The sequence below is a fragment of the Sphaerisporangium sp. NPDC051011 genome (genome assembly GCF_040653595.1).
Lineage (GTDB): Bacteria > Actinomycetota > Actinomycetes > Streptosporangiales > Streptosporangiaceae > Sphaerisporangium.
On the sequence record NZ_JBFAGG010000003.1, the window covers coordinates 457,698 to 513,957 of the forward strand.

Consider the following 56,260-nt stretch of genomic DNA (forward strand, 5'->3'; position numbering starts at 1 on the left):
TCGCTGTCGGTCTCATCGCCGCCATCGGCTTCGTGGCCTGGGAGCTGCACCGCCGGGACGCCTCGCTGCTGGACGTGCGCCTGTTCCGTGAGCGTAGGCTGGCCGGCGGCTCGATCACGCTGCTGGTGGTCTTCGGCGTCCAGGCGGGCATCGCCGTGGTCCTCTTCCCGTTCTTCCAGGCCGTGCTCGGCTGGTCGGGGCTGGTGTCCACGCTGGCCCTGATGCCCATGGCCGTCATGATGATGATGACGTCCGGCCTCGCCGCCAAGCTGGAGGCACGCATCGGCTCCCGCACGACCATGGCCACAGGCATCGCGCTGGCCGCCGTCGGCCTGGCCCTCATAGCCCTCTTTGTCTCCGCCGACGGCGGCTACCTGACCATCCTGCCCGGCATGCTCGCCATGGGCATCGGCATGGGCCTGTCGATGACCCCCTCCACCGAGGCCATCACCGGCTCCCTGCCGCGCGAGGAGCAGGGCGTCGCCTCCGCACTCAACGACGTCACCCGCGAGTTCGGCACCGCCCTCGGCGTCGCCCTGCTCGGAGCGCTGCTGTCAGCCGGCTACCGCAGCGCCATCGACGACCGCCTGCAGGGCATTCCCCAGGGTGCCGCGGACACCGCGCGCGAAGGTATCGCCAACGCCATCGAGGTGGCGGGCAGCACCGGCTCGCACGCCCAAGACCTGATCCACGCCGCCCAGCAGTCCTTCGTCGACGGCTGGCAGCAGGCCATGTGGGCAGGCGTCGCCGTCATGGGTGTTCTGTTCGTCTACATCGCCCTGCGCGGCCCCAAGAACTCCGCCCCCGTGGCCGAAGACGACGCCGAGGTCACCGAGGCCGTCGCCGCCCGATAACGGCGTGAGCGGTGGGCGGACGGCACGAAGAACGCCGTCCCAGGGTTGCGCGTTGGGCACCGCGACCTCGCCGTGCCCAACGCCCAACGCCGACCGTCTCAGCTCTCGGACCACCACCAAGCAGTGCCGACCACCCAGACACCGATCAGGAGTACCACGGATGAGCACCATCGAACTGACCGCAGACAACTTCAACGAGGTCATCTCCGGCAACGACTTCGTCATAATCGATTTCTGGGCCGAATGGTGCGGCCCCTGCCGAAAGTTCGGACCGGTATTCGAGCGGGTCTCAGAGAAACACGAAGGGCTCGTCTTCGCCAAGGTCGACACCGAGGCTCAGCGGGAACTGGCCGGGGCATTCGAGATCACCTCGATCCCCACCCTCATGATCGTGCGCGAGAGCATCCTCGTCTTCCGCCAGGCCGGCTCACTGCCGGAGGCCGCCCTCGACGACCTCATCAACCAGGCACGCGGCCTCGACATGAACGACGTACGCGCCTCCGTCGCCGCCGAGTCGGCGACCTGATGGACAGGTGCTCACGCCGGACCGAGCGGCATGACATCCAGTGCGACGTAGGGCCTGCCTTGTAGTTGCAGGCCGATGCCGCGGTGCCGGGCGGACACGAATTCGTGCGGGCCCGATGGCGCCGGGCCCAGCGCGCGGAGGCGTCCCACTCCGGCGGAAGCATCTCTCACAGGGACGCCTTGAGGCCGGAGCCGCAGAGCGGCGCCACGACCGGACCGGCGGCGACCAGGGGAGAGCCCTCGGCGCGCAGCCGCCGCACGGCCGCGTAGGAGACCGCGCCCGTGGGCTCGACCCACAGGCCCCGGGCGGCGAGCGCGGCGTGCGCCTCGGCGATCTCGTCCTCGCCGACGGTGACGAACACGCCGCCGGTGTCCGCGACGGCCTCCAGGATGCGCGATCCGCGGGCGGGGCCGGCGATGGCGATGCCCTCGGCGACGGTGCCGCCCGGCCGTACCGCCCGCGGCTCCTTCTCGCCCGCCGACCAGGCGGCGGCCAGCGGGGCGCACAGCTCGGCCTGGACGGCGACGATGCGCGGCACGCGGTCGATGACACCGGCGGCGCGCAGTTCGGCGAAGCCGCGGTGGGCGCCGAGCACCAGGGTGCCGTTGCCCGCGGGCAGCACCAGCGTCTCGGGCACGACGCCGCCGAGCTGCTCGAAGATCTCCAGCGAGTAGGTCTTGGTGCCCTCGTGGAAGTAGGGGTTGTACACATGGCTGGCGTAGAACGCGCCGGTCTCCTCCACGCGGGCGATGGCGGCGGCGGCCGTGTCCTCGCGCGAGCCCTCGACCACGACGACCTCGGCGCCGTGCCCGCGGATCTGCAGCAGCTTCTTCTCGCTGGTACCGGCGGGGACGAAGATCTGCGCCGGGACGCCGGCGCGGGCCGCGTAGGCGGCCACCGCGGTCCCGGCGTTGCCGCTGCTGTCGGCCACCAGCCGCTCCGCGCCGAGCGCGCGGGCGAGCGCCACGAGCACGACCGCGCCCCGGTCCTTGAAGGAGCCGGTGGGGGAGGCGAACTCCATCTTGAGATACAGCCCTCCGCCCTCCTCGACCAGCGGGGTGCCGCCCTCGCCGAGCGTGACCTCCCGCCAGGGCACGTCCCCGGCGTCCAGGTAGCGCCACAGCGAGGAGACGCCGGTCGCGGCCGGCCACCGCGCCGGGGCGAGCGGCAGGTCCAGCAGGCCGCCGCAGTCGCAGCGCCAGCGGCCGGCGGCCGGGGCGTGCGAGCGCCCGCAGCGGCATTCGTACGGAGTGAGCATGCGACCTCTTCGACATCGTGCTAGAAGTAACGGCTGCTACTGAAACATCGGTTTCATCCCATGGGTGCTGTGGCGTGCCGGCTCACCCGCGCACGTCCACCATCATGCTCACGGTGAAGAACGCGAACAGCGCGACGGCGCCGACGATCACCAGGGCCGTGCCGGAGAGGATGCCCGCCGTCATCGCCAGTACGGCGAGCGCCAGCGCGGCGACGACCGCCGCGGCGATCTTCCAGTCGTCTCCGATGATGAAGTCGTACCAGAACATCACGAAGCCCTTGAGGAACTTCATCGGGCCATCTCCTTCCCGAGCGCCGCGACCGGGGCGGGGCGCTTCAGCTTGGGCAACACGACGACGAGGACGCGGGAGAGCAGCAGCCAGCCGGCCAGCAGGACCAGGATCGACAGGTCGCCGCCGGGCCAGTCCAGGCTCTCGTGGCCGATGCCGAACACGCCGAGGCCCTCGACCGCCCAGTAGGTGCCGAAGGAGGCCAGGAGCAGGCCCACCCCGTACTTGAGGGTGTTCTCCGGGATCATCGAGAGCGGGCGGTGCAGCAGCGCGCCGAGCAGCAGCACGATGCCTCCGGCCACGACCGCCCCCCACACCGCGGTGGGCACGTCGCCGGCGCTGAGGCCGAAGGTGATGACGATGAAGACCACCTCGACGCCCTCCAGGAAGACGCCTTTGAAGGAGACGACGAAGGCGAAGGAGTCGATGCCGAAGCGCCGGCGGGAGCCGGCCGCCTTGGCGGCGGCGGTCTGGCCGGCGTACTCCTCGGTCTCGTCGTGCATCGCCTTGAGGCCGCTGGAGCGCAGGGTGGCCTTGCGCAGCCACTGCAGTCCGAAGATCAGCAGCAGTGTGCCGACGGTGAGCTGGAGCGCGGCCTCGGGGAGCCAGGTGCTCAGCGCGTAGCCGGCCGCCATGGTGAACGCCGCGAGGGCCACCAGCGCGGCGGCGGTGCCCGCGAGGGCGGATCGCCAGCCACGGGTGAAGCCCATGGCCAGCACGATGGTCAGTGCCTCGACGAACTCGACGAACGAGGCGAGGAAGGTGGAGCCGACCAGACCCAGGGTCGTCCCTTGCACCGATGATCTCCCTGGTGTGTGTAGCAGATGTTTCATCGAAACGATAGTTATTTTGTTCTGGGTATGTCAACGGCTGGTAATCTGGGCCGGTGGCGAAGGAATCCGAGATCGGGCGGCGGTGGTTGCTGCTCATCTACCGCGTGCCGTCCCAGTCGTCCAAGGCGCGCGTCGCCGTCTGGCGCGACCTCAAGCGGCTCGGCGCCCTCTACCTCCAGCAGGCGGTCTGCGTGCTGCCCGACCGCGAGGAGCTGCGGGCGGCCCTGGGGCGCGTGTGCGAGCGCATCGCCGAGCTGGAAGGTTCCAGCCACTTCTTCGTCCTCGACGACGTCGACGACCGCGAGCAGGAGCAGATCGTCGACGGCTTCCGCGCCAACTCCACCAAGGAGTACGAGGAGATCGTCGAAGAGTGCGAGACGAAGTTCTTCAAGGAGATCGAGTTCGAGCGCTTCCGCGAGAACTACACGTTCGAGGAGGCCGAAGAGATCCGGCAGGATCTCGAGAAGCTGCGCCGCTGGCTGCGCAAGGTCGAGGGCCGCGACTGGATCGGCGTCCCCAGCCGCGACAAGGCCCGCGAGCGGGTCGCCGAATGCGAACGGCTCCTGGAGGACTTCGAGGCCGACGTCGCCGAGCGCGTCGGCGAGGCGGGCTGAGGCCCGGAGTCAGATGTCGCGAAGGCCCGTGATCAGAGCCGAGGCCCGTGATCAGAGAGGCGGGCGGACGCCGCCGTGGCCGGTGGCCCGCTCGATGGCGTGGGCGACCCGCAGCACGGTGAGGTCCGCCCACGGCCGTCCGACGATCTGCACGCCCACCGGCAGCCCTTCCGGGGTGAACCCGCAGGGGACCGACGCCGCGGGGGCGTGCAGGACGCTGATCCAGTACGCCGAGCGCATCCACGCCAGGTAGTCCGGCATCGGCGTGCCCGCCACCTCGGTGACGTACGGCTGGTCGACGGGGAACGGCGGCACCTGGCTCACGGGGGCGACGAGCACGTCGTAGCCGTCGAAGAACGCGTTCATGCGCTGGAACAGGGCGCTGCGCAGGCGCTCGGCGCGGGCGAGGTCGGCGGCAGTGACCGCGCGGCCCCGCTCGACGTTCCAGGCGACGTTGGGGCCCACCATGTCGGCGGGCAGGCCGCCGAAGGCGTTCAGGTAGTGCCAGGCGCGCAGGGTGCGGAAGGACTCCTCGGCCGGGGACAGGTCCAGGTCGACCTGCTCGACCTTGGCGCCGAGCCCGGCCAGCACCGCGGGGGCCTCCGCAGTGACGGCCGCCGTCCGCGGGTCCACGGGCAGGCCGCCGAGGTCGGGGCTGAAGGCGACCCGCAGCCCCGTGACGTTGGGGTCGAGGGAGGCGGCGAAGGCCGACCCGTCCTCGCGGATCGCGAACGGCGAGGTGGGCGCGAAGCCGGAGATGACGCTCATGAGCAGCGCGGCGTCGCCCACCGTGCGCGCCATCGGCCCGGAGACGCCGAGCGTGAACCACGCCGAGGTGGGGGAGGCGTCCGGCACCCGGCCGGGTGTGGGGCGCAGGCCGACCACGTTGCAGAAGGACGCGGGGTTGCGCAGCGACCCGCCCATGTCGGAGCCGTCGGCCAGCGGCACCATGCCCGAGGCCAGGGCGGCGGCCGCCCCTCCGCTGCTGCCGCCGGCGCTGCGGGACAGGTCGTAGGGGTTGCGGGTCGCGCCGAACACCTCGTTGACGGTGTGCGAGCCGGTGCCGAACTCGGGCGTGTTGGTCTTGCCGACGGTCACGGCGCCCGCCGCCCGGGCGCGCCGCACCACCAGGGCGTCGGCGGCGGGGACGTGGTCGGCGAACAGCCGCGAGCCGTAGGTGGTGCGGACGCCGGCGGTGTCGGTCAGGTCCTTGTAGGCGATGGGCAGGCCGTGCAGCGGGCCGTGCCACCGGCCGCGGGCGGCGTCCTCGTCCAGCTCGCGGGCCTGGTCGAGCGCGAGGTCGGCGGTCAGCGTGACGATCGCGTTGACCTCGCGGCCGACCTCGTCGATCCGCCGCAGGTGCGCCTCGGCCAGCTCGGTGGCGCTGATCTGCCTGGATCGCAGCAGGTCGCGCATTTCGAGCGCGGAGAGGTAGAACAACTCGGTCGATTCGCCCATCGTGACCTCTCGGTTCGTCCTCGCCTCATTCTGATCGCCCTGACCACACCAGTCTGTCGGCGGGGCGCCCTCGCGGGCGATGGCAAGACCTGATCAACCGGTGGGTCAGGACTGCTTGGCGATGGAGGCGGTCGCCGCCCGCGTGAGGCGGACCAGCTCGGCGGGCGCGGTCTCGATCTGCAGGCCCCGGCGGCCGGCCGAGAAGTAGATCGTCTCGAACTCCAGCGCCGAGGAGTCGACCACGGTGGGCAGGGCCTTGCGCTGCCCGAGCGGGCTGATGCCGCCGACGACGTAGCCGGTCACCCGCTCGACCTTGGCGGCGTCGGCCATGGCGGCGCGCTTGCCGCCCAGGGCGGCGGCGAACGCCTTCAGGTCCAGCTTGCCGGACACCGGCACGACGGCGACGGCGAGCCCGGACTCGACCTCGGCCACGAGGGTCTTGAAGATGCGCGCGTAGGGCAGGCCGAGCGCGTCGGCGGCCTCCTCGCCGTACGCCTGGGCGTTCGGGTCGTGGTCGTAGGGGTGGAGGCTGAAGGCGGCGCCCGCCTGGGTCAGGGCGACGGTCGCGGGAGTGCCCTGGCCTCCCTTGCTCTTCGTCTTGCTCACGGCGCTGAGCTTAACGCGAAGTTAAAATCTACAATGTAAAGGCGCCGTCCGAATGGCGGACCAAGACCGGACCGGGGCGCCGCCCTCCGTAGACTGGACCGGTGATATCCCGTATCGACCTGCGCGGGTCCCTTCCCGAGGACCTGCGCCACGTGCTGCCCCGCGCCGAGCTCGACGTCGAGGCCGCCCTGGCGAAGGTGCGGCCCGTGTGCGACGACGTTCGCCATAGGGGCCTCGCGGCCGTGCGGGAGCTGACCGCCCGGTTCGACGGCGTCGAGCTGGAGTCCACCCGCGTGCCCGCCGAGGCGATCGCCGAGGCCGCCGCCGGGCTCGGCCCCGACGTCCGCGCCGCCCTGGAGGAGTCGATCCGCCGCGCCCGGCTCGTCCACCACGACCAGCGCCGCACGGACGTGACCACGCACGTCGTCCCGGGCGGGACGGTCACCGAGCGGTGGGTGCCCGTCGAACGGGTGGGCTTGTACGTGCCCGGGGGCCGCGCGGTGTACCCCTCCAGCGTCGTCATGAACGTCGTGCCCGCCCAGGAGGCCGGGGTGCCGTCCCTGGCGGTGACGTCCCCGCCGCAGGCCGACTTCGGCGGGCTGCCCCACCCGACCATCCTCGCGGCGTGCGCGCTGCTCGGCGTGGACGAGGTCTACGCCGTCGGCGGCGCCCAGGCCGTGGCGATGTTCGCCTACGGCACCGAGGAATGCGCGCCGGTCTCCATGGTCACCGGTCCGGGCAACATCTGGGTCGCCGCCGCCAAGCGCCTGCTCAAGGGCCGCATCGGCATCGACTCCGAGGCCGGTCCCACCGAGATCGCCGTCCTCGCCGACGATACCGCCGACCCGGCGCACGTCGCGGCCGACCTGATCAGCCAGGCCGAGCACGACGTGATCGCCGCCGCCGTGCTCGTGACCACCAGCGAGAAGCTCGCCGAGGCCGTCGAGAAGGAACTGCCCGGCCAGGTCGCCGCCACGCGCCACTCCGAGCGCATCGCCGAGGCCCTGTCGGGCCGCCAGTCGGGCATCGTGCTGGTCTCCAGCCTGGAGGACGGGCTGAAGGTCGTCGACGCCTACGCCGCCGAGCACCTGGAGATCCAGACGGCCGGCGCGGCCGAGGTCGCCGCCCGGGTGCGCAACGCGGGCGCGATCTTCGTCGGCCCCTACTCCCCGGTGTCCCTCGGCGACTACCTCGCCGGGTCCAACCACGTGCTGCCGACCGGCGGCTGCGCCTGCCACTCCTCGGGCCTGTCGGTGCAGACGTTCCTGCGCGGCGTCCACGTCGTCGACTACACGCGCGAGGCGCTCGCCGAGGCCGCCGCGCACGTCTACGCGCTGTCGGAGGCCGAGGACCTCCCCGCCCACGGCGCAGCCGTCCGGGCCCGGTTCGGCGGGGGGACGCGATGACGGCGGACGCGGCCGGCCGCAGGGCCACGCTGGCCGACCTGCCCATCCGCGACGACCTGCGCGGGCGCTCGGCGTACGGCGCGCCGCAGATCGACGTGCCGGTGCGGCTGAACACCAACGAGAACCCCTACCCGCCCTCACCGGGCCTGGTCGCCGACCTCGCCGAGGCCGTGCGGCGCGACGCCTCCGAGCTCAACCGCTACCCCGACCGCGACGCCGTCGCCCTGCGCGAGGACCTCGCGGCCTACCTCGGCCACGGGCTGGGCGTCGAGCGGGTGTGGGCGGCCAACGGGTCCAACGAGGTGCTCCAGCAGATCCTGCAGGCGTTCGGCGGGCCGGGCCGGTCGGCCATGGGGTTCGAGCCGTCCTACTCCATGCACCCGATCATCACGACCGGCGCCGCCACCCGGTGGATCTCCGGCGCCCGTGAGGACGATTTCGGCATCGACCCCGGCAAGGCCGTGGCCGCCGTCGAGGAGCACCGTCCCGACATCGTGTTCCTGACCAGCCCGAACAACCCGACCGGCACGGCGCTGCCGCTGGAGGTCATCCGGCGGGTGGCCGAGGCCGCGCCCGGCATGGTCGTCGTGGACGAGGCGTACTTCGAGTTCGCCCGCACCGGCACGCCGAGCGCGCTGAGCCTGCTGCCGGGCAACCCGCGGCTGATCGTCACGCGCACGATGTCCAAGGCGTTCGCCATGGCCGGCACCCGGCTCGGCTACCTCGCCGCCGACCCGGCCGTGATCGAGGCGCTGCTGCTGGTGCGCCTGCCCTACCACCTGTCCACGCTGACGCAGGCCGCGGCGCGGGTCGCGCTCGCGCACCGCGACGAGCTGCTCGGCACGGTCGACCGGCTGCGCGCCGAGCGCGACGCCTGCGTGCGGTGGCTGCGCGAGCGGGGCCTGTCCGTGGCCGACTCCGACGCCAACTTCGTGCTGTTCGGGTGTTTCCCGGACCGGCGCGCGGTGTGGCAGGGGCTGCTGGAGCGCGGCGTGCTGATCCGCGAGGTCGGGCCGCCGCGGTGGCTGCGCGTCTCGGTCGGCACCTCCGGCGAGATGGCGGCCTTCCGCGAGGCGATGTCCGCCGTGCTGGAGGACCTCCCGGCGCCCGCCGCCGCGGACCCGTCCCGATCAACCCCCGCGGCCGGAACGTCCGGACGCGGCGACCTGGAGGCGATCCTGTGACCAGTCCCGCCGTACGCGAGCCGAGGCCGCGCACCGGCCGCGTGGAGCGTACGACCAAGGAGACCTCGGTGCTGGTGGAGGTCGACCTCGACGGCACCGGCCGGGTCGACGTGGCCACCGGCGTGGGCTTCTTCGACCACATGCTCGCCCAGCTCGGCAAGCACGGCCTGTTCGACCTGACCGTCAAGACCGACGGCGACCTGCACATCGACTCCCACCACACCATCGAGGACACCGCGCTCGCGCTGGGCGCCGCCTTCCGCGAGGCCCTGGGCGACAAGTCCGGCATCCGGCGGTTCGGCAGCGCGTCGTGCCCGCTGGACGAGGCGCTGGCCGAGGTCACCGTCGACCTGTCCGGCCGCCCCTACCTCGTGCACTCCGAGCCCGAGGGCATGGCCCCGATGATCGGCCCCGAGTACGACACCACCCTCACCCGGCACATCCTGGAGTCGTTCGTCGCCCAGGCCGCCGTGTGCCTGCACGTCCGCGTGCCGTACGGGCGCAACGCCCACCACATCGTCGAGGCGCAGTTCAAGGCGCTGGCCCGCGCGCTGCGCGAGGCCACCGAGCGCGACCCCCGCGCCACGGGTGTGCCGAGCACCAAGGGCGTGCTGTGACCTCCAACTGGACCGCCATCGCCATGATCTTCGTCGGTCTCTTCCTGATCGGCGGAACGTACTCCTTCGCCCGGCAGGGCATCAAGGTGGGCGCCGTCCTGGTCGGCGCCGGCGCCGTGCTGGCTCTCGCCGCGGGGGTGTTGTGGTGGTGAACGTCGTCGTCCTGGACTACGGCTCGGGCAACCTTCGCTCGGCCGAGCGCGCGCTGGCCCGCGCCGGCGCGACCGTCACCGTGACCGCCGACGCCGACGCCGCGCTCGCGGCCGACGGGCTGGTCGTGCCCGGCGTCGGCGCGTTCTCCGCCTGCATGGACGGCCTCAGGGCCGTGCGCGGCGACCAGATCATCGGCCGCCGCCTGGCCGGGGGACGTCCCGTGCTCGGCATCTGCGTCGGCATGCAGATCCTGTTCGCCGAGGGCGTCGAGCACGGCGAGCGCGCCGAGGGGTGCGGCGAGTGGCCCGGCGTCGTCGAGCGGCTGGACGCGCCCGTCCTGCCCCACATGGGCTGGAACACCGTCCAGGCGCCCGAGGGTTCGGTGCTGTTCGCCGGGCTCGATCCCGCGACGCGCTTCTACTTCGTGCACTCCTACGGCGTGCGCAAGTGGGAGCTGGAGGCCGGCCCCGGGTTCATCCCGCCGCTGGTCACCTGGGCCGAGCACGGCGTGCCGTTCGTCGCGGCCGTCGAGAACGGGCCGCTGTCGGCCACGCAGTTCCACCCGGAGAAGTCCGGGGACGCCGGGGCCACGCTGCTCAAGAACTGGCTGGGCACGCTGTGAGCCCGCGCGGCACGGCCTTACCGGGCGGGTACGGCCCGCTCGCCGTGGCCCGTACCCTCGGTTAGGGGGTCGTGTGAGCAAGGAGCGCGCCCGCCGCCGCGCCGAGCGGGAGGCCGAGCATGCCCGGCAGGCCGCCGCGCGCGCCGAGCGCGAGGCCAGGCTCGCCCGGCGGCGCGCGCGCTGGAACCGCCTGACGGGGCGCGTCCCCCGTCCGATCCGGCCCCGTCTGATTCGAGTGGCTCGCCAGGGCGGCCTGATCGCCCGGCGCCACCGCGCGCAGAACGCCGTCGTGGCCGTGCTGTTCGTGCTCGTGCAGGCCCTGGCCTGGATCCTGCTCGACGGGTGGGCCGCCCGGGCGGGCGTCCTGGTGTTGTCCCTACTGCTCGTCCCGGTGCTCGTCACCGTCGTATTCGACCGGAGGTCGTGAACAATGTCGCTGGTTCTGCTCCCCGCAGTGGACGTCGCCGACGGCCAGGCCGTCCGCCTGGTACAGGGGGAGGCGGGCACGGAGACCTCCTACGGCGATCCGCTCGCCGCCGCGCTGGCCTGGCAGAGCGCGGGCGCCGAGTGGATCCATCTGGTCGACCTCGACGCCGCCTTCGGCCGGGGCTCCAACCGCGAGCTGCTGGCCTCGGTCGTGGGCGCGCTGGACGTGCAGGTGGAGCTGTCGGGCGGCATCCGCGACGACGCCTCCCTGGAGGCCGCGCTCGCCACCGGGTGCCGGCGGGTCAACATCGGCACCGCGGCCCTCGAGAACCCGATTTGGTGCTCCAAGGTGATCGCCGAGTACGGCGACAGGATCGCCATCGGCCTGGACGTGCGCGGCACCACGCTCGCCGCCCGGGGTTGGACGAAGGAGGGTGGCGACCTGTGGGAGGTGCTGGACCGGCTGGAGTCCGACGGCTGCCCCCGCTACGTCGTCACGGACGTGACCAAGGACGGCACGCTGCGCGGCCCGAACCTGGACCTGCTGCGCGACGTCTGCGCCCGCACCGACAAGCCGGTGATCGCCAGCGGCGGCGTCTCGTCCCTGGACGACCTGCGCGCGCTGTCCACGCTGGTCCCCGAGGGGGTCGAGGGCGCCATCGTCGGCAAGGCGTTGTACGCGCAGGCGTTCACGCTGGAAGAGGCGCTCGCGGCGGTGCGGTCGTGAACGGCTCGGTGGCGGGCTCGGTGTGGGGCCTGGGGGAGGGGCGGTCGTGAGCGTCGCCGTGCGCGTGATCCCCTGCCTGGACGTGGACGCCGGGCGGGTGGTCAAGGGCGTCAACTTCGAGAACACGCGGGACGCGGGCGACCCCGTCGAGCTGGCCCGGCGCTACGACGCCGAGGGCGCCGACGAGCTCACGTTCCTGGACATCACCGCCTCCTCGGGCGACCGGCAGACCATGTTCGACGTGGTGAGCCGCACCGCCGAGCAGGTCTTCATCCCGCTGACCGTCGGCGGGGGAGTGCGCTCGGTGGACGATGTCGACCGCCTGCTGCGCGCGGGCGCCGACAAGGTGTCGCTGAACACCGCCGCCATCGCCCGCCCCGAGCTGCTCACCGAGGCCTCGCGCCGGTTCGGCGCGCAGTGCGTCGTGCTGTCGGTCGACGCCCGGCGCGTGGTGGACGGCCCGCCGACGCCCTCGGGGTTCGAGGTGACGACGCACGGCGGGCGGCGGGGCACCGGCATCGACGCGATCGAGTGGGCGCGCCGCGGCCAGGACCTGGGCGTCGGCGAGATCCTGCTGAACTCCATGGACGGCGACGGCACCAAGGACGGCTACGACCTGGAGATCATCCGGGCCGTGCGCGCGGCCGTCACCGTGCCGGTCATCGCCAGTGGCGGCGCGGGGGCGCTGGACCACTTCCCACCGGCGGTGGAGGCGGGCGCGGACGCGGTGCTGGCCGCGAGCGTCTTCCACTTCGGCCATCTCACGATCGGCGACGTCAAGAAGACGCTGCGCGAGGCAGGCCACCCCGTCCGCTGAGGTCCGCCGAGGTCCTGATCGTCGTCGGATGAGCGTCCGGTGCGGCCCGGCCGCCGGGGCCCGGCCTCGACGGCCGGGCTCTCGCACCGCGCGGCGTCGGCTGGGTGCTCTGCCTGCTCCCCGTCAAGGCCGACCAGAAGTGACCCCGGGGCCCGCGATCGCTCGACCGGGCGGCGGGCTTTCGCCGGACGGGCATGGCCGGGAGGTGGTCCGCTCCCGGCCCCGTTTCCGGCCGGCCCGTCGACGCGTGCGCGGGCGGACGCGTGCGCGGGCGGACGCGTGCGCGGGTCAGCCCAGCAGGCGTGAGAAGAACATCGCGAGCTGCGACGCGCCGGAGCTGATGCCGTTGAACAGGCCCTTTACGGCGGTCGCGGCCTCGGCGGGCCGGGAGTACATGTAGAAGACCACGAAGGCGACGGCGAGGTACAACAGCACCTTTTTGGTCTTCATCGGCTGCCTCCCGCGGGTCCGGTGACGAGGTCCTACCCGGGGGCCAAAGGCCCTGATCTCCGCAATCGGTCATGGAACGACCCCGTGGCGATCATATCCACGCCACATCCGATATGACCGAAAACCGGATATTCGGTTGTGCTGTGCCTATGGTCGAGCCTTCGGCTCGGCGGTTCGGGGCGCCCCTTTAGGCCCGAACGGGGCCATGGCCTCGCTCCGCTCGGAGGGTTCGGGGGGTCAGGCGCCGAGGTGGGTGGCGTTCAGGCGGGCGATGGACATGGGGTCGCCATCGCAGGTGACGCGGGCGTGGTCCTGGCGGCCGAAGCCGTACATCAGCAGCTCGGCCGGGTCGCCGGTGACGACCACGTGCGGCTCGGCCTTCTTGGCCCCGGCCCGGCGGCCGTCGGTGTGGCGCAGTATCACGCCGACCGGCGCCCGGCGGAACATGAACCGGCCGCCGCTCGCCAGCCGCTTCCAGACGGTTTCGGCCAGATCGGCCGGCAGTTCGCGCGGCTCCCAGCCCGGCTGGGCCCGCCGGACGTCCTCGTGGTGGACCAGGAACTCCAGCGTGTTGACCATACTGTCGAGCCCGGGCACGAAGCCGTACGGCGTCCACTTGGGCGGGCCCTGGCGCACGGCGTCCACGATCTCGGCGTAGCTTTTACCGGACTTGATGCGGTTCTGCACGGACGCGGTGTAGCCGGCCAGGGCGGGGATGGCGATGCCGCCCGCCGCGTCGAACCGCCGCTCGCGGAGCACGAGGTGGGCGGCGAGGTCGGCGGTCGTCCAGCCCTCGCACAGCGTGGGCGCGTCTGGGCCCAGGTCGTCGAGGAGGTCACAGAGTGCGGCGCGCTCGGCGCGTGCGTGCGTCACCCGATCACCCTACTCATCGGCGCGTGCGGCCGATCGGGCGCGGTAGGGGCGGGAATAAACGGGTTGCTGCGGATGATAGGGATTTAGGCAGGCAACTCCCAACGCCCTACGTCGAAGCTGTGTGAAAGCCCCCGTCTTCCCCAGACGGCCCCCGTTCGAGAGGACCCCCGGCGTGCCGAGCGAGCGCGACTCCAACCCGACCGTCATGCGCCAGGGATTCCGTGTCCTCGGCCACGCCATCAGGACGGAACCGCGCGTATTCGCGGGCGCTGTGCTCGCCAGCTCCGTCTATGGGATCATGACGGTCGGCTCGTCGTGGGCGCTCGGCCGGGCCACGGAGGACGCCGTGCTCCCGGCCTTCCGCGACGGGAAGGCGAGCACCGGGGCCCTGCTCATCGCGGCCCTGCTGATCGTCGGCGTGGCCGTCCTGAAGGCGGCGGGCGTGATCGGGCGCAGGGCGCTCGCGGGCATCATGCAGTACCGCATGCAGGCCCGCTCGCGGCGCGCCGTCACCCGCCAGTACCTGCGGCTTCCCCTCGCCTGGCACCACCGCCACCCGACCGGCCAGTTGCTGTCGAACGCGAGCTCCGACGTCGAGGCGGCCTGGGCGCCGCTCGCGCCGCTGCCCATGGCCGTCGGCGTGGTCGTCATGCTGGTCACCGCCGCGGTCGCGATCCTGCTGGTGGACCCGATGCTCGCCATCGTCGGCTTCCTGATCTTCCCCGCCATCGCCGGATTGAACTTCGTCTACCAGCGCCGCCTGTCGCCCCTGATGATGCGCTCGCAGCAGGTCCGCGCCGAGGTCAGCGAGATCGCGCACGAGAGCTTCGACGGCGCGCTGGTCGTCAAGACCCTGGGCCGGGAGGACACCGAGGCCGCCCGCTTCCAGGCCGGGGCCGACCGGCTGCGGGACGCCAACATCGCCGTCGGGCGCGTGCGCGGCCTGTTCGACCCCCTGCTGGAGGCGCTGCCCACGCTGGGCGTGCTGGCCGTGCTGCTGTTCGGGTCCGTTCGGCTTCAGGCGGGCGCCGTGTCGGCGGGCGAGCTGATCCAGGTGTCCTACCTGTTCACGCTCCTGGCCTTCCCGGTGCGCGCGCTCGGCTGGGTGCTGGCCGAGCTGCCGCGCAGCGTCGTGGGCTGGACGCGGGTGCGCGCCGTGCTGGACGCGACCGGCTCGATGGAGTACGGCGGAGAGCTCCTGCCCGGTACTGGCCCCGCCCGGGTGGAGGTGCGCGATCTGACCTACGGCTACACCCGGGACGCGCCGGTGCTGTCCGGGGTCGGCTTCGACGTGCGGCCCGGCCGGACCGTCGCGATCGTCGGGCCCACCGGGTCGGGCAAGTCCACGCTGACCCAGCTGCTGGTCCGGCTGATCGACCCCGACGACGGCTCCGTCCGCGTGGACGGCGTCGACCTGCGCGACATCGCGCCGGGCCGGCTCAGCTCCGCCGTCTCGCTGGTCCCGCAGCAGACGTTCCTGTTCGACGACACCGTCCGCGGCAACCTGACCCTCGGGGACGACGGCGATCACGCCGTGCCGGACGAGAAGATCTGGGCGGCGCTGCGGCTGGCCCAGGCCGAGGGGTTCGTCAGCGCGCTGCCCAAGGGCATCGACACTCGGGTCGGCGAGCGCGGCGCGACCCTGTCGGGCGGCCAGCGGCAGCGGCTCGCGCTCGCCCGGGCCCTGGTGCGCGATCCGCGGCTGCTCATCCTGGACGACGCCACCTCCAGCGTGGACGCGCAGGTCGAGGGACGGATCCTGTTCGGCCTGCGCGAGGGGTCGCCGGAGTCGACGGTGATCGTGGTGGCCTACCGCATGGCGACGATCGCGCTGGCGGACGAGGTGGTCTACCTCGAACGTGGACGGGTCGCCGACCGCGGCACCCACAACGCGCTCCTCGGCCGCTGCAAGGGATACCGCAACCTGGTGACGGCCTACGAACGTGAGGAGGCCGAGCGCGGGGCGCTGGACGCCGGTGAGGAGATCGTGGCATGACGCTGTCGGTGAACGAGCGCTCGGCGCTGGCGACGTTCCGGCGCGGGTTCGCGCTGTCGCCGGAGTTCAAGGTCGGGCTGCCGGTGACGCTGACGCTGGCCGTGCTCGCCACGGTCGGCAAGATCATCGTTCCCATCGCGATTCAGCAGGTCATCGACCGCGGGCTGAAGGGTACGACGCCCGACCTGCCGTTCATCAGGAACGCCGTCGTGCTGTGCGCCGTCGCCGTGATGCTGACCGCGGTGTGCGGCTACCTGATGAACGTCCGGCTGTACCGCTCGACCGAGTCCGGCCTGGCCTCGCTCAGAGGCAAGGCATTCCGGCACGTCCACGACCTGTCGGTGCTCACGCAGAACACCGAGCGGCGCGGCGCGCTGGTCTCCCGGGTCACCGGCGACGTCGACCAGATCAGCACGTTCATGCAGTGGGGTGGCCTGATGGTCATCGTCTCGCTAGGTCAGTTGCTCATCGCGAGCGTGCTGATGTCCGTCTACTCCTGGCAACTCGCCCTGCTCGTCTGGGCCTGCTTCGTGCCGCTGGTGATCGCGCTGCCGCGGTTCCAGCGCTGGGTGGCCCGCGCCTACACCGAGGTCCGCGAGCGCACCGGGGACATGCTGGCCGCGGTCAGCGAGACGGTGGTCGGCAGCGCGGTGATCCGCGCGTACGGCTCGGAGGAGCGGACCGCGCGGCGGATCGACACGGCGGTGGACGCGCACCGGAAGGCGCAGACCCGGGCCCAGAAGATCGTCGCGACCACGTTCCCGATCACCGAGTTGGTGGGCGCGGTCGCCATCGCGGGCGTGGTGGTGCTCGGCGTCCACCTCGGCGTCGGCGGGACGATCTCGCCCGGGAAGCTGATCGCCTTCCTGTTCCTGATCACGCTGTTCATCAGCCCGCTGCAGACCGCCACCGAAGTGCTGAACGACGCGCAGAACGCCATTGCGGGCTGGCGCCGCGTCCTCGGCGTGCTGGACACCCCGGCGGACGTGGCCGATCCCGGCGCGGCGGGCGTCGTCCTGCCGCGCGGCGCGATCACGGTCACCTTCCAGAACGTCGGCTTCGCCTACCCCGGCGGCCCGCCCGTGCTGCACGACGTGAGCGTCGAGCTCACGCCTCGTACGCGCGTCGCGGTGGTCGGCGAGACCGGGTCGGGCAAGACCACGTTCGCCAAGCTGCTCACCCGGCTCATGGACCCGACCGATGGCCGCGTCCTGGTCGACGGCGTGGACCTGCGCAAGGTGCGCTTCTCGTCGCTGCGCGAGCGGATCGTCATGGTGCCGCAGGACGGTTTCCTGTTCGACGGCTCGCTGGCCGACAACATCCGCTACGGACGTCCCTCGGCCACCGACGCCGAGATCACGCTCGCCCTCACCGAGCTCGGCCTCACCGACTGGCTGGAGGGCCTGCCTGCCGGGCTGGAGACTCCGGTCGGCCAGCGCGGCGAGTCGCTGTCGGCGGGCGAGCGCCAGCTCGTCGCCCTGGCCCGCGCCTACCTGGCCGACCCCGACCTGCTGCTGCTCGACGAGGCGACCTCCGCCGTCGACCCGGCCACCGAGGTGCGCATCGCCCGCGCCCTGGACGGGGTCACGCGCGGACGCACGGCCGTGTCGATCGCCCACCGCCTGTCCACCGCCGAGGCGGCCGACGAGGTGCTGGTGTTCGAGCACGGCCGCGTCGTCCAGCGGGGCCCGCACGAGGAGCTGCTGCGCGAGGACGGCGTGTACGCCGACCTCTACGCGTCCTGGACCTCCGGCGCCCACACGTCCTGACCCGCCTCCCGGCCGCCGCCCGCCGGGAGGTCCTTCTCGAAGATCAGGTGGTCCAGCGTCTCGACGGGGACGGACAGGTCGTGCAGCGGCCGGTACCCGGCGCGCAGGTACAGCCCGGCGGCCTCCGGCTGGCGGGGGCCGGTCGTCAGGTGGACGCGCCGGTAACCCCGGCGGGCCGCCTCCTCCTCCAGCGCCCGCACGACCAGCAGCCCGAGCCCCCGCCTGCGGTGGCCGGAGTGGGTCCAGATCCGCTTGAGCTCGGCCGTCACGGCGTCGTACCGGCGGAACGCGCCCCCGGCCACCGTCACGCCGCGCTCGACCAGGATCAGGAACGCGCCGCCCGGCGGGGCGAACTCGGCGTCGGGGTAGCGGCCGAGCTCGTCGTTCGGCCCGTACCTGGTGTGGTACTCCAGGTGGAGGCCGGCCAGCAGGGGCGCGGCGGCGGGGTCGCGCACCTCCACCTGGCGGATCTCGATCGTCTCCGTGGCGGCGGGCGGCGTGGCGGCGTCGTGGGTCATGCGGCGGGGGCTCACTTCTTCTGGCGTGGCAGGCCCGGGGGGTTGACCTGCGAGGTCGGGATGGCCTCGTTCGACAGTCCCCAGCGCTTGAGCACCTCGGCGTACTTCCCGTTCTTGATCACGGTGTTCAGCGCCTCGGAGACGGGCTGGACGAGCCCGTTGCCCTTCTGGGTCATGGCGGCGATGAGGCCCTGCAGGGACTCGCCGGCGCCGGACAGCGTCCCGACGATCTTGGTGTCCCCGCTCACCGCCGCATGGTATGCCGAGGTCGGGTTCGGGCCGAAGTAGGCGTCGATGCGGCCGGACTTCAGGGCCAGGTAGTAGTCGGCGGGCCGCTGGTAGTACTGCACCTCGATGGGGGTGAGACCGGCCTTCTTGTTCTGCTCGTCCCAGTCCAGCAGGATCTTCTCCTGGTTGGTGCCCGAGCCGACCGACACCTTCAGCCCCGCGATGTCCGACGGCTGCGCGATCTTGGTGACCTTCCCGTCCTTGGCGACCTCCCAGGCGAGCTGGTCGACGCGGTAGGTCGCGAAGTCGTAGATGTCCTTGCGTTCCTCGGTGACCGTGATGTTGGAGAACCCGACGTCGTCCTTGCCCGACTTCACCGCGAGAAAGAGGTTCTCCCACGAGGTGCGGTCCAGCCGCAGTTTCAGGCCGAGCACGTCGGCGACGAGCTGGGCGATGTCGGACTCGACGCCGATCACGGTGCTGTCGTCGTCGGCGAGGAAGGACAGCGGCGGGGTGCCGTCCCCGGTGATCCCGACGATCAACTCGCCGCGGGCGCGGATGGCCTCGGGCACCTTCGCGGCGACGTCCTCCGCCTTGTCCGCCCGGACGCGGTTCTGCTCCGGGCTGGTGTTGATCTTCAGCGGGGCGGTGGCCGCGGCGTCGGAGGCGTTGACCGGGGCGGCGGCGGGGGCGTCCCCGCCGGTGGCCGAGCCCTGACCGCAGGCCGTGGCCAGCAGCGCGAGCAGGCCGAGCGCGGCCACACGGCGGTGGGCATGACGGACCGTACGGGGGAGTGATGCCATTGCGTTCGTTCCTTTATCGAAGGTACCGAAAGGGGTCAGAGCACTTTGCTCAGGAAGGCGCGGGTGCGCTCGTGCCGGGGGGCGTCCAGCACCTGGCCGGGCGTCCCCTGCTCGACGACGCGGCCCGCGTCCATGAAGACGACGGTGTCGGCGACCTCGCGGGCGAAGCCGACCTCGTGGGTGACGACGATCATGGTCGTGCCGCTGCGGGCGAGGTCCTTCATGACGTCCAGCACCTCGCCCACCAGTTCGGGGTCCAGCGCGGAGGTCGGCTCGTCGAACAGCACGACCTTCGGCTCCAGGGCTAGCGCCCGCGCGATGGCGACGCGCTGCTGCTGGCCCCCGGACAGGCGGCGCGGGTACTCGTCCGCCTTGTCGGCCAGGCCCACGCGGTCGAGCAGCCGCGTGGCCAGCTCCTCCACCTCGGCCCGGGGACGGCGCCGCGCCGACACCGGCGCCTCGGTGACGTTCTGGCGGACGGTGAGGTGCGGGAACAGGTTGAAGTTCTGGAACACGAAGCCGATGCGCGCGCGCCTGCGCAGGATCTCCCGCTCGGGCAGCTCGTGCAGGCGGTTCCCGGCGCGGCGGTAGCCGACGAGCTCGCCGTCGATGAGGACCGAGCCGCGGTCCACCTTCTCCAGGTGGTTGACGCTGCGCAGCAGGGTGGACTTGCCGGAGCCGGAGGGGCCCATGATCACGGTCACCTCGCCGGGGTCGACCCGCAGGCTCACGTCGCGCAGGACCTCCAGCGTGCCGAACCGCTTGTGCACGCCGCGCAGCTCCACCATCGGCCGGGTCACGGCGTCCTCCCCGAGGTCTCGCCGACGGGGGCGGCGGCGCGCTCGGCGAACGCCCGGCGCAGGCGTCCGAGCGGCGTCTCGGGCAGGCGCCTGCTGGAACCCTTGGCGTAGTGCCGCTCCAGGTAGTACTGCGCGATCGACAGCACCGTGGTCAGGATGAGGTACCAGATCGCCGCGACCAGCAGCAGCGCGATGACGCGCCCGCTGCGGTTGTAGATGACCTGCGCCTGGTAGAAGAGCTCCGGCAGCGCCATGATGTACACGACCGAGGTGCCCTTGACCAGGCCGATGATCTCGTTGCCCGCGGTCGGGATGATCGTCCGCATCGCCTGCGGCAATATGATCTTGAAGATCTGCCGCGTGCGGGGGATGCCGAGCGCCGCGGCGGCCTCGAGCTGGCCGTGGTCCACCGACAGGAACCCGGCTCGCACGATCTCGGCGGCGTAGGCGCCCTGGTGGAGGGCGAGGCCGATGGCCGCCGCCGTGACCGGGCCGATCAGGTCCATCGTGCCGATCGAGAAGAACGACGGGCCGAACGGCACGCCGAACGAGATCTGCTTGTACAGCAGCGCCAGGTTGTACCAGAACAGCAGCTGCAGGATCAGCGGCACCGAGCGGAACAGCCACGTGTAGCCCCAGGCGACCGAGCTGAGCAGCGGGTTCGTGGACAGCCGCATGAGGGCGACCACCGTGCCGATCACGAAGCCGAGCACGATGCCGAGCGCGGTCAGCTGCAGCGTGAACGCCACCGCCCGCAGGATGGAGGGCGCGAACAGGTACTCGCCCACGACCGGCCAGTCCCACGCGGTGTTGGTGATCAGGGCGCTGGCCGCCATGGCGAGCAGCACCAGCACGCCGGCCGCCGCCGCCAGGCGCCCGGGATGCCGGGCGGTGACGACCTTCAGCGCCTCGCCCGGCGTGTCCTCGGGGGCGGCGACCGGCGGGGTTTCGGATGGATCCGTTCCGGTCGTGGGTGTTTCGGCCCGCCGGGTTTCGGTCGGCGCGATCGCGGAGGGCGGGGTTTCGGCCGGCACGATATCGCGGGGCACGGCCTCGGGGGAGGCGGACGGGGACGGCGCGCTGCCGGACGGCGCTGTGTTGGACGGCGCTGTGTTGGACAGCGCTGTGTTAGATGGCGCTGTGCCGGACGGCGCGGGCTTCGGGGGTACGGACATGGGGAACGCGGCTCGCTCTCAGACGGCGGACAGGCCGGCGGACCGGGCTCCGGGCGGGGTGGCCGCGCGCCGCCGCTCTTCCTCGGCGGCCTCGCGCTTGGCGGCGTCGCGCTTGGCGACCTCCTCGCGCACCAGGGGGATGACGTGCCGCCCGAAGTCGATGGCGTCGTCGAGCAGGTCGTACCCGCGCGCGGAGAGGATCTCCACCCCGAGGTCGTAGTAGTCCAGCAGTGCCTGGGCGACCGTCTCCGGGGTGCCCACCAGGGCGTTCGAGTTGCCCGCGCCCCCGGTGGCGGCGGCGGTGGGCGTCCACAGGGCGCGGTCGAAGCGCTCGCCCTGCTCGGCGATGGCGATCAGGCGTTGCGATCCGGTGTTCTCCGGCGTGTGCAAGGGATGGTTGCCCCGGACGATCGTGCCGTTCTGCCGGCGCGCCTTGATCAGGGACAGCGTGCGGTACGCCTTCTCCCAGGCCAGCTCCTCGGTCGGGGCGATGATGGGACGGAAGGCGACCTGGATCCTCGGCACGTCCTCGCGGCCGGCGTCCTTGGCGGCCCGCTTCACCGACTCGATCTGCTCGGCGGTCTGGGCCAGCGGCTCGCCCCACAGGCAGAAGATGTCCGCCTCGGAGCCGCCCGCCCGGTACGCGGCGGGGGAGGAGCCGCCGAACGACACCCGGGGCCTCGGCCGCTGGGCGGGGAAGACGTCGGAGACGAAGTCGTTGAAGCGGTAGTGCTCGCCCTCGTGGTCGAAGGGCGTGCGCGAGGTCCAGCCCTTCTTGACGATCTGGATGTACTCGCGGGTCCGGGAGTACCGCTCGTCCTTGGTGAGGAAGTCGCCCTCGCGTTGCTGCTCGTGGTCGGTGCCGCCGGTGATGAAGTGCACGGTCAGGCGGCCGTCGCTGATCTGGTCGAGGGTGGCGAAGGTCTTCAGGGCGAAGGTCGGGTAAGAGACGTTGGGTCGGTGGGCGAGCAGGATCTGCAGGTCTTCGACGCGGCTCGCGACGTACGCGGCGGCCTGGGCGGGATCGGGCGCGCCGGACCCGTAGGCGAACAGCACCCGGTCCCACCCGTACTCCTGGTGGGCGCGGGCGAGCCTGAGCGTGTACTGCTTGTCGAAGGACGGGCCGGATCGGTGTGTGGTCTCCGATCCGTCGTGCGTGCCACCGATTCCGAGAAACTCGACGGGCATGGTGGAAACCTTTCTGGCCGGGCCGGCCGTGGACGTACGAGGGGCGCGCGTGCTCCACTCCAGCACAGAGGAGGATTTCCCGTCAAGACCTACTTGTTTAGTAGGTTTTACTCACACGAAAACGGGCGCCATGCCGGCGCCCGTCCCGTCAGGCCCGCGGCGGGGTGAGCACCCCACAGACGCGCGCGACCGCGGTGGGCAGCTCATGGACCGGGGCGATGCGCTCGGCCCACGGCCACCAGAACCACCAGGTGCCCTCGCCCTGGGCGGCGAACACGACCTCCGACAGCGTCGGGACCGCCGTGCTGACCACGATCAGCTGCGGGATGCCCCCGCTGGTCTCTCCGACACGCGCGTGCAGGCCGCGAGCCTGGAGCGAGTCGCCGAGCGCCTGCAGGTGCGCGACGGCCGTGACGGCCGTGGCGGCGCCGGCGACCTCGCCGATGCTCGTCATGAGGGACTCCCTACTGTCACTCGGAACTGTCACTCGGGGTGGGCGTAGAGCCGGGGGACGTACTTCTCGCGCAGCGTCGCGTAGTGGTCCGCCAGCCGGGCGGCCGCGGTGGCGGGGGAGACCGCGAAGGTCCGTAGGGCGCCGCCCCTGCGGCTCGGATGCGGGCTCGTCCACCAGATGATGCGGCCGTCGATCCGGGCGAGCAGCCCCTGCCACAGGGAGACGGCGGCCTGGCCGTCCTCCAGGTAGTAGATGTAGGCGGGGATCTCATGGCGGGCGAGCGACGCCTGGAGCTCCTCGGCGATCCGCCGGACGTCCGCCGAGGGACGCCTGCAGACCAGCGCGGCCGCTTCGACGTGGAGGGCGGGCACGAGGTGGCTCCTCACCGGCACGGCGATCCGCGCCTGGCTCGTCCTTGGGGGGTGTGCGATGCGGGCCGGGAGTCCCGCGCCGCGACTGAGGTCGTCCAGAGTTCGGAACGGAGTTCGATGCGAGGCTAGGCTCCGGGCGCGCGCGAGATCAACGATGTTGCTTCATGTTTCTCTCAATTCACCGGCCACCGCGTTGATCAGGTCGCGGGCCGCCTGACCATAGACGGCGGCCTCGGCGAGGGTCGCGAAGGCGCGTTCGTACAGCGCCACGTCGGTGGGGGTTTTGATCCGGAACTGGCCGGGGATGGCATCGACGCGCACCTGATTATCGTCATATATCCAGAAATTTTCGGGCGGCATCAAGGACGGACGGCCGCGTGCCGGAATCACGCCGAAGCTGAGTTGCGGCATGTTGATCGTCAGGTCCGCCAGGCGCGCGAGCTGCGCGGCCATCTCCTCGGGGCCGCACACCGGCGTGCGCAGCGCCTGCTCCCCGACGATGAACATGAACCGCTTGCCGCCCGCAGTGAGCACCTCCTGGTGCCGCAGGCGGACGCCGACGGCCTCCTCCAGGTCGTCGGGGATGCCGCGGAACTCGATGACGGTGCGCAGGTGGGCGCGGGCGTACCCGGGGGTCTGGAGCAGGCCCGGCACCGCGGAGTGCTGGAACACCCGGAACTGCTGGGTCTCGCGGTAGAGCGGCTGGAACGACTCCTGGACGTGCCGCAGCCCGGTGGCCTCGAGCCGCCGCCACTCGGTGTACATGGAGTCGATGTTGCGGACGGCCGCGATGAGGTCGACGACGTACTCCTCGGCGTCGCAGACCCGGCACCACAACCGGATGTCGTTCTCGTTCGGCATCTGCGCCGCGTGCTCGATCTTGGACACCTTGGAGTAGTGCCAGCCCGCCTGGGACGCCAGCGTCCGTCCGGTCAGGCTGGCTTCGTTGCGTATCTCGCGGAGTCGCGCGGCGAGTATTCCTTTCGCCTCCGTTATGCGCGGTGAGGGCATAGGGGCACCTCTTGGGATGCGTGTGTTAGCTGACAATCCAGACCGTAGCGTGAGGTTTTCCTCTTATCCCCATATGTTGCGCGATGTTGCTTGGAGCGGCTGAGGTCAGTGGGTGCTCGCGGTGCCCGAGAGACGCTGCGCCAGATAGATCGGGACCACCGAGAGCACGATCAGCGCCGCCGCGACGACGTTGACCACCGGCGCCTGGTTGGGACGGAACAGGTTCTCGAAGATCCAGATCGGCAGCGTCTTCACCCCCGCCCCCGCCGTGAACGTGGTCACGATGATCTCGTCGAACGACAGCGCGAACGCCAGCAGCCCGCCCGCCAGCAGCGCCGAGCGCATCATCGGGAAGGTCACCAGGCGGAAGGTCGTGAAGGTGTCCGCCCCGAGGTCGGCGGAGGCCTCCTCGGCGCCGGCGCCCATGCGCCGCAGCCGCGCCAGCACGTTGTTGTGCACGGTCACCACGCAGAACGTCGCGTGGCCGACGATCACCGTGAACAGCCCGAGGCCGACGCCGAACGGCTCCAGGATCGTGCGGAACGCGTTGTTGAGCGCGATGCCGGTGACGATGCCCGGCAGCGCGATCGGCAGCACGATGAGCAGCGAGACGGTGTCGCGGCCGAAGAACCGGTAGCGCTGCACCGCGAACGCCGCCATCGTGCCGAGCACCAGCGCGATGGCGGTCGCGCCGAGGCCCGCCTGGATCGAGGTCCACAGCGCGTCGCGCACGCCCGCGGAGTTCCAGGCGGCGCTCCACCACCGGGTGGTGAACCCGGCCGGCGGCCAGGCGAAGGTCCGGTCGGAGTTGAAGCTGTTCAGCAGCACGACGCCGAGCGGCACGTAGATCACGCCGAGGCCGAGTACCAGGGCGAGGCGCAGCGCCAGCCGCGCGGGGCGGGACAGGTTCACGAGGGCCTCCGGGGGCGGGCGGGGGTCACAGGTTTTCCAGGGCCCCGGTGCGGCGCACCGCCGCCAGGTACACGAGCATGATCAGGACGGGGACGGTCGCCACGGCCGCCGCGAACGGCAGGTTGCCCGCGGCGCCGATGTTGTCGTACACCACGTTGCCGATGAGCTGGCTCTTCCCACCGACGATCTTCACGGCGATGTAGTCGCCGAGCGACAGCGAGAAGGTGAACACCGAGCCCGCCACAACGGCGGGGAACGTCAGCGGCCACACCACTGTGCGGAACGTCCGCGCGCCCCGCGCGCCGAGGTCGCCGGCCGCGTCCAGCAGCGAGTCCGGCAGGCGCTCCAGCCCCGCGTAGATAGGCAGGATCATGTACGGCAGCCACAGGTACGCCAGCGTCGCGATCGTCGCCGGCAGCCCGTACCCCCAGCCGAGCAGGCCGTCGGACGACAGCATCACCCGCCAGGCGTACGCCTTGACCAGGTAGGACGCCCACAGCGGGGTCAGCACCGCGATGACCAGCCACCGCTGGGCGCGCCGTGAGGCCAGCTTCGCCATCGCGAACGCCATCGGGAAGGCGATGACCACGTCGATGAGCGTCACGGCCACGGCCACGAGAAGCGAACGCAGCGCGACCGTCCGGTAGACCTCGACGGTGAGCACGTCGCGGAAGTTGGCCCACGTGAACGTCCTGACCAGCTCGCCGGTGAAGGAATCGGTGGACCAGAACGCGGTGACCAGCAGCGCGGCCAGCGCGCCCAGGTAGGCGACGCCCAGCCAGGCGAGCGGCGCCGACAGCAGGAGCGCCAGCCGCGCCCCCGCGTGCCGGTGCAGCGCCGCGGCGAGCCCGCGGCGGAGGCCCGCCCGCCGGGAAGGCCCCGGCGGGGACGCGGCGGCGGTGCTCACCCCTTGATCTCCGTCCAGGCCCGGGTCCAATCCGCGTAGTCCTTGCACGTGACGTCCGTGCGGCCGTCCAGGCACTGGGCGATCGGCGTGGTCCAGTAGCGCACCTTGTCGAAGTACGCCTCGTCGGTGGCGTGGAAGGTGTCGCAGAAGTTCTTGTCGGCCGTCAGCGCGCACGCATCTTTGTTGGAGGGCGCCTCGCCGAACCACTCGGCGACCTGGGCGTTGGCCTTCGGCGAGATGATCCAGTCCAGCCACTTGTACGCGCAGTTCGGGTGCTTGGCCTCGGCGGCGACCATCCAGGTGTCCGACCAGCCGGTGGCGCCCTCCTTGGGCAGGATCGCCTCGACGGGCGCCTTGTCCGCCTTCACCAGGTTGGCGATGACCTGCCAGGTCGTGCCCGCCACGGTGTCGCCGCTCTTGAACGCCTGGACCGCCTTGGTGTAGTCCGACCAGTACTCGCCGATGTTCTGCTTCTGCTGCTTCAGCAGGTCGACCGCCGCCTGGAACTGCGTGTCGTCCAGCGCGTACGGGTCCTTGATGCCGAGGTCGGGCTTGGTCGCCATGAGGTACAGCGCGGCGTCGGCGATGTAGATGGGCGAGTCGTAGGCCGTCAGGTGGCCCTTGTACGGCGAGGCCGGGTCGAACACCACGCCCCAGGAGTCCGGCGCCGGGGTCACCTTGTCGGTGCGCCACATGAGCAGGTTGGCGCCCCGGCCGTGCGGCACGCCGTAGGACACCCCGTTGACGGAGTTCCAGGGCTTCATCTTCAGGCCGTCGAAGACGTTCTTGTAGTTCGGCACGAGATCGGTGTTGACCGGCGCCACCGTGCCCGAGGCGATCAGGCGCAGCGAGGCGTCGCCCGAGGCGGACACGGCGTCGTACTCGCCGGTCTTCATCAAACTGAACATCTCGTCGGAGGTGCCGGCGGTCTTGGTGTTCACCTTGCAGCCGCTGGCCTGCTCGAACGGGTGGACCCAGTCCACCTTGGGGTCGTTGGAGCCGTCCTCGGCGTACCCGGCCCAGGCGACCAGGTTGACCTGACCCTCGGGCGTCCCGAGGCTCGACGGCGCCGAGAGCTTGGGCGGGGTGAAGCCGCTCTGGCCGGGGGCGGCGGTGGCGCCGGACGAGCCGCCGGCGGATCCGCCGCCGCAGGCGGCGGCCGCCAGGGCCAGCGCGGCGGTGACGATCACAAGTCGCGTGGACCGCATGCTGTCTCCTATGTGTGGTGTGAGGCGGGGAGTGTGAGGGCGCGGATCAGGAGGCGACGGGGAACTCGTGGCGGCGGTCCCACACGAGGCGGACGCGGCGCCCGCGCAGGCCGGTCACCTCCATGGAGGAGACCTGGAGGTTCTGCTGCAGGACGACGAGCCGGGGCCCGGCGTCCAGGTCGACGACGAAGCGGGTGGCCGCGCCCGCGTACACCACCTCGGCGATCTGGCCGGTGGCGCTGTGGTCGCCGTCGCCCACGGGCGCGTCCGGGTCGAGCGCCAGGCGCAGCTTCTCCGGGCGCACGCTGAAGGTGCCCGGCCTGCCGAGCACGGCCTCGGCGGCCTCGCCGGAGATGAGGTTGGACGTGCCGACGAACCCGGCCACGAACACGGTCGAGGGGCGCTCGTACACCTCGGCGGGCGTGCCCACCTGCTCGATCCGCCCCTGGTCGAAGACGGCGACGCGGTCGCTCATCGTCAGCGCCTCCTCCTGGTCGTGGGTGACGAACAGGAAGGTGATGCCGACCCGGCGCTGCAGTTCCTTCAGCTCGACCTGCATCTCCTCGCGCAGCTTGAGGTCCAGGGCGCCGAGCGGTTCGTCCAGCAGCAGTACGCGCGGCCGGTTGACCAGGGCGCGGGCCAGGGCGACGCGCTGGCGCTGCCCGCCGGAGAGCTGCGCGGGCCTGCGCTTCTCGAACCCCGTCAGCCGGACCGACCGCAGCGCCTCGTCCGCGCGCTCGCGCCGCTCGCCCTTCGGGACCTTCTTCACCCGCAGGCCGTACTCCACGTTCTCCCGGACGCTCATGTGCGGGAACAGCGCGTAGTCCTGGAAGACGGTGTTGACGTCGCGCTCGAACGGGGCCAGGCGGGTCACGTCGCGCCCGCCGAGCTCGACCGTGCCCGCGGTGGGGGACTCGAAGCCCGCGACCATGCGCAGGACGGTGGTCTTGCCCGACCCCGACGGGCCGAGCATGGCGAAGAACTCGCCGTCGGCGATGTCGAGGTCGACGCCGGCGACGGCCTCGACGGAGCCGAAGCTCTTGCGCAGGCCGCGCAGCCGTACCGCCACGTTCTGATCTGGCATGACGGAAAACCTATGGGGTTAAATGTTTCACGCCGATGCACGAACAGATATCACTGTGATAAACCACCGCGAACCACACGAATCCCAGCGAAGGGGGAGCGGGCGGGCATGAACACCGCTCTGCGGGCCGTGTTCGCCCCGGTCGACAGCACGGCCCGAGTGGACGCCGTCGTGCGCCGCCTCGAAGGCGCCATCGCCCTCGGGCTGCTGGCCGACGGCGAGCAGCTGCCCAGCGAGGCCGAGCTCGCCGGGCGGCTCGGCGTCTCCACCGTCACCCTGCGCGAGGCCCTGACGGCCCTGCGCGGGCGCCGGCTCGTCGAGACGCGCCGCGGCAGGGGAGGCGGCAGCTTCGTCCGCGTGCCCCCCGACTCCTATGACGGCGGGTTCGAGGCCCGGCTTCGCGCGTTCTCCGCCGGCGAGCTGCGCGACCTCGGCGACCACTACGCCGCCATCGCCGGCGCCGCCGCCCGCCTCGCCGCGCTGCGCTCCCTACCCGAGGACCTCGCGCCGCTGTGGCGGTCGATCGACGAGATGGCCGCCGCGCCCGGCTCCCGGCGCGGGCGGGTCGAGGGCCGCTTCCACATCGAGGTGGCCGCCGCCTCGCAGTCCGCGCGACTCACCCAGGAGGAGATCCGGTTACAGGCCGACATCGGACCGCTGCTGTGGCTTCCCCGTTCGGGCGCCACCAGGCACGATGAGGTGGTGGCCGAGCACCGCGCCATCGCCGCGGCCGTCCAGCGAGGGGACGCGGGCGAGGCGCGCGGGCTGGCCGAGCGGCATGTGCTCGACGCCGTCGAGCACCTCATCGAGCTGCGGCTCCTCGAGACGTGAACGGGTTCCACGAGATCGACGCCAGGAACGACACCAGAGCCCCGGGGGCCGTCGCGGCCGGGGACGAGACGGGGGCGGCCGTCGACCGCGCGCGCCTCGCGGTCAGCGACGCCGCAGAGGGCGTCTTCCGCGCGCTGGAGGAGGTCCGCGCGGCCGCCGCCGAGTGCGTCGCGCGGGCGCGGCGCCGGGGACGCGACCCGGTGCGCGCCGACCTGGCGGCGCTACGGCCACTGCTGTCCGGGCGGCTCGGCGCGCTCATCGCGGGCATCGGCTTCATCGCCGCCCCCGCCCTGCTCGCGGACGCGCCCTGGTACCTGGAGTGGTGGCAGAACGGGCCCGGCGGCGTCCCCGTCCAGCTCAGGCGCGACCTCGACCCCGCGAGCAGCGCGTTCTACGACTACACCCACTGGGACTGGTTCGCCGGGCCCCGCTCGGGGGCCGAGCGCACCGTCTGCGGCCCCCACGTGGACTACCTGTGCACCGACGAGTACAGCCTCACCCTCGCGGTCCCGGTCCTGGTGAGCGGGGCCTTCAGCGGCGTCGCGGCGGCCGACGTCCTGGTGCGGTCGCTGGAGGGGACGCTGGCCCCCGTGCTGCGGGGGATCCCCGCGCCCGCGCTGCTGGTCAACGCCTCAGGGCGTGTCGTGGCGTCCAGCACGGCCCGGTGGCCGGCGGGTTCGGTGTACCGCGGCGAGGCTGGTTTCCGCGCGTATCCGTGCGGTGACCTGCCCCTGCGGCTGGTTGCGGCAGAATTGCACCATGCCTCTTGATCCGAAGATCGCGGACCGTCTCAAGCGCGATCCCGGCGGCCTGGTGCCCGCGGTCGTCCAGCAGCACGACACCGGCGAGGTGCTCATGCTGGCCTGGATGGACGACGAGGCGCTGCACCGCACGCTGACCACCGGCCGCGCCACCTACTGGTCGCGCAGCCGCCGCTCCTACTGGGTGAAGGGCGAGACCTCCGGTCACGTCCAGTGGGTCAGGCACGTCGCGCTCGACTGCGACGGCGACACGATCCTGCTCAAGGTCGACCAGGTCGGCGCCGCCTGCCACACCGGCGACCGCACCTGCTTCGACGCCGACGTCCTGCCGGTCTCCTCATGAGCACGGGCCAGGCGACGGCCGCGGGTGGGGCGCGATGACCGCCACTCGCGTCCCCGAGGCGTCCCCGGAGGGCCGGTCCCGGCGCGGGCTGCTCGCCTGGCTGGCGCTCGGCGTGGCCGGAGCCGTCCTTGCGCTGGCCTCCTCCGGGCGCACCTGGGCCACGGTCGCCCTCGGTGGTGGCGCCGGGGTTGCCCGCACGGCGCCCGTGCCGCTCACCGGCGGCGAGATCGTCCCTGTGCTGAGCCCGCTGGCCCTCGCCGCGCTGGCCGCGGTGGTCGCCGTGCTCGCGACCCGGGGGGTGTGGCGTGGGCTGGTGGGCGCCGTCCTCGGGCTGATCGGCCTGGCCCTGGCCGGGGCGGTCGCGGGCGGGGTGGCGTCCTCCCCGCGGCTGGTCTCGCTGGCCGAGGAGCGCACCACGGTGACCGGCGCGGCCACCGCCGCCGTCGCGCACACCTGGGCGTGGCCCGCGGCGGCGGTGGCCGGGGGAGTCCTGCTGCTGGCGGCGGGCGTCCTCGCCGTCGCGCGGGGGGCGCGCTGGCCCGGCATGTCCGAGCGCTACGACCGGCCGGGGCGCGGCTCCGGCGGTTCTGCTCCCGCGAGCGAGGGCCGCGCTGGGCGGCCGGTCGAGCGGTCACTGTGGGACGCGCTCGACCGCGGCGTCGACCCGACCGAGGGCGACGCAGACGGGCGAGATCGACGACTTTAGTGACGATCTGCCCACAAAGTTGGACTTCGCTCCTAGGACGCCGTCCACGTCGCTAAGCTGCCGCCGCACGATGCGCGCCGAACGGCTCCCAGGGGGTGGGGCACGGGCCGCGGCAGGCCGCCGGATGGTCCCGGGGGAAGCGGCCGCGCCCGCGCCGGAACCAGGCGCACGGGGGATGACGGGAGGGCCACGCGCCCGGCCGTCCGACCGTGCCCGGGCGGGTCGTCCCGCCGCTCCCGCCGGCGGGGCCGTTCGCGTTCATCGGCACCGGAACGGCCAGCACGGCCGGCCACCAGGCCCGGCCCGCGTCAGCAAGGAGACCATCGATGAGTTACGGCCAGCAGGGCGGCGGCTACGACGCTCCCCCTCCCGGGGGGTACGGCGGCCCTCCTCAGGGCGGCGGGTACGGTGGCCCTCCCCCGGGCGGGTACGGTCCCGGCGGGTACGGCCAGCAGCCGTACGCCGCCGAGCCGCCGAACAACCACCTTCTGCCCGCGATCCTCACCACCCTGTTCTGCTGCGGCCCCTTCAGCCTCCCCGCGATCTACTTCGCGGGCAAGGTCAACGGCAAGTTCGAGGCCGGTGACTACCAGGGCGCGCTGGAGGCCTCCGCGCAGGCCAAGAAGTGGTGGATGATCTCGCTGTTCGTCGGCCTCGGCGTCTGGGTGCTCTACCTGATCCTGTCGTTCACGGTCGGGCTGAGCTTCTTCCAGGCCGTCCAGAACGCCCAGTACGGAGGATGACCGTGCGGCAGGCGCACGCCGGGCGTCGCGGCGCCGGTGGAGCGCGGGCCCTGCTCGCGCCCCTCGGCGTCGCGGCGCTCACGGGGGCGGTCGTCGCCTACGTAGGAGCGGTGGACCCCAACGAGGCGGGCCACTACCCGACCTGCCCGTTCCTGTTCGTGACCGGGCTGTACTGCCCGGGATGCGGCTCGCTGCGCGCCATCCACGCCCTGGCGCACGGCGACCTGCCGACGGCGCTCGGCCTCAACCCGCTCGCCGTGCTGACCGTCCCGTTCCTGCTGTTCTGGTGGGGACGGTGGGCCGTCCGCGCCTACCAGGGACGGCCGGTGCGCACCCGGGCCGCGCGGCCGGTGTACATCTGGGCCTTCCTCGCGGTCATCATCGTCTACTGGATCGTGAGAAACCTGCCCTTCGGTGCGTTCCTGGCGCCGTGAGCCCCAGACCCGCGCCACGAGGCCCTCAGAGTCGCCACCCTGTGGCGAGCCGACGGCGGTAAGCCCGATACCATCGGCAGGGCAAGGTCGGGAGAGGATGGCGGCCACCGGGGTGATCGGCCGCGATCGGCCGGTCACGGGGCCGGGCCTCCTCTGCCCGCGGCGCAGTCGACCGGAGGGGACCCTGATCGGGTGAGCGAGCCAAGCGAGGAGATCAAGTGAGCGTGCTCGACGAGATCCTGGACGGCGTGCGGGCCGACCTCGCCGATCGGCAGAAGGACGTGTCACTGGCCGACCTACAGGAGCGCGCCAAGCGCGCGCCCGCCGCCAAGGACGCCTACGCCGCGCTCGGCGGCGACAAGGTGTCGGTGATCGCTGAGGTCAAGCGGTCGAGCCCCTCCAAGGGCGCCCTGGCCGCCATCGCCGATCCCGCGGCCCTCGCCGGCGACTACGAGGCGGGCGGCGCCCACGTCATCAGCGTGCTGACCGAGCGGCGGCGCTTCGGCGGCAGCCTGGAGGACCTCGCGGCGGTCCGCGCCGCGGTCGACATCCCCATCCTCCGCAAGGACTTCGTGGTCACCTCCTACCAGCTCTGGGAGGCGCGCGCCCACGGCGCCGACCTCGCGCTGCTCATCGTGGCCGCCCTCGATCAGAACGCTTTGGTCTCATTGATCGAACGAGCCGAGTCGATCGGTCTCGCGCCGCTCGTCGAGGTGCATACTGAAGAGGAGCTCGACCGGGCTCTGGACGCCGGTGCGCGCATCATCGGCGTCAACGCGCGCGACCTCAAGACCCTGGAGGTCGACCGCGACGTCTTCGCCAGGCTGGCCCCCAAGATCCCGGACGGCGTGATCAAGATCGCCGAGTCCGGTGTCCGCGGCCCGCACGACCTGCTGGCGTACGCCCGCGCCGGCGCCGACGCCGTCCTCGTGGGCGAGAGCCTCGTCACCGGCAAGGACCCGCGAGCCGCCGTGGTCGACCTGGTCACCGCGGGTGCGCACCCCGCATCGCGATTCGACAATCCACCCGAGAGGCAGCAGTGAGCACAGAGGGCACCCTGATCACCGCGGCCGACCTCGCCGGCAACGGCGCGGCCGGTAACGATCCCGACGTCCGCGGCCGGTTCGGGGTGTTCGGGGGCCGGTTCGTGCCCGAGGCGCTCATCCCCGCTCTGGACGAGGTCGCCAAGGCCTACGAGGACGCCAAGGCCGACGTCGCCTTCCTGCGCGAGTTCGACCACCTGCTGCGCACCTACGCCGGGCGGCCCACCGCCGTCACCGAGGTGAGCAGGTTCGGCGAGGCCGCCGGCGGCGCCCGCGTCCTGCTCAAGCGCGAGGACCTCACGCACACGGGTGCCCACAAGATCAACAACGTGCTCGGGCAGGCGCTGCTCACCCGGCGCCTCGGCAAGACCCGCGTGATCGCCGAGACCGGTGCCGGCCAGCACGGCGTCGCCACCGCCACCGCCTGCGCGCTGCTCGGCCTCGAATGCGTCATCTACATGGGCGAGGTCGACTGCGAGCGCCAGGCGCTCAACGTCGCCCGCATGAAGCTGCTCGGCGCCCGGGTCGTCCCCGTCGCCAACGGCAGCCGCACGCTCAAGGACGCCATCAACGAGGCCTTCCGCGACTGGGTCACCAACGTCGACAGCACGCACTACCTGTTCGGCACCGTCGCCGGGCCCCACCCGTTCCCCGAGATCGTCCGCGACTTCGCCCGCATCATCGGCGTCGAGGCCCGGCGCCAGGTCCTGGAGCTCACCGGCCGGCTCCCCGACGCGGTGGCGGCGGCCGTGGGCGGCGGGTCCAACGCCATCGGCATCTTCCACGCCTTCATCGGCGACCCGGGCGTCGCCCTGCACGGCTACGAGGCCGGCGGGCACGGCCTGGCGTCCGGCGAGCACGCCCTCACCCTCACCGAGGGCTCGATCGGCGTCCTGCACGGCGCCCGCACCTACGTCCTGCAGGACGACGAGGGCCAGACCATCGAGTCGCACTCGATCTCCGCGGGCCTGGACTACCCCGGCGTCGGCCCCGAGCACGCCTGGCTGAAGGACTCCGGCCGCGCCACCTACCACGGCGTCACCGACGACGAGGCCATGGCGGCCTTCTCCCTGCTCGCCCGCACCGAGGGCATCATCCCGGCGATCGAGTCGGCGCACGCGCTCGCGGGCGCGCTCAAGCTCGGTCGCGAGCTCGGCCCGGAGGCCACCATCCTGGTCAACCTCTCGGGCCGCGGCGACAAGGACATGGGCACCGCCATGAAGTACTTCAACCTGTAGGCCCCAAGAACCTGTGAGCGGGACTCTTCTGACATGACGACTCTTCAGACGGTGTTCGAGAAGGCGCGGGCCGACCAGCGGGCCGCCCTGGTCGGGTACCTCCCGGCCGGCTTCCCCACCAAGGACGGCGCCATCGCCGCCGCGACCGCGATGGTGGAGGCCGGCTGCGACGTCATCGAGATCGGCCTGCCCTACTCCGACCCGCTCATGGACGGTCCCACGATCCAGGCCGCCGTCCACACCGCGCTCACCGGCGGCACCCGCATCGCCGACGTCATGCGCACCGTCGAGGGCGTGGCCAAGACCGGCGCCGCCGTGCTGGTCATGACCTACTGGAACCCGATCGACCGCTATGGCGCCGAGCGCTTCGCCCGTGATCTCGCGAACGCCGGCGGCGTCGGCACCATCACCCCCGACCTCACGCCCGAGGAGGCCGGGCCCTGGCGCCGCTTCAGCGCCGAGGCCGGCATCGACACCGTCTTCCTGGTCGCCCCCAGTTCCACGGACGAGCGCATCCAGGCCGTGGCCGACTGCTGCACCGGCTTCGTCTACGCCGCCTCGCTGATGGGCGTCACAGGCGCGCGTGCGAGCGTGAGCGTGGCCGCCTCGGGCCTGGTCGAGCGCACCCGCGCCCACACCGGCCTGCCCGTGTGCGTGGGCCTCGGCGTCGGCACCGGGGCGCAGGCCGCCGAGGTCGCCGGGTACGCCGACGGCGTCATCGTCGGGTCGGCGTTCATCCGCCGCCTCCTCGACGCCCCCGACGAGGCCGCCGGTCTGTCGGCGGTCCGCGAGCTCGCCGCCGAGCTCGCCGCGGGCGTGCGCGCCTGATCTTCGCGCTTCTTCCTCTTCGGTCGTTTTCCGAGGTCAACGTCCCCTGCCCCGACGCGACCGGCGTCGCTTACCGGGCTCTTATCGGCGTCATGATGGGCTTGTCGCCCGGTACCCTTCGGCGTGAAGCCGGTTACCGGACCGGTCCGCGGCGCGTCGTGCCCGCCGTTCCCCGGCCGGCTTCACCCGGGGCATACCAGACGTTGATTCGCTGAGTTCAGAGAGGTCGCGCCGATGAGGTCGCTTTACGTGCATCCGGCGGTACCCTGGGTGACGACCGTCGCCCGGCTGGTGGTCGCCGGCGTGCTCATCGCCGCCGGAGGGCTCAAGATCGGCACGCCCGCCCTGTCCATCCAGGCGGTGAAGGCGTACGAGCTCCTGCCGGATTCGGTCGCGACCGCGGTGGGCTACGGCCTGCCGATCATCGAGATCGTCGTCGGGGTGTTGCTGGTAGTCGGTCTGCTCACGCGCTGGGCGGGCGCCGTCTCCGCGCTGCTCATGCTGGCCTTCGTGGTCGGCATCGCGTCGGCGTGGGCGCGGGGCCTGCGCATCGACTGCGGCTGCTTCGGCGGCGGCGGGAAGCTCGGAGCCGCGCAGGATCCGAACTACCTGTGGGAGATCCTCCGTGACGCCGGGCTGTTCCTGCTCGGCGCCTGGATCGCCTGGCGGCCCCCGGGCCGGTTCGCGCTCGACTCGGCTCTCGGGATCGCCCCGGACACGGGCGGCGACGGGCCGGAGGGCGGAGAACCCGGATTGAGCCCGGCCTGACTGAGGCCGGAACGAGGGAGGAGTTCTAATGGGTAAGGCCGCGCGGGAGGTCTCCGCCCGCGAGCGGATCAAGACGCAGCGCGAGCAGGAGGCCAGGCAGCAGCAGCGCCGCCGCCTCGCCACCGTCGCCGCCGTGGTGGTCGTGCTGCTCGCCGTCGTCGGCGGCGGGTGGTGGTACGTCCAGTCCGGGAAGTCGGAGACCGTCACCGGCGCGCTCGCCCCGGTCACCATCCAGCCGGACGGCTCGGTCGTCATGGCCAAGCCGGGCGTCACCAAGCCGGTCCTGGACATCTACGAGGACTTCCAGTGCCCGGCCTGTCAGGCGTTCGAGCAGGTCAGTTCGGCCACGGTGAAGAACATGGCGGCGGCGGGCCAGGTCAAGGTCGTCTACCACCCGATCAACATCTTCGAGCAGGAGCCCGCGCACGGGAACACCATGCGCGCATCCTCGGCCGCGCGCTGTATCACGAACGGCGACCAGTGGATCGCCTTCCACGACCGCCTCTTCAAGGAGCAGCCGCCGGAGACGAAGTCCGGGTTCTCGCTCGACGACCTGGTGAAGTGGGGCAAGGAGGCCGGGGTCACCGACCCGGGCTTCGAGTCCTGCGTGCGCAGCCAGAAGAACACCGAGGCCCAGGCCGCCTACAGCAAGCAGATCCTGGACGCGAAGCTCGTCCCGGAGGGCACGCCCACGCTGCGGCTCGACGGCAAGGTCGTCGACAACAACGTCTCGTTCAGCCCCGCTTCACTTCGCCAGGCCATTCTTGATGCCGCGAAGTAGGCACGAAACCGGTAACGTCACCTGACATGCCCCTGGCCTCCATTCCCAGCCCGCCCGAAGGGGTCTGGTACCTCGGACCGATCCCTCTGCGGGCCTACGCTTTCTGCATCGTGCTCGGCGTCATCGCCGCCGTCTGGATCGGCGAGCGCCGCTGGCGTGCCCGCGGCGGCGAGCCTGGCACGATCACCGACCTCGCCGTCTGGGCCGTCCCGTTCGGCCTGGTCGGCGGCCGGTTGTACCACGTCATCACCGACTGGCAGTTGTACTTCGGTGCGGACGCGCCCAACCGGCCCATCGACGTCCTGTACATCTGGCACGGCGGCCTCGGCATCTGGGGCGCCATCGCGCTCGGCGCCGTCGGCGTGTGGATCGCCTGCCGTAGGCGAGGCATCTCGCTGTCGGCGGTCGCCGACGTCTGCGCCCCCGGCATCGCGGTGGCGCAGGCCATCGGCCGCTGGGGCAACTACTTCAACCAGGAGCTGTTCGGCGGTCCCACCGACCTGCCGTGGGGCCTGGAGATCGACCCGGGCCGCGACGGCACGGTCGCGGGCGTGTCCACCTACCACCCGACGTTCCTGTACGAGTCGCTGTGGAACCTGATCCTCGCGGGCGCGCTGGTCCTGCTGGGCCGGCGGTTCACGCTGCGGCACGGCCGGCTGTTCGCGCTGTACGTCGCGGGCTACACCTTGGGCCGGTTCTGGGTCGAGGGCCTCCGGGTCGACCCCGCGCACCACGTCCTCGGCATGCGGCTCAACCAGTGGACCGCCCTGCTGCTGTTCGCCGGCGCGCTGCTCTACTTCTGGCTGACCAGGGACAAGACCACCGAAGAGATCGTGGTCCCGCACTCCGGCGACCTCCTGTCCGCCGATCCCGCGCATGGCGCGGACCAGGCCGACGCGCACGAGACGGCCGCGGCCGACCCGTCGCACGACGCAGGCCAGGCCGACGCGCAGGAGATCGCCCGCGATCCGTCCCCGCCGCAGGCCGACGGCGACGCCGGGAAGAGCACGGGCGCCGAGCCCGGCGAGGCGAAGGACGCGTCCCCGGAGGCCGGGCCCGCCGCCAAGGCCGAGGCCGGCCCTGCGTCCGCGGCGTCGGACTCGGAGGCGAATTCGCGATGACTCCAGGCCGCTCCTCGGGGGGAGCCGGCCGCCTGTGAGCGCCCGCAGCAAGAGACGCCGCTCCTCGTTCGAGGTCCCGGCCCTGGCCGAGCGCGGGCTGACGCGGCGGCAGCAGCGCGTGCTGATCGCCGTCGGCACGGTGCTGGCCGTGCTCGTGGGCGGGTTCGGGCTGACGCTCGTGGTCAGCACGCTGGGCATCCGCGATCAGTCGCCCGAGCCGAGCTCGGGCGACCTGATCGGACTTCCCCATCCGGACGATTACCAGGCGTGGGCCTCGCCCAAGCTGTTCGCCCCCATCGGCGGCCGCGAGGCCGACGCGTCTCCGCTGAAGGCCGAGGAGGTCTTCGGGGCCAAGACGTTGAAGAGCGGCGCGCTGACGCTGCGTCTGCTGGACCACCGCCTGGACGACGCCTGCGCGCCGGTCGTCTGGGGCGGCAGCGTGCTGGCCGAGCTGGGGAAGGCCGGCTGCACCCAGGCCGTCCGCGGCGTCTACCTCAGCGCCGACCGCCGGTACGTCGCCCAGTACACCCTGTTCAACCTGGCGAGCTCGGAGGCCGCCGACGGGTTCGTGCAGGCCATGTCGACGCTGTACCGCGGCGGCGGGTGGGTGCGTCCGCTGGAGTCCAAGACGGCGGTGTTCTCCGGCGACGGGTACACCGAGGGCAGCGGGCACGCCATGGGGCACTACGCCGGGTTCGTCTGGGTCGGCCGGGTCGACGGCCGCGATCCGGGGCCGAAGGACGATTTCGTGTCGCTGACCCTCGCCGCCCGGGGGGCCGAGAAGGCCATCTACCGCCGCGTCGTCTCCGTCGGCGGGCCGCCGCCGCTCCCGGCCGGATAAGGTCGGCTGCCGTGCCAAGCCGTACGCTGATCGTCGTCGCGGTCGCCGGCGTGCTCGCCGCCGCGGGCGTGGGCCTCTACGTGACCACGCGGCCGGAGACGGGCCCGAACCCCGCGTTCTTCCGGGGCGAGCCGACGTCCGCGTTGTACGCGCCCATCGCGACCCGCCGCCTGGACCCGCGCCCGCTGACCGGCCAGGAGGTCTTCGGGGCCTCGCCGAGCCCGGCCGCGCAGGGCGTGACCATGGAACGCCGCGAGGTCGCGGTCTCGGACGACTGCGCCGAGGCGCTGTGGGGGAGCGCGGTGAAGGCCGCGGCCTCGGGGTGCGCCCGGGTGGCGCGCGCCGGCTTCGCGGCCTCCGGCGGCGGCGTGTCCGGCCAGTACGCCGTGTTCGACATGGCCGACGGCGCCTCCGCCGACCGGCTCGTGGCGGCGCTCGACCCCCGGCGCGGCGGCGGCTTCCTGCGCCTCGCGCCCGGTCAGCAGGCGTTCGACGCCGCGCGCAGCCGCGCGGAGGTCCGTGCTCTCGGCCATTTCGTGGTCGTCAACTGGGCAGGCCCGGTCGGGGACGTCGCCGGCGCCGATCTCACCTTCCCGCAGCTCGCGCTGGACGGGCTCGGCGCGTTCGCGCAGGCACGGGTCCTGGCGGCGGGCTGAGCGCGCGCCCGGCGAATTTGACCGGTCCCTGACCGACTCCGGAGTGTTTGAGTACGTGTCGATCTGGAATAACGACCTGGCATGAGCCGTTCAAGTGTTCGCGGCCTGGGACGTACGGCTGTGTACACCCAGATGTGGGCACTCCGATGGTGAATGTTCGCGATTCCCACCTGGCGGGCACCATTCCGGCAGGGTGAGGTAGTCTCTACACACCTAACTGCAGCAGGGCCAACGTCGTCCCTCTTGCCTGCACTCGCCAATTCAGACGAAGCAGACGAAGACGACGGGAGGGATTCAATGCCTGCTGCCCGCCTCGGTTTCCCCGAGCCCCAGGGCCTGTACCACCCTTCGCATGAGCATGACGCCTGTGGTGTCGCCATGGTGGCCGATGTCCACGGCCGCCGCACGCACGACATCGTCGCGAAGGCCCTGACGGCACTGCGCAATCTCGATCACCGAGGAGCCAAGGGTAGTGAACCGGACACCGGGGACGGTGCCGGCATCCTGACGCAGTTGCCCGACGCGTTCCTCCGCGTTTCTGTGGACTTCCCCCTTCCCCCGGCCGGCTCCTACGCCGCGGGCATCGCCTTCCTGCCGGTGGACGCGCAGGCCCGCGCGATCGCCACCGGGATGATCGAGGAGATCGCCGCCGAGGAGGGCCTGACGGTCCTCGGGTGGCGTGAGCTCCCCGTCGACGCCTCCCACCCGGGCCCGAGCGCCCGCGCCGTCATGCCCGCGTTCCTGCAGCTCTTCGTGTCCTCGCCGGGCGGCGAGACCGGCCTGGAGCTCGACCGGCTGGCCTTCTGCCTGCGCAAGCGGGCCGAGCACGAGGTGGACGTCTACTTCCCCTCGCTGTCCTCACGGACGATCGTCTACAAGGGCATGCTGACGACCCCTCAGCTCGGGGAGTTCTTCCCGGACCTGACCGACGAGCGGTTCGAGAGCGCGATCGCGCTGGTGCACTCGCGGTTCTCCACCAACACGTTCCCGTCGTGGCCGCTGGCGCACCCGTACCGGTACGTCGCGCACAACGGTGAGATCAACACCGTCAAGGGCAACCGCAACTGGATGCGGGCCCGTGAGGCGATGCTGAACAGCGAGCTGATCCCCGGCGACCCCGCGCGGCTGTTCCCGATCTGCGACCCGGACGGCTCGGACACGGCATCCTTCGACGAGTGCCTCGAACTGCTGCACCTCGGCGGCCGGAGCCTGCCGCACGCCGTGCTGATGATGATCCCCGAGGCGTGGGAGAACCACGCGGAGATGGACCCGGCGCGGCGCGCGTTCTACGAGTACCACTCCACCTCGATGGAGGCGTGGGACGGCCCGGCCTCGATCACCTTCAGCGACGGTACCCTGGTCGGCGCGGTGCTCGACCGCAACGGCCTGCGCCCGGGACGCTACTGGGTGACCGAGGACGGCCTGGTGGTGCTCGCCTCCGAGGCCGGCGTGCTGGACATCGAGGCGTCCAAGGTGGTGCGCAAGGGCCGCCTGCAGCCCGGCAAGATGTTCCTCGTCGACACCTCCCTCGGCAAGATCATCGAGGATGACGAGATCAAGGCCGAGCTGGCCGCCGCCGAGCCGTACGCCGACTGGCTGCACGCCGGGCTCGTCCGGTTCGAGGAGCTGCCCGAGCGCCAGCGCCCGATCGTCACCCACGAGGCCCTGGTGAAGCGCCAGCAGACCTTCGGGTACACCGAGGAGGAGCTGCGGATCATCCTGGCGCCGATGGCGAAGACGGGCGCCGAGCCGATCGGCTCGATGGGCACCGACTCGCCGGTCGCGGTGCTGAGCGAGAAGCCGAGGCTGCTGTTCGACTACTTCAGCCAGCTGTTCGCCCAGGTCACCAACCCGCCGCTCGACGCGATCCGCGAAGAGCTGGTCACCTCGCTGCAGACGACGATCGGCCCCGAGGGCAACCTGCTCGCGCCGGGCCCGGCGTCCTGCCGCCGGCTCGTGCTGCCGTACCCGGTGATCGACAACGACGAGCTCGCGAAGATCATCCACATCAACGACGAGGGCGCGCTGCCGGGCTTCCAGCCGCACGTCGTCTCCGGCCTGTTCGAGGTGTCCGGCGGCGGTGAGGGGCTGCTGCACCGCCTGGAGGAGATCTGCGCCGAGGTCTCCGAGGCCATCGCGGGCGGGGCCCGCATCATCGTGCTGTCCGACCGCGGCTCCGATGCCCGTATGGCGCCGATCCCGTCGCTGATGCTGACCGGCGCGGTGCACCACCACCTGATCCACGAGAAGTCGCGGACGCGCGTCGGCCTGGTCGTCGAGACCGGCGAGGCCCGCGAGTGCCACCACATGGCGCTGCTGATCGGCTACGGCGCCTCCGCGGTGAACCCGTACCTCGCGATCGAGACCGTCGAGGACATGATCGCCTCGGGGACGCTCGCGCTCGACCCGCGCGCGGCCGTCCGCAACCTGATCAAGGCGTACGGCAAGGGCGTCCTGAAGATCATGTCCAAGATGGGCGTGTCCACGGTCGCGTCCTACACCGGCGCGCAGATCTTCGAGGCGCTCGGCCTCGGCCAGGACGTCGTGGACGCCTGCTTCGCGGGCACCACCTCGCGCCTGGGCGGCGTCGGCTTCGACGTGCTCGCCGGGGAGACCGCGCTGCGCCACCGGCGCGCCTACCCGCGCGCCGAGAACGCCCACCGCCGGCTGGAGGTCGGCGGTGAGTACCAGTGGCGCCGCGAGGGCGAGCCGCACCTGTTCAGCCCGGAGACGGTCTTCCGCCTCCAGCACGCCACCCGCACCCGCCGCTACGAGATCTTCAAGCAGTACACCGACCTGGTGGACGGCCAGGCCGAGAAGCTCATGACGCTGCGCGGCCTGTTCAAGCTGCGCGAGGGCCTGCGCCCGGCCGTGTCGATCGACGAGGTCGAGCCGGTCGAGAGCATCGTCAAGCGGTTCTCCACCGGCGCGATGTCCTACGGGTCGATCTCGCGGGAGGCGCACGAGACCATCGCGATCGCCATGAACCGGCTGGGCGCCAAGTCCAACACCGGCGAGGGCGGCGAGGACCCCGAGCGCCTGCACGACCCCGTGCGCCGCAGCGCGATCAAGCAGGTGGCCTCCGGCCGCTTCGGCGTCACCAGCGAGTACCTGGTCAACGCCGCGGACCTGCAGATCAAGATGGCGCAGGGCGCCAAGCCGGGCGAGGGCGGCCAGCTTCCCGGCCACAAGGTGTACCCGTGGATCGCCAAGACCCGGCACTCCACGCCCGGCGTCGGCCTCATCTCGCCGCCGCCGCACCACGACATCTACTCGATCGAGGACCTCGCCCAGCTCATCCACGACCTGAAGAACTCCAACCCCGAGGCGCGCGTCCACGTCAAGCTGGTCGCCGAGGTCGGGGTCGGCACGGTCGCGGCGGGCGTCAGCAAGGCCCACGCCGACGTCGTGCTCATCTCCGGCCACGACGGCGGCACCGGCGCCTCGCCGCTGACCTCGATCAAGCACGCGGGCGCGCCCTGGGAGCTCGGCCTGGCCGAGACCCAGCAGACCCTGCTGCTCAACGGCCTGCGCGACCGCATCGTCGTCCAGGCCGACGGCCAGCTCAAGACCGGCAGGGATGTCATCGTCGCCGCGCTGCTCGGGGCCGAGGAGTTCGGCTTCGCGACCGCGCCGCTGGTGGTGTCCGGCTGCGTCATGATGCGCGTCTGCCACCTGGACACCTGCCCGGTGGGCGTCGCGACGCAGAACCCCGAGCTGCGCAGGCGGTTCAGCGGCAAGCCGGAGTTCGTGGTCAACTTCTTCGAGTTCGTCGCCCGGGAGGTGCGCGAGTACCTCGCCGCGCTCGGGTTCCGCTCGATCGACGAGGCCGTCGGCCACGCCGAGTTCCTCGACACCACGGCCGCCGAGGACCACTGGAAGGCGGCGGGCCTGGACCTGTCCCCGATCCTGCACGTGCCCTCGCTGCCCGAGGGCACGCCGCTGCGGCACACCGTCCCGCAGGACCACGGCCTGGACAAGGCGCTGGACAACACGCTGATCCAGCTCGCCGAGGGCGCGCTGAAGTACGGCGACCGGGTGACGCTGGAGCTGCCGATCCGCAACGTCAACCGCACGGTCGGCACCATGCTGGGCAACCAGGTGACCAAGCGGTACGGCGGCGAGGGCCTGCCGGACAACACGATCGACGTGAGCTTCACCGGCTCGGCGGGCAACTCCTTCGGCGCGTTCGTGCCGAAGGGCGTCACGCTGCGGCTGACCGGCGACGCCAACGACTACCTGGCCAAGGGCCTGTCGGGCGGGCGTGTCACCGTGCGGCCGCACCCGGACGCGCCGTTCAGCGCCGAGACGCAGGTCATCGCCGGCAACGTCGGCCTGTACGGCGCGACCTCCGGCGAGGTGTTCATCCGCGGCGTGGTCGGCGAGCGGTTCTGCGTCCGCAACTCCGGCGCGACCGCCGTCGTCGAGGGCGTGGGCGACCACGGCTGCGAGTACATGACCGGCGGACGCGCGGTCGTGCTCGGCCCGACCGGCCGCAACTTCGCGGCGGGCATGTCGGGCGGAATCGCCTACGTGCTGGACCTGAACCAGGCGCGGGTCAACCGCGAGATGGTCGAGATCGAGCAGCTCACCGAGTCCGACTCGGAGTTCCTGCGCGAGATCGTCGAGCGCCACCTGGCCGAGACGGGCTCCACCGTCGCCAAGGCGCTGCTGGACGACTGGGACGGCACGCTTACCCGCTTCGGCAAGATCATGCCGATCGACTACAAGAGGGTGCTCAAGGCCGCCGAGACCGCGCGGGCCGAGGGCCGGGACATCGACGAGGCGGTCATGGCCGCCGTGCACGGTTAAAGGGGGGTTTCACCGAATGGCCGACCCGAAGGGTTTCCTGACGCACGCCCGTGAGCTGCCGGCGCGCCGCCCGGTCGACGTGCGCATCCGCGACTGGCGCGAGGTCTACGAGGACTTCCCCAAGCCCGCGCTCACCACGCAGGCCGCGCGCTGCATGGACTGCGGCATCCCGTTCTGCCACAACGGCTGCCCGCTCGGGAACCTCATCCCCGAGTGGAACGACCTCGTATATCGCGACGACTGGCGCGAGGCGATCGAGCGGCTGCACGCGACCAACAACTTCCCGGAGTTCACCGGTAGGTTGTGCCCCGCCCCGTGCGAGGCGGCGTGTGTGCTCGGCATCAACTCCGACCCGGTGGCGATCAAGCGCGTCGAGGTCGAGATCATCGACCGCGCCTTCGCCGAGGGCTGGGTGCCCCCGCAGCCGCCGACGTCCAAGACCGGCAAGCGGGTGGCCGTGGTCGGCTCCGGGCCCGCGGGCCTGGCCGCCGCCCAGCAGCTCACCCGGGCCGGGCACGACGTCGTGGTGTTCGAGCGGGCCGACCGTATCGGCGGCCTGCTGCGCTACGGCATCCCCGAGTTCAAGATGGAGAAGCGCCACGTCGACCGGCGCCTGGCGCAGATGCGCGCCGAGGGCACCGAGTTCCGCGCCGGGGTCAACGCCGGCGTGGACGTCACAGTCGCGCGCCTGCGCGAGGAGTTCGACGCCATCGTGCTGGCGGGCGGGGCCACGGCGTGGCGCGACCTGCCGGTGGCGGGGCGCGAGCTCGCGGGCGTGCACCAGGCGATGGAGTACCTCCCGCCCGCCAACAAGGCGCAGGAGGGCGACTACCCGCGGTCCCCGATCTCCGCCGAGGGCAAGCACGTCGTGGTGATCGGCGGCGGCGACACCGGCGCCGACTGCATCGGCACGGCGCTGCGCCAGGGCGCGGCCTCCATCACCCAGCTGGAGATCATGCCGATGCCGCCGGCCCAGCGGCCGGACGCCCAGCCGTGGCCGACCTACCCGATGCTGTTCAAGGTGGAGAGCGCGCACGAGGAGCTCGAGGCCGAGGGCGGCGCGCGGGTGTACGCGGTGTCCACGACCGAGTTCGTCGGCGACGAGCGGGGCCGGCTGAAGGCCCTGCGCCTGGTGGACGTCGAGGGCCCGGCGAGCGGTTTCAAGCCCATCCCGGGCTCGGAGCGCGAGATCCCCGCCGAGCTGGTCACGCTGGCGATGGGCTTCGTGGGGCCGGAGAAGGGCCCGCTGCTCGACGACCTCGCGGCGCTCGCGGACGAGCCGGAGACGTTCTTCGACGCCCGCGGCAACGTCGCGCGGGACAAGGGCTACATGTCGGGCGTCGAGGGCGTCTTCGTCGCCGGCGACATGGGCCGGGGGCAGTCGCTCATCGTCTGGGCGATCGCGGAGGGCCGCTCGGCGGCCGCGTCCGTCGACCGCTACCTGACCGGGCACACCGCCCTGCCCGTGGCGATCCCGCCGACGGCCCGCCCCCTGGTCTGAGGGTACGCTCTGAGGGCTCACGGTGTGACGGCACGGTCTGACGGCACGGTCCGGGGCGCGGCTGCGGCGGCCCTGGACCTGCCGGTGAGGTGACCTGCGAGGACGGCGTTTCACCCACCGAAGCGCCGTCCTCTTTATTCGTTTTTATGCGCGTCTCATATAGCTTGTAGTTACATCTGTATAGATCGGATCGTATGCCGGGGGAATCTGTCCACGAGTTGCTTTGGTCCTCGATCCACTGAAAGATGCTGCCTCGTCGTAGGTGAGGCAAGAGGAGAGGGTCAATGGTGCGGGGGTACGGACGCCTGAAAGGCGCGGTCGTTTCGGTCACGGTGGGCGCGCTCGCCGCCGGTTCTGTCCTGACGGGTGCCGGTCCCGCCGGCGCCGCGCCGGCCTCCGGGGGGACGCCCGAGTTCCTGGTCTTCTACGCCCCCGGAGCCCGGGACGACGCGCTCGGCGCGATCAGGACCGCGGGCGGCTCGGCGGGCGCGGTGGACGCCAAGCTCGGCTACGTCGTCGCCCGGGGCGCGGGAACCGCGTTCGCCGAGCGGCTGGGCGCCTCCCCGTCCGTCGTCGGCGTGACGAGCGACCGCCGGATCGGCACGGCCACCGCCCTGACCTCCACGTCCGCGCGCGGCGCGGCGGCCACGGTCCGGCGCGCTTCCGAGAGCACCGTCTCAGAGAGCACGGCGTCCGAGAGCACGGCGTCCGGGAGCGCCGCGGCCAAGGGCGGCGCGGACCCGCTCTCGTCCCGGCAGTGGGACATGAAGATGATCGGCGCCACCGCCACCGGCTCCTACGCCACGGCGCGCGGCAACAAGAAGGTCCTGGTCGGCATCATCGACACCGGCGTGGACGGCAAGCACCCCGACATCGCCCCGAACTTCAACCGGGCGCTCAGCCGCAACTTCGTCACCGACCGTCCCAACGACCCCAACGGCAAGACGCTCGACGGGCCGTGCGAGGCCAAGGGCTGTAAAGACCCGGTCGACGTGGACGACGACGGCCACGGCACCCACGTCGCCAGCACGATCGGCTCGCCGCTCAACGGCATCGGCGTCGCGGGCGTCGCGCCGGACGTGTCGCTGGTCAACATCCGCGCCGGTACGGACTCGGGCTTCTTCTTCCTCAAGCCGGTGCTGGACGCGCTCACCTACGCGGGCGACGCGGGCATCGACGTGGTCAACATGAGCTTCTTCGTCGACCCCTGGACGTTCAACTGCGCGCACAACCCGTCGGACTCGCGGGCCGAGCAGCTCCAGCAGCAGGGCATCATCACCGGCGTCCAGCGCGCGCTCGACTACGCCCGCGGCCACGGCGTCACGCTCATCAGCGCCCTCGGCAACGGTTCCACCGACCTCGGCCGCCCGACCGTGGACAAGGACAGCCCCGGCTACCCCCTCAACAGCGAGCGCGAGCGAAAGATCGACAACTCGTGCATCAACGTCCCCGCCGAGTCCCGCGGCGTCATCTCCATCTCCGCGCTCGGCCCGAGCGGGGGCAAGGCCTGGTACTCCGACTACGGCGTGGAGCAGACCGACCTGTCCGCCCCCGGCGGCGACCCCTCCGACGAGGGCACGTCCCTGAAGGGCACGGCCCGCGAGATCCTCGCCGCGGCTCCCGAGAAGGCGCTGCGCAGGCAGAACCTGATCGACGCCTCGGGCAGGCCCAAGACCTCGCAGGTGGTACGCGACTGCCACAACGGGAAGTGCGCCTACTACCAGTACCTGTCGGGCACCTCGATGGCGTCGCCGCACGCCACCGGCGTCGCCGCGATCCTGATCAGCCGCTTCGGCAAGCCCGGCAAGGGCGGCCTGGCCCTCAGCCCGGCCACGGTGGAGAGGCTGCTGTACGCCACGGCCACCCCGACGGCGTGCCCCGCGTCCGGCGCCACGAAGTACTCCGTCAGCGAGGAGACGCACGTCTGCGCCGGCCCCCGCGCCAAGAACGGCTTCTACGGGCGCGGCATCGTCAGCGCCTCCCGCGCCGCCACCACCAAGGGCTGACCTGTTCGGGGCGCGGCGGTGTTCTGGAGGAGGAGGGAGGAAGGGTGAGGAACGAGCCCTTCCGAGTGACGACGGAAGAACATCGCCTGAAGTGCGCCCCGGACCCGCCGTGCCGAAGGCGCGGCAATAGGCACAGTTCGGGGCGCGGCGGTGTTCTGGAGTCCTTGGGTGCAAGAGTGAGGAACGATCCCTTGCACCCGAGGGCGGAAGAACGCCGCCTGAAGGGGCGCCCCGAACCGCCGAGCCGGAGGCTCGGCAATGGGCACGGTTGCGGCCCCCACTCTGGCGGCCCCCTGGCGACAGGGCCCCTTCCTGCGACTCGGCACGCCGCGGCCCTTATGGCGGCCCCACGTCACCTGGATTTCGCCGGGGGCTGTGGACTTCGTCATCGCCAAGTGGTCTGTACCAATTAGGGTAGGACTTGTGAGTCGTCGAGCGAAGATCGTGTGCACACTGGGGCCGGCCACCTCCTCTCCGGAGCGCCTGCGCGAACTGATCGCGGCGGGAATGAACGTCGCCCGGTTCAACCTCAGTCATGGGAGCCATGAGCTCCACAAGGAGATTCACGGCCGGGTGCGGGAGGCCGCCGCCGACCTAGGCAAGGCCGTAGGCGTCCTGGCGGACCTGCAGGGGCCCAAGATCCGGGTCGGCCGCTTCGCCGAGGGCCCGGTCCGCCTGGGCTTCGGCGACGTCTTCACGATCACGACCGAGGACGTCCCCGGCGACCGCGCGCTGGTCTCCACCACCTACGAGGGCCTGCCCGCCGACGTCAAGCCGGGCGACAAGATCCTGGTCGACGACGGGCGCCTGGTCCTGGAGGCCACGGCCGTCGAGGGCCCGCGCGTCGTCACCAAGGTCGTCGTCGGCGGCATGATCTCCAACAACAAGGGCCTCAACCTGCCCGGCGTCGCCGTGTCCGCCCCCGCCCTCACCGAGAAGGACGAGGAAGACCTGCGCTGGGCGCTGCGCACGGGCTTCGACCTGATCGCCCTCTCCTTCGTCCGCAGCCCCGATGACGCCGCCCTGGTCCGGCAGATCATGGACGAGGAGGGCGTGCACCTCCCGCTGCTCGCCAAGATCGAGAAGCCGCAGGCCGTCGACCTCCTGGAGGAGATCGTCGACGCCTTCGACGGCATCATGGTCGCCCGCGGCGACCTCGGCGTGGAGCTTCCGCTGGAGCAGGTCCCGATCGTCCAGCGCCGTGCCATCGCCCTGGCGCGCGAGAAGGCCCACCCGGTCATCGTCGCCACCCAGATGCTGGACTCGATGATGAGCGCGCCCCGGCCCACCCGCGCCGAGGCCTCCGACGTCGCCTACGCCGTCATGGACGGCGCCGACGCGGTCATGCTCTCGGGCGAGACGTCGGTCGGCGACCACCCGATCGAGGCCGTGGCCACCATGGACCGCATCGCCTGCGCCGCCGAGGCCGAGACGCTGCAGTCCACCCACACCTTCGACCGCCTTCCGGAGACGACCGGCGGGGCCATCGCCCGCGCCGCCGCCGAGGTCGGCGCGATCGTCGGGGCCAAGGCCCTGTGCGCCTTCACGATGTCCGGTGAGACCGCGCGCCGTCTGGCCCGCTACCGCTCGCCGATCCCGCTGCTGGCCTTCACCTCCGCGCCCGAGGTGCGCGGCCAGCTCGCGCTCACGTGGGGCGTCGAGACCTTCGAGGTCCCCTTCGTCCACCACACCGACGACATGGTGCGCCAGGTCGAGTCGGCCCTGCTCTCGCTCGGCCGCTGCGAGAAGGGCGACAAGGTCGTGATCGTCGCCGGCTCGCCTCCCGGCAACCCCGGGTCCACCAACGCCCTGCGCGTGCACACCATCGGCTCGGCGGTCTCCAGCGCCGGCTGAGCGACGTTCGGCCCGCCGGAGGGCTCCGGCGGGCCGAATCAGGACGATGTCGCGACGAAAACGGCCTCGCGGCGGACGGGAGCGGCCCTCGACGGGTCGCTCCCGTCGTGCGTGAGTGCCCGATTCGCGTCTGGGTCCCCGCCGCTGTTCGCGCTGGGTTCCCGCTTCAGTGCCCCGAGTGGGATTCGAACCCACACTTGATGGATTTTGAGGCCATTGACTCTGCCGTTGGTCTATCGGGGCGCCGTGAGGCTCGTGCCCCTAATCTAGCGGACGTAGGTACTCTCTTGGTCGTGAGTACGCAGCGGCGAGTGGTGATCGCGGAAGACGAGGCTCTGATCCGCCTCGACCTCAAGGAGATGCTGGAAGAGGAGGGCTATGCCGTCGTCGGGGAGGCCGGGGACGGCGAGTCGGCCGTCGGGCTCGCCTTGGAGCAACGCCCCGATCTGGTGATCCTGGACGTGAAGATGCCGATCCTGGACGGCATCTCGGCCGCCGAGCGCATCGTGTCCGAGCGCGTGGCCCCCTGCCTGATCCTGACGGCGTTCTCCCAGCGCGACCTGGTCGAGCGGGCCAGGGACGCCGGGGCCATGGCCTACCTGGTGAAGCCGTTCACCAAGTCCGACCTGGTGCCGGCCATCGAGATGGCCGTGAGCCGCCATGTCGAGATCATGGCGCTCGAGAAGGAGGTCACCACCCTCGGCGAGCGCCTGGAGACCCGCAAGCTCGTCGAGCGCGCCAAGGGCCTGCTGATGGCGCAGCACGGCTGGACCGAGCCGCAGGCCTTCCGCTGGATCCAGAAGGCCTCCATGGACCGCCGCATGAGCATGCGCCAGATAGCCCAGGCCGTGGTCACCGACGCCCAGGACGTGCCCGCGGAGTCCTGAGGCTCCCTGAGGGCTTGTGAGGCAGCACCTCTACGCCGCGCGCTTCCGTGCGCGTCCCGCTCGCTGGTGGGGGCGCACAGGGTGTGTCAGAATGACGGCGCCCTCCGTGTCAAAGAGTGGTGCGCGTGTGCTGTGGGTGATCCCCGGGGCCGGTCCCGTGAGGAGTGCGCCGTGCCTCATCGCCCATGTGACCTTTACTTTTCGGGTCGATCGCCGAAGAGGACCGGTGTGATAACGAAGCGGTAACGTGATGTGACTCTGTACCGACCTGTGACTTGAGCTGAGTGTAATGCCGTCAACGAGCCCTGGACAGATCGCCAGGGTGGCTCTGTGAACCCGATCCCGACGCGGGATCAGGCGAAAGGAAGGCAACCTTGCGGCCCAAGATTGCTCGCCTCGGGGGCGTGCTCGCCGTCGGTGTGGCACTTACCGTTGGTCTCGCCGCGTGTGGTGGCGATTCAGGGTCGGGCTCGGGCGGTGACAGCTCCGGTTCCACCGCGCCGTCCGTTCTCAAGATCGGCTTCATGGGCGACCTGTCGGGTGAGAACTCCGGCATCGTCATCCCGCCGAGCAACGGCGCCCAGCTTGCCGTTGACGAGTACAACGCCACCAACCCCAAGGTCAAGGTGGAGATGATCAAGTACGACAGCCGCGCGGACGCGACGACGGCTGTCTCCCTTGCTCAGAAGGCCATCAAGACCGACAAGATCGTCGGCCTGGTCGGTCCGGCTTTCTCCGGTGAGTCCAAGCAGGCCGTCCCGGTGCTCGAGGAGGCGAAGATCCCGAACATCTCCGCCTCGGCCACCAACGTCGACCTTGCCAAGAACGGATGGAAGTACTGGCACCGCGTCGTCCCGAACGACGGTGTGCAGGGGCCGGCCATCGCCGACTTCATCGCCGGCGCGGCGGCCGCCAAGAACGTCTTCGTCATCGACGACAAGTCCGAGTACGGCAAGGGCCTCGGCGACGCCGTCCGCGGGCAGCTCAAGTCCAAGGGCGTCACGCTGACGGACGACGCGCTCGACCCCGCGGCGACCGACTACTCCTCGACCGTCAACAAGGTCGTCTCCGCCAAGCCGGACGCCATCTTCTTCGGCGGCTACTACGCCGCCGCCGGCAAGCTGCTCAAGCAGCTCCGCGACAAGGGCGTTACGGCGAAGTTCTTCTCCGCTGACGGTTCGCTCGACAAGGGCCTCATCGAGAGCGCCGGCGCCCCGCAGGCCGAGGGCGCGCTCATCGGCTGCCCCTGCCGCATCCCGACCGCGGCCGAGACCGACGAGAAGGTCAAGAAGTTCGCCACCGACTACAAGGCGAAGTTCGGCGCCGACCCGCTGATCTACGCCACCGAGGGCTACGACGCGATGACGACGTTCCTGAAGGCGATCGGCTCCGGTGCGACCACCACCGACGCCATCAACGACGCGGTCGGCAAGTCGGACTTCCAGGGCATCTCCAAGCCCATCAAGTTCGACCCGAACGGTGAGCCCTCGGCGAAGTCGATCTACATTTACCAGGTCAAGGGTGGCCAGATCGGCCTGCTCGGCGACACGACGACGGCCACGCTCGGCTGACGGACCAAAGTTACCGGCCAGGTATGAGGGGGCGGGAACGCCGTGGCGGTCCCGCCCCCGTCCCTTCCCGCGTGAAGGCTCCCCTGAAAGCGATTATCCGTGTTCGATAACCTTCTCGGCTCCTTCTGGCCGTACACGATCGACGGCCTCATCCTGGGCGCGATCTACGGCCTCGTCGCCCTCGGCTACACGATGGTCTACGGCGTCCTGCGCCTCATCAACTTCGCGCACTCCGAGATCTTCATGATCGGCACCATGGCGTCGGCGTTCGTGGTGATGACGCTCGGCATCACCAAGCCGCTGACCGGCCTGGCGCTCGTCGGCGGCCTGCTGCTGATGCTGCTCGCGGGAGGCGCCGCGTCCGCCGGGTCGGCCATGCTGCTGGAGCGCATCGCCTACCGCCCGCTGCGAAAACGCGGCGCGTCCCGCCTGGCGGCGCTCATCTCGGCCATCGGTGCCTCGCTCTTCCTGCAGGAGCTCTTCGCCCTGGTGATCATCCCGCACGTGTTCAACCGTCCGCAGCAGGGCCGCAACCAGATGGGCGTCGCGCGCATCATGGAGAAGGACACCCTGTTCACGTTCGGCGGCGCGCAGGTCCGCATCGACCAGGTGCTGATCTTCGTGGCGGCGGTCGGCATGATGGTGCTGCTCGACCTGCTGGTGAACCGCACGAAGATCGGCCGCGGTATCCGCGCGACCTCGCAGGACCCGCAGACCGCGGTCCTGATGGGCGTCGACATCGACAAGATCGTGCGCGTGACGTTCCTCATCGGCGGCCTGATGGCCGGCCTCGCCGGTGCGCTGTTCATCCTGCAGTTCGAGGTCACCAAGTTCTCCATCGGCTTCCTCCTCGGCATCAAGGCGTTCACGGCCGCGGTGCTCGGGGGCATCGGCAACCTACGTGGAGCGTTGCTCGGCGGCCTGTTCCTCGGTCTCATCGAGAACTACGGCGCCGCCGTCTTCGGCTCGGGATGGAAGGATGTCATCGCCTTCACCGTTCTCGTCCTGGTCCTGATGTTCCGGCCCACCGGCATCCTCGGTGAATCTCTCCAGCAGGCGCGCGCATGAGCACCGATTCCACGATCGGCAACCGCCGTAACGCCGTCGGGTCGTTCCTCGACCGCGTCCGCGACCGCTGGGCGACCGCCTCCGGCTGGCAGCGATGGACGGTCTACGTCCTGCTGTTCGTCATCGCCCTGCTGCTGCCCTCGGACACCCTCGGGCAGTTCATGTCGCCCTACAGCGACTGGGCCAGCGTCCTGTTCTTCCCCATCGGCACCTACGTGCTGCTGGGGATCGGCCTCAACGTGGTCGTCGGCCAGGCCGGGCTGCTCGACCTCGGGTACGTCGCGTTCTTCGCCATCGGCGGGTACGCGATGGCCCTGCTGGGCACCAGGGTCGGGCTGAACTTCTGGGAGATCCTGATCGCCGGCGTCCTGCTGTCGGCCTTGTCCGGCATCGTGCTGGGCGGCCCGACGCTGCGCCTCCGGGGCGACTACCTGGCGATCGTCACGCTCGGATTCGGTGAGATCGTCCGGCAGACGGCCGAGAACACCGACGCCATCGGCGGCCCCCGCGGCATCGCCGGCATCCCGCACCCGCCGAGCATCGACGGCGTCCAGATCTTCGGGGTGGACGTCTTCCACTACGGCGTGCTGGACCCCCGACCGTACTACTACCTGCTGGTCGTCGTCGCCACCGCGATCATCATCTTCGTGAAGCGCTGGGAGAAGAGCCGCGTCGGCCGCGCGTGGGCCGCCATCCGTGAGGACGAGGACGCCGCCGAGGTCATGGGCGTGCCGACCTTCAAGTTCAAGCTGCTGGCGTTCGCGATCGGCGCCTCGATCGGCGGCGCCATGGGAGTCGTCTGGGCCGGCAAGACCATCTCGATCAACCCGAACGACTTCCTGTTCATGCTCTCGGCGACCATCCTGGCGGCCGTCGTGCTCGGCGGCTCGGGGAACATCCCCGGCGTCATCCTGGGCGCGTTCCTCGTCGCGTGGCTGCCCGAGCGCTTCCGCGGCCTGTCCGACTACCGCATCCTGGTCTTCGGCGCCGCCCTGGTCGCGCTGATGATCTTCCGTCCGGAGGGACTGCTGCCGTCCCGCCGCCGCAAGGCGGAACTGGCGGAGGGTACGGGAGGAATGGGAAGCATGGGGGCCGAGGTCCCGGGTCCGGAGACCCAGGCCGCAGCCGAGGGAGCAGCCAAGTGAGCGAACCGCGCCCGCTTCTGCAGTTGCAGAGCGTCAAGATGCAGTTCGGCGGCGTCGTCGCGCTGCGTGAGGTCGAGCTGACGATCAACGAGGGCGAGATCTTCGCGCTCATCGGCCCGAACGGCGCCGGGAAGACGACGGTGTTCAACGTCGTCACCGGCGTCTACCGGCCGACGTCCGGCATGGTGGTGTTCGACGGCGACCGCATCGACGGCATGAAGCGGTTCAAGGTCACCAAGCGCGGCATCGCCCGTACGTTCCAGAACATCCGGCTGTTCCACAACATGTCGGCGCTGGAGAACGTGATGGTCGGGGCCGACGCCCACCACCGCGCGGGCATGATCAGCGTGGCGCTCGGCCTCCCGTGGCACCGCAACGAGGAGCGGGACGGCAAGGCCCTCGCCATGGAGCTCCTGGAGTTCGTGGGCATCCCGCACCGCGCCGAGGAGACCGCCAAGAACCTCCCCTACGGCGACCAGCGGAGGCTGGAGATCGCCCGCGCGCTCGCCACCAAGCCCAAGTTGCTGCTGCTGGACGAGCCCGCGGCGGGTATGAACCCGGCGGAGAAGGAGTCGCTCCAGGTCCTGATCCGCAAGATCCGCGACGGCGGGCGCACGGTGCTGCTCATCGAGCACGACATGGCCCTGGTGATGGGCATCAGCGACCGCATCGCGGTGCTCGACTTCGGGCAGAAGATCGCCGACGGTCTTCCAGCCGAGGTGCAGAACGACCCGCGGGTCATCGAGGCGTACTTGGGAGCTCCGGCAGATGCTTCTTGAAGTCAAGGACATGCGCGTCCACTACGGCAAGATCGAGGCCATCAAGGGCATCTCGCTCGAGGTGGCCGAGGGCGAGATCGTCACGCTGATCGGCGCGAACGGGGCCGGCAAGACCACGACGCTGAAGACGATCTCGGGCCTGCGGGCGCTGACGTCGGGCACCGTCACCTTCGACGGCAAGGACATCAGCAAGATGCCCGGGCACAAGCGGGTCCGCGCCGGGATCGGCCAGTCTCCGGAGGGCCGCGGGGTCTTCCCGGGCATGACGGTGACCGAGAACCTCCTCATGGGCGCCTACACCCGCAGCGGAGACCTCACCAAGGACCTCGACGAGGTCTTCGAGCTGTTCCCGCGGCTGGCCGAGCGCAGGAACCAGGCCGGCGGCACGATGTCGGGCGGTGAGCAGCAGATGGTCGCCATCGGGCGGGCGCTGATGAGCAAGCCCAAGGTGCTGCTGCTGGACGAGCCGTCGATGGGGCTCGCCCCGATGCTGGTCGCGCAGATCTTCACCATCATCAAGGAGATCAACGACCGCGGCACCACCGTCCTGCTGGTGGAACAGAACGCCCAGCAGGCACTCCAGCTCGCCCACCGGGCGTACGTGCTGGAGACCGGCAAGGTCGTCAAGTCGGCGCCGGCGGCCGATCTTCTGAACGACCCGCAGGTGCGCGCGGCGTACCTCGGCGGCGAGTTCGGCCCGGCCGAGTCCGGCGCGAACTGAGCGGGCGGCCGCGGCGGGAGCCGAACCGGCGCCACCGGCGCGTGGTGTCGTGCGGAGCCCGCCGCGGCCGTGGCAGACTCACGGGCGCGGCGGGGTCGTGCCGGAGAAGGAGTCAGCGCAGCGCGACGTCGACGCCCTTGGACGGGCCGATCGCGCCGAGAGGCGGGTCGGCGACGAAGCGGATCTTGGTGATGCGCGCGTCCTTGGGCACGTCGTACCACAGGTCGAACTCCATGCGGACGAAGCTGCCCACGGGCAGCTCGTCGGGCTGCCGCTTGATCGCCTGGGCGAAGCCGTCGACGTGGAAGGTGCGCCCGTCGGCCGCGACCAGCAGTTGCTGCTTGGCGTCGAACTTCTGGTTCGTCCGGTCGGTGCTCTCGATGAGGACGCGCACCCGGGCGTACCGGCCCTTGGCGTTCCACTCGGCGTGGCTGCCGAACATGCTCGGCATGCCGTCCTGGAACGACAGGACGCGGAACCGCATCTGGCCGTCGACGACCGGGGCCGCCGTGATGACCTTCTCGTCCGGCCGTGCCGTCTGCGGCGGGATCACGTAAGTGGGAGACGGCGTCGCGACCGGCTCGGCGGGGGTACCGGAGCAGCCCGTGACCAGACCCGCGGCCAGAAAGGCGAGAAGGGCCGTGGAACTCAACATGACGGAGGGTGCCCGCACGTTCGAACTCTA

Annotated in this window: 57 protein-coding genes and 1 tRNA gene (1 of these 58 running past the window's edge); 37 read left to right on the forward strand and 21 right to left on the reverse strand. The window is 71.5% G+C overall.

Translation table 11 applies throughout. The features are described 5' to 3' along the window. Both AB0H21_RS09315 and trxA read left to right on the forward strand, forming a co-directional pair. Window positions 1-854 carry the 3' portion of an MFS transporter gene (locus AB0H21_RS09315; RefSeq protein WP_358513801.1) on the forward strand. The gene continues 745 nt to the left of window position 1, outside the view, so 854 of the gene's 1,599 nt are visible here — the last part of the coding sequence; its start codon lies off the left edge, out of view; it ends in the stop codon at window positions 852-854. Between the two features lie 160 nt (window positions 855-1,014). Then, on the forward strand, window positions 1,015-1,380 hold the full coding sequence (gene trxA, locus AB0H21_RS09320; protein WP_358513803.1) for a thioredoxin: 366 nt from the start codon (window positions 1,015-1,017) through the stop codon (window positions 1,378-1,380). A gap of 166 nt (window positions 1,381-1,546) precedes the next feature. Here trxA and AB0H21_RS09325 read toward each other — a convergent pair whose 3' ends face one another. The 3 genes from AB0H21_RS09325 to AB0H21_RS09335 form a co-directional block, all read right to left on the reverse strand. Next, on the reverse strand, window positions 1,547-2,638 hold the full coding sequence (locus tag AB0H21_RS09325) for a threonine synthase (protein WP_358513805.1): 1,092 nt from the start codon (window positions 2,636-2,638) through the stop codon (window positions 1,547-1,549). Between the two features lie 82 nt (window positions 2,639-2,720). Continuing rightward, window positions 2,721-2,930 (reverse strand): hypothetical protein, encoded by a 210-nt coding sequence (locus AB0H21_RS09330; protein ID WP_358513807.1) that lies wholly within the window; start codon window positions 2,928-2,930, stop codon window positions 2,721-2,723. Further along, window positions 2,927-3,724, reverse strand: coding sequence for a hypothetical protein (locus tag AB0H21_RS09335; RefSeq protein WP_358513809.1), 798 nt, complete (start codon window positions 3,722-3,724; stop codon window positions 2,927-2,929). The genes AB0H21_RS09330 and AB0H21_RS09335 overlap by 4 nt, the downstream gene beginning before the upstream one ends. Window positions 3,725-3,813: 89 nt before the next feature. On the opposite strand from AB0H21_RS09335, the gene AB0H21_RS09340 reads away from it, so the two are divergent. After that, window positions 3,814-4,374 carry a Chromate resistance protein ChrB gene (locus tag AB0H21_RS09340; RefSeq protein WP_358513811.1) on the forward strand — a complete coding sequence of 187 codons (561 nt, stop codon included), beginning with the start codon at window positions 3,814-3,816 and terminating at the stop codon, window positions 4,372-4,374. Between the two features lie 51 nt (window positions 4,375-4,425). Here the strand turns inward: AB0H21_RS09340 and AB0H21_RS09345 are convergent, their stop codons facing one another. Both AB0H21_RS09345 and ybaK read right to left on the reverse strand, forming a co-directional pair. After that, window positions 4,426-5,832: an amidase gene (locus tag AB0H21_RS09345; RefSeq protein ID WP_358513813.1), complete on the reverse strand. Its 1,407-nt coding sequence runs from the start codon at window positions 5,830-5,832 to the stop codon at window positions 4,426-4,428. Between the two features lie 105 nt (window positions 5,833-5,937). Continuing rightward, entirely contained in the window at window positions 5,938-6,438 is a 501-nt protein-coding gene (gene ybaK / locus AB0H21_RS09350; protein ID WP_358513815.1) for a Cys-tRNA(Pro) deacylase, read from the reverse strand. 101 nt (window positions 6,439-6,539) lie between these two features. On the opposite strand from ybaK, the gene hisD reads away from it, so the two are divergent. The 8 genes from hisD (at window position 6,540) to hisF (ending at window position 12,390) form a co-directional block, all read left to right on the forward strand. After that, window positions 6,540-7,844: a histidinol dehydrogenase gene (hisD, locus tag AB0H21_RS09355; protein ID WP_358513817.1), complete on the forward strand. Its 1,305-nt coding sequence runs from the start codon at window positions 6,540-6,542 to the stop codon at window positions 7,842-7,844. Continuing rightward, window positions 7,841-9,028 (forward strand): histidinol-phosphate transaminase, encoded by a 1,188-nt coding sequence (locus tag AB0H21_RS09360; protein ID WP_358513819.1) that lies wholly within the window; start codon window positions 7,841-7,843, stop codon window positions 9,026-9,028. The genes hisD and AB0H21_RS09360 overlap by 4 nt, the downstream gene beginning before the upstream one ends. Further along, window positions 9,025-9,645 (forward strand): imidazoleglycerol-phosphate dehydratase HisB, encoded by a 621-nt coding sequence (hisB, locus tag AB0H21_RS09365; RefSeq protein ID WP_358513821.1) that lies wholly within the window; start codon window positions 9,025-9,027, stop codon window positions 9,643-9,645. The genes AB0H21_RS09360 and hisB overlap by 4 nt, the downstream gene beginning before the upstream one ends. Next, window positions 9,642-9,797 (forward strand): hypothetical protein, encoded by a 156-nt coding sequence (locus tag AB0H21_RS09370; protein ID WP_358513823.1) that lies wholly within the window; start codon window positions 9,642-9,644, stop codon window positions 9,795-9,797. Before hisB ends, AB0H21_RS09370 begins: the two co-directional genes overlap by 4 nt. Continuing rightward, entirely contained in the window at window positions 9,788-10,420 is a 633-nt protein-coding gene (gene hisH / locus AB0H21_RS09375; RefSeq protein ID WP_358513825.1) for an imidazole glycerol phosphate synthase subunit HisH, read from the forward strand. Before AB0H21_RS09370 ends, hisH begins: the two co-directional genes overlap by 10 nt. A gap of 73 nt (window positions 10,421-10,493) precedes the next feature. Continuing rightward, entirely contained in the window at window positions 10,494-10,847 is a 354-nt protein-coding gene (locus AB0H21_RS09380) for a hypothetical protein (RefSeq protein ID WP_358513827.1), read from the forward strand. A gap of 3 nt (window positions 10,848-10,850) precedes the next feature. After that, window positions 10,851-11,573 carry a bifunctional 1-(5-phosphoribosyl)-5-((5-phosphoribosylamino)methylideneamino)imidazole-4-carboxamide isomerase/phosphoribosylanthranilate isomerase PriA gene (gene priA, locus AB0H21_RS09385; RefSeq protein WP_358513829.1) on the forward strand — a complete coding sequence of 241 codons (723 nt, stop codon included), beginning with the start codon at window positions 10,851-10,853 and terminating at the stop codon, window positions 11,571-11,573. 46 nt (window positions 11,574-11,619) lie between these two features. Beyond that, window positions 11,620-12,390, forward strand: coding sequence for an imidazole glycerol phosphate synthase subunit HisF (gene hisF, locus AB0H21_RS09390; protein ID WP_358513831.1), 771 nt, complete (start codon window positions 11,620-11,622; stop codon window positions 12,388-12,390). A gap of 288 nt (window positions 12,391-12,678) precedes the next feature. On the opposite strand, the gene AB0H21_RS09395 is transcribed toward hisF, so the two are convergent. Beyond that, entirely contained in the window at window positions 12,679-12,840 is a 162-nt protein-coding gene (locus tag AB0H21_RS09395) for a hypothetical protein (protein ID WP_358513833.1), read from the reverse strand. Between the two features lie 237 nt (window positions 12,841-13,077). After that, complete coding sequence (locus AB0H21_RS09400) at window positions 13,078-13,713, reverse strand: TIGR03085 family metal-binding protein (protein ID WP_358513835.1); 636 nt, start codon at window positions 13,711-13,713, stop codon at window positions 13,078-13,080. A gap of 205 nt (window positions 13,714-13,918) precedes the next feature. Here AB0H21_RS09400 and AB0H21_RS09405 point away from each other — a divergent pair, with 205 nt between their 5' ends. Beyond that, window positions 13,919-15,709: an ABC transporter ATP-binding protein gene (locus AB0H21_RS09405; protein ID WP_358514232.1), complete on the forward strand. Its 1,791-nt coding sequence runs from the start codon at window positions 13,919-13,921 to the stop codon at window positions 15,707-15,709. After that, window positions 15,706-17,478, forward strand: a complete 1,773-nt coding sequence (locus AB0H21_RS09410) for an ABC transporter ATP-binding protein (RefSeq protein WP_358513837.1) — start codon at window positions 15,706-15,708, stop codon at window positions 17,476-17,478. The genes AB0H21_RS09405 and AB0H21_RS09410 overlap by 4 nt, the downstream gene beginning before the upstream one ends. Here the strand turns inward: AB0H21_RS09410 and AB0H21_RS09415 are convergent. The 12 genes from AB0H21_RS09415 to AB0H21_RS09470 form a co-directional block, all read right to left on the reverse strand. Beyond that, window positions 17,442-17,996 (reverse strand): GNAT family N-acetyltransferase, encoded by a 555-nt coding sequence (locus AB0H21_RS09415; protein ID WP_358513838.1) that lies wholly within the window; start codon window positions 17,994-17,996, stop codon window positions 17,442-17,444. The two genes, AB0H21_RS09410 and AB0H21_RS09415, sit on opposite strands and share 37 nt — an antisense overlap. A gap of 11 nt (window positions 17,997-18,007) precedes the next feature. Then, window positions 18,008-19,027: an ABC transporter substrate-binding protein gene (locus tag AB0H21_RS09420; RefSeq protein ID WP_358513840.1), complete on the reverse strand. Its 1,020-nt coding sequence runs from the start codon at window positions 19,025-19,027 to the stop codon at window positions 18,008-18,010. Between the two features lie 35 nt (window positions 19,028-19,062). Further along, window positions 19,063-19,815, reverse strand: a complete 753-nt coding sequence (locus AB0H21_RS09425) for an amino acid ABC transporter ATP-binding protein (protein WP_358514234.1) — start codon at window positions 19,813-19,815, stop codon at window positions 19,063-19,065. Window positions 19,816-19,823: 8 nt separating this feature from the next. Then, the gene (locus AB0H21_RS09430; RefSeq protein ID WP_358513842.1) at window positions 19,824-20,876 is read right to left on the reverse strand and encodes an amino acid ABC transporter permease; all 1,053 of its coding nucleotides are present in this window, start codon (window positions 20,874-20,876) and stop codon (window positions 19,824-19,826) included. Between the two features lie 144 nt (window positions 20,877-21,020). Further along, window positions 21,021-22,190, reverse strand: coding sequence for an LLM class flavin-dependent oxidoreductase (locus tag AB0H21_RS09435; RefSeq protein ID WP_358513844.1), 1,170 nt, complete (start codon window positions 22,188-22,190; stop codon window positions 21,021-21,023). A 148-nt stretch (window positions 22,191-22,338) separates the two neighbouring features. Beyond that, window positions 22,339-22,644 carry a hypothetical protein gene (locus AB0H21_RS09440; protein ID WP_358513846.1) on the reverse strand — a complete coding sequence of 102 codons (306 nt, stop codon included), beginning with the start codon at window positions 22,642-22,644 and terminating at the stop codon, window positions 22,339-22,341. A 29-nt stretch (window positions 22,645-22,673) separates the two neighbouring features. Further along, a complete protein-coding gene (locus tag AB0H21_RS09445) occupies window positions 22,674-23,015 on the reverse strand; it encodes a hypothetical protein (protein WP_358513848.1) in 342 nt (113 codons plus the stop codon). A 162-nt stretch (window positions 23,016-23,177) separates the two neighbouring features. Then, window positions 23,178-24,026: a helix-turn-helix transcriptional regulator gene (locus AB0H21_RS09450; RefSeq protein ID WP_358513850.1), complete on the reverse strand. Its 849-nt coding sequence runs from the start codon at window positions 24,024-24,026 to the stop codon at window positions 23,178-23,180. 105 nt (window positions 24,027-24,131) lie between these two features. Next, complete coding sequence (locus AB0H21_RS09455) at window positions 24,132-24,938, reverse strand: ABC transporter permease (RefSeq protein WP_358513852.1); 807 nt, start codon at window positions 24,936-24,938, stop codon at window positions 24,132-24,134. 25 nt (window positions 24,939-24,963) lie between these two features. Beyond that, window positions 24,964-25,845 (reverse strand): ABC transporter permease, encoded by an 882-nt coding sequence (locus AB0H21_RS09460; RefSeq protein WP_358513854.1) that lies wholly within the window; start codon window positions 25,843-25,845, stop codon window positions 24,964-24,966. Further along, on the reverse strand, window positions 25,842-27,053 hold the full coding sequence (locus AB0H21_RS09465) for an ABC transporter substrate-binding protein (RefSeq protein ID WP_358513856.1): 1,212 nt from the start codon (window positions 27,051-27,053) through the stop codon (window positions 25,842-25,844). The genes AB0H21_RS09460 and AB0H21_RS09465 overlap by 4 nt, the downstream gene beginning before the upstream one ends. A gap of 46 nt (window positions 27,054-27,099) precedes the next feature. Next, complete coding sequence (locus tag AB0H21_RS09470; protein WP_358513858.1) at window positions 27,100-28,137, reverse strand: ABC transporter ATP-binding protein; 1,038 nt, start codon at window positions 28,135-28,137, stop codon at window positions 27,100-27,102. Window positions 28,138-28,245: 108 nt separating this feature from the next. Here AB0H21_RS09470 and AB0H21_RS09475 point away from each other — a divergent pair, with 108 nt between their 5' ends. The 18 genes from AB0H21_RS09475 (at window position 28,246) to pyk (ending at window position 49,404) form a co-directional block, all read left to right on the forward strand. Continuing rightward, entirely contained in the window at window positions 28,246-28,968 is a 723-nt protein-coding gene (locus AB0H21_RS09475; protein WP_358513860.1) for an FCD domain-containing protein, read from the forward strand. Then, the gene (locus AB0H21_RS09480) at window positions 28,965-29,738 is read left to right on the forward strand and encodes a cache domain-containing protein (protein ID WP_358513862.1); all 774 of its coding nucleotides are present in this window, start codon (window positions 28,965-28,967) and stop codon (window positions 29,736-29,738) included. Before AB0H21_RS09475 ends, AB0H21_RS09480 begins: the two co-directional genes overlap by 4 nt. Further along, complete coding sequence (hisI, locus tag AB0H21_RS09485) at window positions 29,728-30,072, forward strand: phosphoribosyl-AMP cyclohydrolase (protein WP_358513864.1); 345 nt, start codon at window positions 29,728-29,730, stop codon at window positions 30,070-30,072. The genes AB0H21_RS09480 and hisI overlap by 11 nt, the downstream gene beginning before the upstream one ends. Before the next feature lie 34 nt (window positions 30,073-30,106). Further along, window positions 30,107-30,778 carry a TIGR02234 family membrane protein gene (locus tag AB0H21_RS09490; RefSeq protein ID WP_358513866.1) on the forward strand — a complete coding sequence of 224 codons (672 nt, stop codon included), beginning with the start codon at window positions 30,107-30,109 and terminating at the stop codon, window positions 30,776-30,778. Window positions 30,779-31,104: 326 nt separating this feature from the next. After that, window positions 31,105-31,521 (forward strand): CD225/dispanin family protein, encoded by a 417-nt coding sequence (locus tag AB0H21_RS09495; protein ID WP_358513868.1) that lies wholly within the window; start codon window positions 31,105-31,107, stop codon window positions 31,519-31,521. Further along, a complete protein-coding gene (locus tag AB0H21_RS09500; protein ID WP_358513870.1) occupies window positions 31,518-31,955 on the forward strand; it encodes a DUF2752 domain-containing protein in 438 nt (145 codons plus the stop codon). Before AB0H21_RS09495 ends, AB0H21_RS09500 begins: the two co-directional genes overlap by 4 nt. 218 nt (window positions 31,956-32,173) lie before the next feature. Then, the gene (gene trpC, locus AB0H21_RS09505; RefSeq protein WP_358513872.1) at window positions 32,174-32,998 is read left to right on the forward strand and encodes an indole-3-glycerol phosphate synthase TrpC; all 825 of its coding nucleotides are present in this window, start codon (window positions 32,174-32,176) and stop codon (window positions 32,996-32,998) included. 17 nt (window positions 32,999-33,015) lie between these two features. After that, complete coding sequence (gene trpB, locus AB0H21_RS09510) at window positions 33,016-34,236, forward strand: tryptophan synthase subunit beta (RefSeq protein ID WP_358514236.1); 1,221 nt, start codon at window positions 33,016-33,018, stop codon at window positions 34,234-34,236. 33 nt (window positions 34,237-34,269) lie between these two features. Further along, complete coding sequence (gene trpA / locus AB0H21_RS09515) at window positions 34,270-35,064, forward strand: tryptophan synthase subunit alpha (protein WP_358513874.1); 795 nt, start codon at window positions 34,270-34,272, stop codon at window positions 35,062-35,064. Window positions 35,065-35,298: 234 nt separating this feature from the next. Further along, on the forward strand, window positions 35,299-35,832 hold the full coding sequence (locus AB0H21_RS09520; protein ID WP_358513876.1) for a MauE/DoxX family redox-associated membrane protein: 534 nt from the start codon (window positions 35,299-35,301) through the stop codon (window positions 35,830-35,832). 28 nt (window positions 35,833-35,860) lie between these two features. After that, a complete protein-coding gene (locus tag AB0H21_RS09525; RefSeq protein ID WP_358513878.1) occupies window positions 35,861-36,613 on the forward strand; it encodes a thioredoxin domain-containing protein in 753 nt (250 codons plus the stop codon). 26 nt (window positions 36,614-36,639) lie between these two features. Then, a complete protein-coding gene (gene lgt, locus AB0H21_RS09530; protein WP_358513880.1) occupies window positions 36,640-37,734 on the forward strand; it encodes a prolipoprotein diacylglyceryl transferase in 1,095 nt (364 codons plus the stop codon). A 34-nt stretch (window positions 37,735-37,768) separates the two neighbouring features. Continuing rightward, the gene (locus AB0H21_RS09535; protein ID WP_358513882.1) at window positions 37,769-38,575 is read left to right on the forward strand and encodes a hypothetical protein; all 807 of its coding nucleotides are present in this window, start codon (window positions 37,769-37,771) and stop codon (window positions 38,573-38,575) included. Window positions 38,576-38,586: 11 nt separating this feature from the next. Then, window positions 38,587-39,231: a hypothetical protein gene (locus AB0H21_RS09540; protein ID WP_358513884.1), complete on the forward strand. Its 645-nt coding sequence runs from the start codon at window positions 38,587-38,589 to the stop codon at window positions 39,229-39,231. 297 nt (window positions 39,232-39,528) lie between these two features. After that, the gene (gltB, locus tag AB0H21_RS09545; RefSeq protein WP_358513886.1) at window positions 39,529-44,043 is read left to right on the forward strand and encodes a glutamate synthase large subunit; all 4,515 of its coding nucleotides are present in this window, start codon (window positions 39,529-39,531) and stop codon (window positions 44,041-44,043) included. Window positions 44,044-44,059: 16 nt separating this feature from the next. Continuing rightward, a complete protein-coding gene (locus AB0H21_RS09550; protein ID WP_358513888.1) occupies window positions 44,060-45,544 on the forward strand; it encodes a glutamate synthase subunit beta in 1,485 nt (494 codons plus the stop codon). Window positions 45,545-45,828: 284 nt separating this feature from the next. Further along, on the forward strand, window positions 45,829-47,550 hold the full coding sequence (locus AB0H21_RS09555) for a S8 family serine peptidase (protein WP_358513889.1): 1,722 nt from the start codon (window positions 45,829-45,831) through the stop codon (window positions 47,548-47,550). 423 nt (window positions 47,551-47,973) lie between these two features. Then, the gene (pyk, locus tag AB0H21_RS09560; RefSeq protein ID WP_358513891.1) at window positions 47,974-49,404 is read left to right on the forward strand and encodes a pyruvate kinase; all 1,431 of its coding nucleotides are present in this window, start codon (window positions 47,974-47,976) and stop codon (window positions 49,402-49,404) included. Between the two features lie 170 nt (window positions 49,405-49,574). Here pyk and AB0H21_RS09565 read toward each other — a convergent pair. After that, a tRNA-Leu gene (locus tag AB0H21_RS09565) sits at window positions 49,575-49,647 on the reverse strand. A gap of 50 nt (window positions 49,648-49,697) precedes the next feature. Here AB0H21_RS09565 and AB0H21_RS09570 point away from each other — a divergent pair. The 6 genes from AB0H21_RS09570 (at window position 49,698) to AB0H21_RS09595 (ending at window position 55,575) form a co-directional block, all read left to right on the forward strand. Further along, window positions 49,698-50,291: a response regulator gene (locus tag AB0H21_RS09570; protein WP_358513893.1), complete on the forward strand. Its 594-nt coding sequence runs from the start codon at window positions 49,698-49,700 to the stop codon at window positions 50,289-50,291. A gap of 374 nt (window positions 50,292-50,665) precedes the next feature. Next, window positions 50,666-51,862, forward strand: coding sequence for a branched-chain amino acid ABC transporter substrate-binding protein (locus AB0H21_RS09575; RefSeq protein WP_358513895.1), 1,197 nt, complete (start codon window positions 50,666-50,668; stop codon window positions 51,860-51,862). 99 nt (window positions 51,863-51,961) lie between these two features. Then, entirely contained in the window at window positions 51,962-52,930 is a 969-nt protein-coding gene (locus AB0H21_RS09580; RefSeq protein ID WP_358513897.1) for a branched-chain amino acid ABC transporter permease, read from the forward strand. Continuing rightward, a complete protein-coding gene (locus tag AB0H21_RS09585) occupies window positions 52,927-54,075 on the forward strand; it encodes a branched-chain amino acid ABC transporter permease (RefSeq protein ID WP_358513899.1) in 1,149 nt (382 codons plus the stop codon). Before AB0H21_RS09580 ends, AB0H21_RS09585 begins: the two co-directional genes overlap by 4 nt. A 38-nt stretch (window positions 54,076-54,113) precedes the next feature. After that, complete coding sequence (locus AB0H21_RS09590) at window positions 54,114-54,854, forward strand: ABC transporter ATP-binding protein (protein ID WP_358514238.1); 741 nt, start codon at window positions 54,114-54,116, stop codon at window positions 54,852-54,854. Further along, window positions 54,844-55,575 (forward strand): ABC transporter ATP-binding protein, encoded by a 732-nt coding sequence (locus AB0H21_RS09595; RefSeq protein ID WP_358513901.1) that lies wholly within the window; start codon window positions 54,844-54,846, stop codon window positions 55,573-55,575. The genes AB0H21_RS09590 and AB0H21_RS09595 overlap by 11 nt, the downstream gene beginning before the upstream one ends. Window positions 55,576-55,687: 112 nt before the next feature. Here AB0H21_RS09595 and AB0H21_RS09600 read toward each other — a convergent pair whose 3' ends face one another. Further along, the gene (locus AB0H21_RS09600) at window positions 55,688-56,248 is read right to left on the reverse strand and encodes a DUF4352 domain-containing protein (RefSeq protein WP_358513903.1); all 561 of its coding nucleotides are present in this window, start codon (window positions 56,246-56,248) and stop codon (window positions 55,688-55,690) included. Window positions 56,249-56,260 lie beyond the last annotated feature (12 nt).

What these genes read in the sequence shown, in the direction of transcription:
- trxA (WP_358513803.1), top strand. Translation starts at nt 1,015, where the DNA reads ATGAGCACCATCGAACTGACCGCAGACAACTTCAACGAGGTCATCTCC.
- AB0H21_RS09325 (WP_358513805.1), bottom strand. Translation starts at nt 2,638, where the DNA reads ATGCTCACTCCGTACGAATGCCGCTGCGGGCGCTCGCACGCCCCGGCC.
- AB0H21_RS09330 (WP_358513807.1), bottom strand. Translation starts at nt 2,930, where the DNA reads ATGAAGTTCCTCAAGGGCTTCGTGATGTTCTGGTACGACTTCATCATC.
- AB0H21_RS09345 (WP_358513813.1), bottom strand. Translation starts at nt 5,832, where the DNA reads ATGGGCGAATCGACCGAGTTGTTCTACCTCTCCGCGCTCGAAATGCGC.
- AB0H21_RS09360 (WP_358513819.1), top strand. Translation starts at nt 7,841, where the DNA reads ATGACGGCGGACGCGGCCGGCCGCAGGGCCACGCTGGCCGACCTGCCC.
- priA (WP_358513829.1), top strand. Translation starts at nt 10,851, where the DNA reads ATGTCGCTGGTTCTGCTCCCCGCAGTGGACGTCGCCGACGGCCAGGCC.
- AB0H21_RS09395 (WP_358513833.1), bottom strand. Translation starts at nt 12,840, where the DNA reads ATGAAGACCAAAAAGGTGCTGTTGTACCTCGCCGTCGCCTTCGTGGTC.
- AB0H21_RS09405 (WP_358514232.1), top strand. Translation starts at nt 13,919, where the DNA reads ATGCGCCAGGGATTCCGTGTCCTCGGCCACGCCATCAGGACGGAACCG.
- AB0H21_RS09410 (WP_358513837.1), top strand. Translation starts at nt 15,706, where the DNA reads ATGACGCTGTCGGTGAACGAGCGCTCGGCGCTGGCGACGTTCCGGCGC.
- AB0H21_RS09415 (WP_358513838.1), bottom strand. Translation starts at nt 17,996, where the DNA reads ATGACCCACGACGCCGCCACGCCGCCCGCCGCCACGGAGACGATCGAG.
- AB0H21_RS09420 (WP_358513840.1), bottom strand. Translation starts at nt 19,027, where the DNA reads ATGGCATCACTCCCCCGTACGGTCCGTCATGCCCACCGCCGTGTGGCC.
- AB0H21_RS09425 (WP_358514234.1), bottom strand. Translation starts at nt 19,815, where the DNA reads ATGGTGGAGCTGCGCGGCGTGCACAAGCGGTTCGGCACGCTGGAGGTC.
- AB0H21_RS09435 (WP_358513844.1), bottom strand. Translation starts at nt 22,190, where the DNA reads ATGCCCGTCGAGTTTCTCGGAATCGGTGGCACGCACGACGGATCGGAG.
- AB0H21_RS09440 (WP_358513846.1), bottom strand. Translation starts at nt 22,644, where the DNA reads ATGACGAGCATCGGCGAGGTCGCCGGCGCCGCCACGGCCGTCACGGCC.
- AB0H21_RS09450 (WP_358513850.1), bottom strand. Translation starts at nt 24,026, where the DNA reads ATGCCCTCACCGCGCATAACGGAGGCGAAAGGAATACTCGCCGCGCGA.
- AB0H21_RS09465 (WP_358513856.1), bottom strand. Translation starts at nt 27,053, where the DNA reads ATGCGGTCCACGCGACTTGTGATCGTCACCGCCGCGCTGGCCCTGGCG.
- AB0H21_RS09470 (WP_358513858.1), bottom strand. Translation starts at nt 28,137, where the DNA reads ATGCCAGATCAGAACGTGGCGGTACGGCTGCGCGGCCTGCGCAAGAGC.
- AB0H21_RS09475 (WP_358513860.1), top strand. Translation starts at nt 28,246, where the DNA reads ATGAACACCGCTCTGCGGGCCGTGTTCGCCCCGGTCGACAGCACGGCC.
- hisI (WP_358513864.1), top strand. Translation starts at nt 29,728, where the DNA reads ATGCCTCTTGATCCGAAGATCGCGGACCGTCTCAAGCGCGATCCCGGC.
- AB0H21_RS09490 (WP_358513866.1), top strand. Translation starts at nt 30,107, where the DNA reads ATGACCGCCACTCGCGTCCCCGAGGCGTCCCCGGAGGGCCGGTCCCGG.
- AB0H21_RS09495 (WP_358513868.1), top strand. Translation starts at nt 31,105, where the DNA reads ATGAGTTACGGCCAGCAGGGCGGCGGCTACGACGCTCCCCCTCCCGGG.
- AB0H21_RS09500 (WP_358513870.1), top strand. Translation starts at nt 31,518, where the DNA reads ATGACCGTGCGGCAGGCGCACGCCGGGCGTCGCGGCGCCGGTGGAGCG.
- trpA (WP_358513874.1), top strand. Translation starts at nt 34,270, where the DNA reads ATGACGACTCTTCAGACGGTGTTCGAGAAGGCGCGGGCCGACCAGCGG.
- AB0H21_RS09520 (WP_358513876.1), top strand. Translation starts at nt 35,299, where the DNA reads ATGAGGTCGCTTTACGTGCATCCGGCGGTACCCTGGGTGACGACCGTC.
- AB0H21_RS09525 (WP_358513878.1), top strand. Translation starts at nt 35,861, where the DNA reads ATGGGTAAGGCCGCGCGGGAGGTCTCCGCCCGCGAGCGGATCAAGACG.
- lgt (WP_358513880.1), top strand. Translation starts at nt 36,640, where the DNA reads ATGCCCCTGGCCTCCATTCCCAGCCCGCCCGAAGGGGTCTGGTACCTC.
- gltB (WP_358513886.1), top strand. Translation starts at nt 39,529, where the DNA reads ATGCCTGCTGCCCGCCTCGGTTTCCCCGAGCCCCAGGGCCTGTACCAC.
- AB0H21_RS09550 (WP_358513888.1), top strand. Translation starts at nt 44,060, where the DNA reads ATGGCCGACCCGAAGGGTTTCCTGACGCACGCCCGTGAGCTGCCGGCG.
- AB0H21_RS09555 (WP_358513889.1), top strand. Translation starts at nt 45,829, where the DNA reads ATGGTGCGGGGGTACGGACGCCTGAAAGGCGCGGTCGTTTCGGTCACG.
- AB0H21_RS09585 (WP_358513899.1), top strand. Translation starts at nt 52,927, where the DNA reads ATGAGCACCGATTCCACGATCGGCAACCGCCGTAACGCCGTCGGGTCG.
- AB0H21_RS09590 (WP_358514238.1), top strand. Translation starts at nt 54,114, where the DNA reads ATGCAGTTCGGCGGCGTCGTCGCGCTGCGTGAGGTCGAGCTGACGATC.
- AB0H21_RS09595 (WP_358513901.1), top strand. Translation starts at nt 54,844, where the DNA reads ATGCTTCTTGAAGTCAAGGACATGCGCGTCCACTACGGCAAGATCGAG.